Origin of the sequence: Kluyvera genomosp. 2, assembly GCF_036759865.1 — a bacterium.
Taxonomy (GTDB): domain Bacteria; phylum Pseudomonadota; class Gammaproteobacteria; order Enterobacterales; family Enterobacteriaceae; genus Kluyvera; species Kluyvera ascorbata_B.
The window spans coordinates 1-55379 of sequence record NZ_JAPKIA010000010.1 but is presented as its reverse complement, the minus strand read 5'-3'; the positions used below and the strand labels follow the sequence as shown (position 1 = coordinate 55379).

The following is a 55379-nucleotide window of genomic DNA, read 5'->3' as shown; positions in this document are numbered from 1 at the left end:
ATTCTTATTACGGCCTGTTTCGCGTCCAGCGCACTGGCGGTGAACTGCCAGCGTGCCAAGACGCCGTTGGAAAATACCATCTGTAATAACGACAACCTGAACTGGCTGGATAACACCATGTCGACCGTCTATCGCGCAATGCTGGTGACGCGGGATGCGCGGCAGGTGCATCAGGAATATGAAACCTGGGAGAAATCGCTGGAGTGGTGTTCGTCCGATGAATGTATCGAGCGCGCCTATTACGCCGGGATCGGTAAAATAGCCGAAGCGCAGCCGGGATTTTCCTGGGAAGGCCGCTGGTGGAACACCAGCGCCGCGAACATGAGCGGCGGCGTGGTGCAGTTCAGCCACAGCGCCGACTGGTCGATTATCGCCGATATTCGTATCTGGGCCGGCTTGAATAAAGATGAGTTTACCGCCGAGGCCCGCAAGATTAACGGCATGGTGCTGATTGAAAGTATGGTCGACAGTAAACAGTGTAAGGTGCTGTTTATTCCGCGTAAAAGCGGGGCGATTCAGGCCTACAGCAACGCGGAGTGGGGCTGTCGTTTATCGCTGCCCAACGGCGCGTTTATCGATGGCCGCTATCTGAAGTCGGAAACCGATCCCCGGCCGAAGGCAACGCTGCTGTCGCTGGAAATATTTACCGATCCGCAGATGGATGCACGCTTCCGTACGTTGGTGGGTGATGACTATCAGCGTTTCGTCGATAGTGCTAATGTCTACATTTATCATGAAGATATAGATAATATTGGTGCCACGGTGCTCTCCATGTGGGTACGCGGCGCAGCGAATACCCGCACGGCGATTATCATGTTTACGAAGAGCAATATCTGGGCGGCGCGGGTTGAGCCGGACGGCAATGGTAAGCTGACGTTCTCGTACTTCAGCACCCAGGGAAACGCCGTGGCAAAAATGCCGCGCACCATCGCTGAGTGGAAGCTGCGCTATATGGAGCAGTAGCCGCTGTTCCGGGGGCGATCGAGGCCCTCGGTTGGGCAATGCCTCTCAGTTAAGCGAGATTCGTAGGCCGGATAAGCAAAGCGCCATCCGGCACACTGCGCGCTGATTGCCGGATGGCGGCGTAAACGCCTTATCCGGCCTACCATTCCTGCTCCTGGATTCAACGCCTTAACTGACCAGCATTACCCGGTTGGGGGCATTTACGCCAGCGTGCCCACCACGTTCAGGTCGGCATCGTCCGGCACTTCATTGTATGACAGCACGTGTAGCCCGCTGGCAAACAGGCGTCCGTAGCGTGAAATGACCGGCCGTAGCTGTGGCGTCACCAGCAGCAGCGGCGGCAGGCTTTTTGCTTTCATCTGCTCATAAATCATCGGCATCGTATTTTGCAGTTGGGTCAGAATATTCGGGTCGACCGGGAAGCTGTCCAGCGCGACTTTGCCCGCCTGCTGTGCTTGATTAAGCGCCCCCAGCAGCATATTTTCCAGCTGATTATCAATGGTATATGCCGCCAACTGTGGGCGATCGCCGTTGATGTTGTGCACAATGGCACGGCGCAACGCGTAGCGCACGTCCGAGGTCAGCAGCACCGGATCTTTGGTGACCGCCGCGCTTTCCAGCAGGGTGGAGGCGATGGTGACAATATCCTTCAGCGAGACCTGCTCCAGCAGCAGCTGGCGATAGATACGCAGCAGTTGGCTGTAGTTGAGCGCAGCGTTTAAATCTTCCGCCAGCTTCGGTGCCTGCTGCGCCAGACGGGCGTGCAGATGGGTAATGTCATCATAGTTGAACAGTTCCGGCAGGTGCTCGCGCGCCACTTTGTTGACGTGCGTTGCCACGACGCTGGCGCAGTCCACAACCTGATAGCCCAGGTTTAGCGCCTTAGCCTTCTGGTCCTGATCGATCCAGACAATGGCCATGCCGTAGGCCGGGTCGGTATCCAGTACGCCGTCGATTTCACCGTAGAGCTCGGTACCGGGGATCGCCATCAGTTTGTCCGCGTTCACCTCACCCATCGCCGTGCGGATGCCGTTGATGTGAATAGCATACTGGGCGGGCTTGAGGCGGAAGTTTTCGCGAATGCGAATCTCCGGCAGCAGCACGCCGCACACCTCCGAAATGACCTGACGCACCCCGCGCACGCGTAGCGACAGCGGGCTGCCCTTGGACTCATCGACCATAGTCACCAGCTTGTAGCCGAGGTTCAGGCCAATTGGCTCAACCAGCGGAATGCTGTCCCAGGTAATCGCCGGGTTGGCGTCCGGCGCCAGCGCTTCGCCGATCGCCTCCATGTCCGTTTCCTGCGGTGCGGGCTGAACCGCTTTGCTTTGTCGCCATGCCGCGAACAGCAGCAGCGCGGTAAAGCTCAGGAAGGCGATATGCGGCATACCCGGCACGATCGCGAGGGTGAACATCACGAATGCCGCGGTGTACAGCACCTTCGGCTTGGAGAGCAGCTGGGTTTTGATTTCGTCGCTGACGTCGTTACCTTCGCTGACGCGGGTGACGATGATGGCGGCGGCGGTCGCCAGCAGCAGGGACGGGATCTGGGCGACCAGGCCGTCACCGATGGTTAACAGGACGTACTGGCGGAAGGCGTGGCTGGCATCGAGATCGTATTTAAAGATACCGATACAGATACCGCCAATGACGTTGATGATCAGTACCATAATGCCGGCGATGGCGTCGCCGCGCACGAACTTCGACGCACCGTCCATGGCTCCGTAGAAGTCGGCTTCTTTCGCCACTTCCTGACGGCGGGTACGCGCCTGCTGCTGGTTGATCAGCCCGGCGTTCAGGTCGGCGTCAATCGCCATCTGTTTACCCGGCAGTGCATCCAGCGTGAAGCGAGCCGACACTTCCGAGATACGTTCGGCACCTTTGGTCACCACCACGAAGTTGATGATCATCAGGATGATAAACACCACGAAACCCACAACGAAATCGCCGCCGATCACCACCTGGCCAAAGGCTTCGATAACCTTACCGGCCGCGCCTTCCCCCTGATGACCGTTCAACAGCACCACGCGCGTGGATGCCACGTTCAGCGTCAGACGCATCAGCGTGGTGATCAGCAGCAGCGTCGGGAAGATGGCAAAGTCCAGCGGACGCTGCATATTCACCGAAACCAGCAGCACGATGACCGCCAGTACAATGTTGAAGGTAAACAGGATATCCAGCATCAGCGGTGACAGCGGCAGGATCACCATCGCCAGCACGCAGAGAAGCAGGATAGGCACGGCAATCTGCGCCTTACGGAGCATGCCGAACATGTTGTGCATCTTACTGTTCGCCATTGGCTTTTAATACCTCTTGAGGAATGTCTATATGCCTGTTCAGGCTTGGTTTTTGCTCAGTGCGACCTTCGCGCCACGACTTCAGCTGCATGACGTAGGTCAGGACGTGAGCGATGGCGCGAAACAGCTGCGCCGGAATTTGTTGGTTGACGCGGGTGGTGTAGTACACCGCACGTGCCAGCGGCGGAAACTCCACCACTTCAACGTTGTGGCTGGCGCCCACTTCACGAATCCATAGCGCAACGTCATCAATGCCTTTGGCGACGATATACGGCGCTTCCGCTTTCTGCGGGTCATACTTCAGCGCCACCGCGTAATGGGTTGGGTTGGTGATGATCACATCGGCTTCGGGTACGGTGCGCGAGATTTGCCCCATCGCCATCTGGCGCTGGAGCTGGCGAATACGGCCCTTAATCTGCGGGTTACCGTCGTTATTTTTGTACTCTTCTTTGACTTCCTGCTTGGTCATGCGCATCTTCTTCGTGAACATGAACTTGCTCAACGGCACATCAAGCAGGGCAAAAATAACGATAACGGCGACAAAATAGCTGACAACGTGATGGAAAATACCGAATCCATGGCCGATGGCCTGATACAGATACAGCCGCTGGAGATGGAGGAGGCTGTCCATTTGATCGTGCACCATCGTGTAGATAACGGCGAGGATCGTCGCGCATTTCAGCATCATCTTCCCCACTTCCGTGTAATGGCTGGCGGAGAACATGCGCTTAAGGCCGCTGATGGGGCTGAGCTTCTTAAAGTCGGGTTTAAGTTTTGACGGCGTAAAAATCCAGCCTCCCGGCACCAGGCTGGCAATCATGCAGGCCATGGGAATGGGGATAAGCGTGGCAATAAAGCGCAGCAATACCCACAGGTTCAGCAGTAGAAACTGGTTCAAAACGTTTGGGTTATCGAGGTCTTGCGCCATCGTGCCGACGGCGGCAAACGACTCGCCAATCAGCTGCCGGTAATAGGGTAGAAAAGCGGTCAGGGTGAAGAATGACGCCACTAGCCCAATCGCCATGGTTAAATCTTTTGAACGGGGAATATCCCCTTTCTGCCGCGCCTTGCGCAGCTTCCCGGCGGTGGGTTTTTCGCTTTTATCGCCGCTGGAGGCCATTACTGCACCCTTATGGCGTCGAGTTTCGCCAGAATTTCGTTGGTCAGATTGAGATAGTGGTCAGGAATGTTGGTGACCAGCATCGAAATACACAGCAGGCCAAACAGCATGCTGATTGGGAAGCCGAGGGAAAACAGGTTGAGCGTCGGCGAGACGCGGTTCAGCAGGCCGAAACCGCCCTGTACAATCAGCATCACGAAGGTGGTGGGCAGCGCGATCAGCGTGGCGGAGGCCATGATCCAGCCGAGCCCCTGGCCTATCAGCATCAGCGTTGGCTGGTTAATGGCCTGGCCGATAGGCCAGTAGCTGAAGCCTTTAAACAGAATCGTTACCAGCAGCAGGTGCCCGTCCATGATAAAAAACAGCAGGGCGCAGAAGACGTAGATGATCTGCGAGATAACCGTCGTCGAGCTGCCGTTGACCGGGTCGTTCATCATCGCCATCCCGAGCCCCATGTTCATCGACAGAATATTCCCCGCCGTTTGCAGCGCCACAAATACCAGCTGGAGCGCCATGGCGAAGAAGAATCCCCACAGCAGCTGTTCGCCGATCAGCAGGATTGAGCGTACCGACAGCAGCTCATTGAGCACCACGTTATTGGGCAGCATCGGGGTAATGATGATCGCCAGGGCCATCGCGGTGCCAATTTTAATGCGGCGCGAAAAGACGCGGTTATCCAGCACCGGCACAAAATGCAGGAACGTGAGGATGCGGAAGAATGGCAGTACGAGCGCCATTATCGGCGTCCACAGCGTCTGAATATCGATTCCCATTGTGGCTTAACCGACCAGCGCCGCCGCCTGATGGAAAATCTGGACGGTAAAATCGACCAGCTGCGTCAACATCCATTTTCCGGCGAAAATCAGCACGCCGAGCGTGACCACCAGGCGCGGCAGGAAGCTCAGCGTCTGTTCGTTAATCTGGGTGGTGGCCTGGAAAATACTCACGCACAGACCCACCAACAGGCTCGGGATAATCGCCACGGCGGAGATCAGCAACACCAGGTGAATGCCGGAGGCCATGATGTCTCCCGCGGTGTCCATATTCATCATCGCTACAATCCTTGTACGCTGGAGGTCAGCGTGCCGACAATCAGCGTCCAGCCGTCGCACAGTACGAACAGCATCAGCTTAAACGGCAATGAGACAATCAGCGGTGACAGCATCATCATCCCCATCGCCATCAGAATACTGGCGACAATCAGGTCGATAACCAGGAACGGGATGTAAATCATAAAGCCAATCTGGAAGGCCGTTTTCAGCTCGCTCAGCAGGTAGGCCGGGGTGACGATGGTCAGATCCTGCTCGCGGGCATCGCCTTCAATGCCGGCAATGGTCATGATTTGCGCCATCGCCTTATTGTTGGTCTGCGCCAGCATGTAGCGTTTCAGCGGCGCTTCGGCGTTAACCAGCGCCTGCTTGAGGGTGATCTGGTCATTCTGGAATGGCTCGATGGCGTCGGCGTAAATGGTGGTCCATACCGGGCGCATCACCAGCAGCGTTAAGGCCAGCGCGATGCCGGTGAGGATCTTGTTCGGCGGACTCTGCTGTAATCCCAGCGCCTGGCGCAGAATCGCCAGCACGATGATAAATCGGGTGAAGCAGGTCATCATCAGCACCATGATCGGCAGCAGGCCGAGCAGGGTCATCAGGATCAGGATTTCAATTTTGACGTTGTAATCCTGCCCGGCGCCGTTTGCCGTGGTGCTAAAAAGCGTGATGTCGCCGTTCGCCGCCAGCACGGGCTGTGCGAACAGCAGGCCAATCAGCAGCAGCGGATAAAACGCGCGGTTCATCGGGTCAGCTCGCCCAGCTCTTTGGCGTTGAATTCGATAATACGCAGGCCGTATTTGTCATTCAGCACCACCACTTCCGCTTTACCGAACGCAATACCGTTGACCTTGATATCCAGCGGTTCGCCGGCCATTTTATCCAGCTCAATGACCGAGTCACTGTTCACCGCCATCAGCTCGGCCAGCGAGATATTGACGGAGGAGACCTCCAGCGTCAGCGTTACCGGGATACGGCTGAACAGCGCCATGCGACGCACGTCAGTCAGCGGCGTATTGCGTGTTTCCGGCTGCAAATCGTGGCGGATGTTGCCTTCAACCATCTCGTCCTGGGTCATATCGCTGAGGTTCAGGTCGTCCAGATCCAAGGATTGGCTCAGTTCTTGTTGTAAATCACTCATAGGGCTTCTCGATTGTCTTGTCATGGATATCGCATAAGAAAAGCTTGCTGCGATCTTCGGCAATAGTGGCTTCAAAAATCTGCTCTTTACCGATAAATACCGGTAAAGGGTCATTAATGGCGATCGGGATAATGTCGCCGGGCTTGATGTCGGCAACCTGGGCGACGGTCAGGTTGAGGCTGGCAAGGCGGCCGTCGAGCTTCAGCGGCAGGCTGTCGAACAGGCGTTCGATCTGCGCCGGGCTCAGGCTGACGCTTTTTTCTACGCCGCGCGCGCTGTTATCCGGCGCGCGCAGCGCCGCCAGCATCTGGTCAATATGCGGGCTGTCGAGCAGGACGCTAAAGCTGCCGTGGCTGTAGCCTTCCAGAGTGAAGGTAATGCACCAGGCCCACTGATTAATCACCGTGGAATAATCAACTTTAATGTCCAGGTCTTCACCAAATGTCTCTTTGCAAATAATCAGCGAGGTCAGCTCCTGGCCCAGCTTGCTTTTCAGGCGTTCTTCCGTTTTGGTGATCGGTAACGATTCATCCGGCTCAATATGGCTGCTGTCTTTACTCAGACCATAATAATCATGGAGGATGTTCAGTAATAATATTCTGTCGATTACAAAGGCAATATTCCCATAAGGCGTAGAGAATATCTGTGCATTTTTATAATGCTGATCGATAGCAAAGGTCATGGATTCTAACGCGGCATTAACACGTAGCTTCTTCAGAAAATAAATACTCAGGCGCGCGTCCAGAATGTCAAAGCTGTCGTTCATTAATTTCGGCAGCTTATGCCATGGGCGACCAAGTTTGCTGACATCAAGTTTTACCAGGTCAGGGAGACTATCCTGCTGATGAATTCTGATTCGATGTGAAGCTGAGTACATATTTATTCCGGTTTGATAACGTTACCTGATGTGAAAAGAGTGCACCGCGATATTTATTGATCACGGTCACGAATTTTTTTCCTGGAAGCATTTGAGTTTTGAGAAAGTTGTGACGCTTTACATCAACATCGAAGCTTCATCGCGAGGCGAGAACCCGAATGCCTTTTATTCAGGGTGTGAATTAGACCTTTCCTTGACTATTATTGCAAGTATCCATCAGTTATTAATCCATTATTTTTCCGCCTTTGCGTTGATTAATAAATTCTGTAAGTCTATGAAATTAAAAGATTAATGTTTTAATATTCATTAAAAATGAGACAATTCTTAGTCGATGGGTATACTAGGCAACATATTTTCACGGAAGGAATCTTTCCTCGTGATAATACCGCAGTCTTTAATCTTTATTAGCATTATAAAACGCTTTTAATCTTCTATGTAGCAAGGTGATTGCAGCGCACGTTTAATAAAGATTTAGCGCGTTATCTTTTTTGTCATTTTTTACTGGTACTCCAAAATGAGCATTATTATTGAACGTGAAGATCGTCATGGGGAAGGCTTTGTCGCCGCATCTCCTGCCAGCGTGGGCGTAATCTCATTAGCTCGACGCGTTGCTAAATATAATGTGTCTGTGCTGGTGACCGGTGAAACAGGAACCGGAAAAGAGTGTGTCGCTAAATATATCCATGAGCATGCCTGCGGCAGTGAAGCCCCGTACGTCGGGGTTAACTGTGCCGCTATTCCAGAGAGTATGCTGGAAGCTGTTTTATTTGGTTATGAAAAGGGTGCGTTTACCGGTGCGGTCGCCAGCGTGGCCGGAAAATTCGAACAGGCGAACGGTGGTACGCTGCTGCTGGACGAAATCGGCGATATGCCGCTGCCGTTACAGGCAAAACTCCTGCGCGTATTACAGGAACAGGAAGTTGAACGTCTGGGAAGCCATAAACGTATTCCGCTGGATATTCGCCTGATTGCTTCTACGAATAAAGACTTACAGCAGGAAATTGCCGAAGGACGATTCCGTCAGGATCTGTTCTACCGTATTTCCGTCGTGCCTATCCATATTACGCCGCTGCGCGAACGTAAGCAGGACATCCTGCCTCTGGTGCAGCGTTTTATCGCCAAATACCGTGCCTTCCACAAAGGAGAGGTTCGCCTGAGCGACGATGCGCGCAATGCGCTGTTGGGCTACGACTGGCCGGGCAATGTGCGCGAGCTGGAGAACGTTATCCAGCGCGGCATGATTCTCGGCAACGGCGATGAAATTAAAGCCGCCGACTTTGGGCTGGTAGCGCGCGTGCCGCTACCGGAAACGCCGGCCGTGGGCGTGATGCCCGCTTACCGCGAGCAGGACAGCGGCAGTTCCGCCATCCGTGATGTGAAGCTGCACGGCCGCCTGGCGGAGTACCAGTACATTATCGATCTGCTTAAGCGCCATAAGGGCAATAAATCCAAAACCGCGGAGTTTTTAGGTATTACGCCGCGCGCTCTGCGCTACCGCCTTGCGTCAATGCGTGATGAAGGCATTGATATCGAATGTTATTCCTGAGGCCAGAAAGGAACAAATAATGGATAAGATTGCCGCCGCAGGTATTAACACCGCGCAACAGGCGCTGCTGGAGCGTATGCAGCAGACGGCGATGCTGGCGTCTGCCGGCTCGGCCAGCGCCGCCCAGACGATTGCGCCCGCAAACGGCGCGTTCGCCAGCGCTAACCCGGTCTCTTTCTCCCGCGTGTTAAACAACGCCATCGACAACGTTGACGCCCTGCAGCACAGCGCGGGCGCCAAACAGACCGCCATTGATATGGGTCAGAGCGACGATTTAGCCGGCGCGATGATCGAAAGCCAGAAAGCCAGCGTGGCCTTCTCGGCGATGATGCAGGTGCGCAATAAGCTCAACAGCGCGCTCGACGAAGTGATGAATATTTCGCTGTAAGGTCTGTACCGTGTTAAACAAAATCAAAGCTCGCCTCCCTGCCATCTCTCTGCCCACTGGCGTAAACAATCCTAAGCTGCTGGCGATTGCCGGCGGCGTGGTGCTGGCTATCGCCATCATTGCGTCGCTGTGGAACCGCAATCAGGGCTATGTCGCGCTGTACGGCGCGCAGGAACAGGTGCCCGTTTCCCAGGTTGTGGACGTGCTGGGGGCAGAAAATATTGCCTACCGCATTAACCCTGACAACGGCCAGGTGCTGGTGACCGAAAATAAACTGTCGCAGGCGCGTATGGCGCTGGCGGCAAAGGGCATCAGCGCGGCGACGCCGGACGGCTACGAGCTGATGGATAAAGAAGAAATGCTCGGCAGCAGTCAGTTCATCCAGAACGTGCGCTACAAGCGCAGCCTGGAAGGTGAGCTGGCGAAAAGCATTATGGCGCTGGAGCCGGTAGAGCACGCGCGCGTGCACCTTGGGTTGAGCGAGTCCAGCTCGTTCGTCCTGACGAATAAACCGAATAGCAGCGCCTCGGTCGTGGTGCAGCTGCGCTATGGGCGACAGTTAGATGAACAACAGGTCGCCTCTATTGTACAGCTGGTTTCCGGTTCGGTGCCGGGCATGGCGGCGGGTAGCGTGCGGGTGGTCGATCAGGCGGGTAACCTGCTGTCGGACGGCGTCACCGGCCCGGATGGCAGTATTGCCGGCAAGCGTCTGGGTGACGACGTTACGCAGCGCATTCGCGAAGATACCAGTAAAAATATCGCCAGCCTGCTGACTTCATTGGTGGGCGCAGGCAACTACCGTATCAGCGTGGCGCCGACCGTAGACCTAAGCCGCGTGGAAGAAACTCAGGAGCGCTTGGGTAAAGATCCGCGCGTCAGCGATGAGCAGCTGAGTCAGGAAAACACCACCAATGAGATGGCGTTTGGCATTCCCGGCTCGCTGAGCAACCGTCCCGTCAACCAGAACCCGCAGGCCGCGGCGGCACAGGCTGCCGGTGCAGCGGCTCCGGCTGCGGCAACGACGGCCGCAAACAACACCAGCGATCCGCGTTCCCTTACCAGCCGTAGCCAGGAGCAGCGCAAGTACGCCTTCGACCGCGATATTCGCCATATCCGTCACCCCGGCTACAAGCTGGAGAAACTGAGCGTGGCCGTGGCGCTGAACCAAACGGCGCCCGCGCTGGCGAATATCGCCCCTGAGCAGTTGACCGCGATTACCCGTCTGGTGGAGAGCGCCGCCGGGATTGATAAACAGCGCGGCGATGCGCTGACGCTGGACGTACTGGCCTTTACCGCCCCGGTGAACGACGGCGCGCTGAGTCAGAAATGGTGGAAAGACCCGGATATGCAGTACTGGGGGCAGAACGGCGGCATTGGCCTGCTGGCGCTGCTGACGCTGCTGTTTGGCGTGCGCCCGCTGGCCCAACGTCTGGGCCGTCGTGAGCGTCTGGTCAATGAGGTTGAGCAGAATGACAAAGACCTGCTGACCGATGAATCTGACGTGGTGCAGGACAGCCTGACCGGGTTGCCGAGCACGGCCTTCAATAACAATGATGATCTGCTGCCGCCGCAAAGTTCCGGCCTGGAAACCAAAGTGGAGTACCTCCAGGTCCTGGCCCAGAGTGAGACTGAGCGCGTAGCGGAAGTTCTGAAACAATGGATTAACAGCAATGACCGAAGCAACAGTAAGTCGGAGTAGCAGTTCGGGTAGCCGTAGCCGCCTGGAGCAGGCGGCCATCCTGCTGATGAGCGTGGGTGAAGAAGCGGCGGCGCAGGTGATGCAGAAGCTGAACCGCGAAGAGGTGGTGCTGCTAAGCGAAACCATGGCGCGTTTGCACGACGTAAAGGTCAACCACGCGCGTCAGGCGATGAACAACTTCTTCTCTGACTATCGCGAGCAGAGCGGCATCAACGGTGCCTCGCGCTACTACCTGCGCAGCATTCTGGAAAAAGCGCTGGGCGGCGAAATCGCCCGCAGCGTGATTAACGGCATTTACGGCGATGAGATCCGCTATCGCATGGCGCGCTTGCAGTGGGTCGATACCCCACAGCTGGCGGCGCTGATTGAGCAGGAGCACCTGCAGCTGCAGGCGGTGTTCCTTGCCTTCCTGCCGCCGGATATTGCCGCCAGCGTGCTGAGCGTGCTGCCGAAAGAGCGTCAGGACGAAATCATCTACCGCATCGCGCGGCTTGATGATGTTAACCGTGACGTCATTGATGAACTGGACCGCCTGATAGACCGCGGCATTGCGGTGCTGTCCGAGCACGGTTCGAAGGTGGCAGGCATTAAGCACGCCGCCAACATCGTCAACCGTATTCCGAGCAATCAGCAGGAGCTACTGGAGCAGCTGCGCGAGCGTGACGAAAGCGTGGTGGACGATTTGCAGGACGAAATGTACGAATTCTACATCCTCAGCCGCCAGACGCCGATGACGCTGCAGCGCCTGATGGATGAGGTGCCTATCGACGAATGGGCCGTTGCGCTGAAGGGCACCGAGCCGGTGCTGCGTCAGGCCATTTTCAACGTTATGCCAAAACGTCAGGTGACGCTGCTGCAAAGCACCACCACCCGTCTGGGGCCGGTGCCGGTCAGCCGTATCGAACAGGTGCGTAAAGAGATCATGCAGACCCTGCGTCAGCTGGTGGAAGAAGGCGAGATTCAGGTTCAGCTGTTCGCCGAGCAGACGGTGGAATAAGCCATGTTCAAAAAACGGAGCTTCCCGCTGTCCGCCGCTCGATCGACCGCCGTCAAGCCGCAGCTGCATCGATTTCCGCCGCTGCGTAAACGCTGGGCGACCCCCGATGCGCCGCTAGAAGACAACGCGGTGGCGGCGCCGGACCCGGCCGAATATCAGCAGCAGCTTGAGGAAGGCTTCCGTGAAGGCGTGAGCCAGGGCTTTGCGCAGGGACGGGAAGAGGGCAAAGAAGACGGTTATCAGGAAGGCGTACGTCTGGGCTTTGAAGACGGGATGCGTAAGGGCCTGGCCGACGGTAAACAGCAGGCTCGTCAGCAGTTCCTGGACGCCGCGGCGCCGTTTGAGCAGATGACCGCCAACGTGCAGCAGTTTCTTGACCGCTACGAACAGCGTCGTCGCGAAGAGCTGATGCAGCTGGTGGAAAAAGTGACGCGGCAGGTGATTCGCTGCGAACTGGCGCTGCATCCGACCCAGCTACTGGCGCTGGTGGAAGAGGCGGTGACCAGCCTGCCGCAGCCGCCTGAGCAGGTTCGCGTCCTGCTGAACGCCGAAGAATTCCGCCGCATCAGTGAAGCGGAGCCGGAAAAGGCCCGCGAATGGGGGCTGACCGCCGATTCGGCGCTGGAACCTGGCGAGTGCCGCGTGGTGACCGATACGACCGAGATGGACGTTGGCTGCCAGCATCGCCTCGATCAGTGCATGTCAGTGCTAAAAGACAACCTGCTGCCGGAAACCGCGCATGAGCAGCCTTGATTTCGAGCAGGCGCTGCGATCGATTGAGCAGATCGATCTGGCGCGCGTTGCCGGGCGTCTGGTGCGGGTAAACGGCATTCTGCTGGAGTGCGTGGGCTGCCGTCTGGCGATTGGCCAGCTGTGCCATGTTGAAAGCATCGAGCAAGAAATGATGGACGCTCAGGTCGTCGGCTTCGACCGTGACGTCACCTACCTGATGCCGTTTAAGCAGCCTTCCGGTCTGATCGCCGGTGCGCGCGTGTTCCCTGCCGGGAAAAGCGAAGGCGTGATGATTGGCGACCAGTGGCTGGGGCGCGTGGTGAACGGTCTGGGCGAACCGCTGGACGACAAAGGCAAGCTGGGCGGCGACACCCTGTTGCCACAGCAGCTACCGCAGGTGCATCCATTAAAACGCCAGCCGGTGGAAGCACCGCTGGACGTTGGCGTACGTGCGATAAACGGCCTGCTGACCATCGGCAAAGGCCAGCGCGTGGGGCTGATGGCGGGCAGCGGCGTAGGGAAAAGCGTACTGCTGGGGATGATTACCCGCTACACCCAGGCTGAAGTGGTCGTGGTCGGGCTGATCGGCGAACGTGGTCGTGAGGTCAAAGAGTTTATTGAGAACGCCCTGCAGGCCGAAGGGCTGGCGAAGTCGGTGATTGTTGCCGCGCCTGCGGACGAATCGCCGCTGATGCGTATTAAGGCCACCGAGCTGTGCCACACCATCGCCAGCTACTACCGCGATAAAGGCAAAGACGTGCTGCTGCTGGTGGATTCATTGACCCGCTACGCCATGGCACAGCGTGAAATTGCGCTGTCGCTCGGCGAGCCGCCGGCCACCAAAGGCTACCCGCCGTCGGCGTTCAGCATGATCCCCCGGCTGGTGGAGAGCGCGGGTAATAGTGAAAGCCGCGGATCGATGACGGCGCTCTATACCGTGCTGGCGGAAGGGGACGATCAGCAGGATCCGATCGTTGACTGCGCGCGCGCGGTACTCGACGGTCATATCGTTCTCTCGCGCCATCTGGCGGAGGCGGGACACTACCCGGCTATCGATATTGGCCAGTCTATCAGCCGCTGTATGAGCCAGGTCACGAGCCGCGATCATCAGCTGGCCGCACGTACGCTCAAGCAGCTGTATGCCGAATACCAGAGTATTAAGCCGTTGATTCCACTCGGCGGTTACGTGGCCGGGGCCGACCCGCTGGCCGACAGGGCCGTGCGGCTCTCGCCGGCGATAACGCAATTCTTACAACAGGAAGTTCAGGACGCAGCGTTAATGGATGCCACCATTAATGACCTGCGCACGCTGGCGCAAGCAGGGTAATGCACGATGAGCAAACTGATTTCTACGCTGGAACAGCTTCACCTGATGCGCACCCGCGCGGTGGACGATCTTAGCGCGAAGCTGGCGTCGCAAAAGCAGGTCTGCCAACGCTTTGAGAAGAATATAGATGCGCTGACCTCGCTGGCCTCCGGGCTGGCGTCGCAGAGCGTGAACAGCGCCGTCATGATGATCAATCAGTCGAAATATAAACATAATATTCAGCGTGTTATCGACTGGCAGAAACAAGAGCAGGCGCTGGCAACGCTTGAAGCCAATAAAATTCAGGGCAACCTGCTGGCTGAGGCAAAGCGCGAGAAAAGCCTTGAGCTGGTGCTGGATGCTAAACGCAGCGACCGCCGGATGGAGCTCAACCGTCGGGAGCAAAAAATGACGGATGCGGTTTCTGCCCAGTGCTGGCTACGCCAGCAGCAGGCCGCGGCACGGCAGCGATAATTGTGATGAAAACCGCGAATAAAACGAACCTGATGTCCGCGCTGATTGCTCGCCAGCAGCGTCCGCGGCCGCAGACAACGCCGTTTGTCAGCGTCGTCTGCCCGACCTACAACCGCCGCGAGTTTCTGCCCTATCTGCTCTATATCTGGCAATACCAGGACTATCCGGCGGACCGGCGCGAGCTGATTATTCTCGATGACTCCGCAAGCAGTAATGCCGATCTTGTTGAGATGATGAGCGATCCGGCGACGCCGAACGTGCGCTATATCCACAGCCCGGCGCGCCTGACGCTGGGCAATAAGCGCAATCGGCTCAATGCGCTGGCGAAAGGCGAATACATCATCTGCTTTGATGACGATGACTACTATGCGCCGGATAAAATTTCTTATCAGGTGGCGCAGATGCAGGCCAACCGCGCGCCCTTCTCCGGCAGTGACCAGATCTATATCTGGTATAGCCATCTGGACAAAATTTACCTGACGCACCCGTTCGGCCAATGTCACGCGCTGAACGGCACGTTTGGTTATCACCGTAGTCTGCTGAAAACACACCGCTATGACGATGATGCCAGCCGAGCGGAAGAGGACGGTTTTCTCAAAGGGTTTACGACGCCGGTTCAGCAGCTTGATCCGCAGCGGGCCATCCTGTGCATTTCGCACAGCAGCAATACCTACGACAAAGACTACATCCTGGACACCTCTACGGCCGTGGACCTGACGCTCGATGATTTTGTCAGCGATGCCAATCTGCTGGCGCACTATCGCCGTCTGAGTACCGCGCCGCTTAATGCGCAGGTGAACTGGTCGGTGTTTGAGAAGGTGGCCGTTCTTTACGATCCACTGCAGGCATCAGCGCTGTCCTCACGCTGTGAGGCGCTGCTGGCGCTAGGCGTGCAGGCCGGCCAAATCTGGCCGGTGGCGAAAGTGGCTGATGAACGCCAGACCCACGTTCAGGTCATCGCGCAGGCGAAACGGCAGGGCTGGCGGAACGTGGCGCTACTGGATGCCGAACTGCAGTTCGTCAGGAAGGAAAATGCGGTCAACAACATCAACAAGCTGCTTAATGGCCTGGATCAGCTGGACTGGCAGGTGCTGCTGCTCGGCGGCCGCTATGACAGCTTCCGGCCAACCCAGTCTTTACAAGGGGTGGCGCGAATCTATAACGCAGGCTGCGCGTGCGCCTACGCGGTGAATGCGAATTACTACGACACGCTGCTGGACGCCTATCAGGATAAGACGACACACCCTGCCAGCCTTGATAGCTGCTGGACCACCCTGATGAGCCAGCCATCGCTATGGCTGGGCTTTAGCCCAAGTTTCGCCTTCTTACAGCGTCATTCGGATCCTGCCACCGGCGAACCGATTGACTGCACCCACTGGTTTTTCCGTAAGCATCGGGAAACTGTGCCCGTGAAAGAGAATGAACATGGAACTGATTGAACATTATCACCCTGAATTTGTTTCGCGTTTTGATGCGCGAGAAACGCCCTGCGACTGTCCTGCCTGTCAGCAGGCTGAGGAAGCGTGGCCGCACATTAGCGTGAAGCTGAAAAATCAGCAGCGCGAGACGCTGGATATCGGCTGTGAAACGGCGGCCAAAGAGATGTTGTTCAACCCGGAAGCCTTCATTCTGCACACTGCGCAGGCTGCGCCGCAGAGTGATGATCTGCTGAGCGCGTGGAGCGAGGTGCTTAACCAACAGTGCATCAACCTGGCGGTGCATCCGGCGTTGACGCTGGACGTCAGCCTGTACGCCATTGGCGTGCTGCTGAGCAAAGCGCAGCAGCATCATGACTGCGGGGAAAGCGACCCGGCGCTGCTGGTGAGCCTGGGCGAGCAGCTGGCTACGCTGGCGGAACAAGGCGTACTGGCGCAGCAGTTCGCGATGCTGCCGCCGATCGCGGAAAATCGTATTGCGGCGTTAAAAGCGATGGGCACGATGCGCCTGAATCTGAACCTGCCGATGGTTGAGAAAATGGGGATGACGTTGAAGCTGAGCGAGCTGTCGATCATGCAGCCTGCCCGACTGGCAGAGCGTCAGCAGATGCTGGATGCGGCCTGGTCCACGCTTACGCTGTTTAATCATCAGCCGCATACTCTGCGCAATATTCTTATTTATCAGCTGTATAGCGATATTTTCCCCGGCGTAGGCTGCACCAATTACGGCGAAGCGCTGCTGGGTCTGGCGCGCCAGTTCTTCCACATCAAAATGCTGTGCGCTATTCGCGCCGAGCAGGGTGAGCTGACCCAGGACGACGTGGCGCTGCTGGTTAGCGCGCTGCGCGGCTGGCAACAGCAGAACCCGCTGACGGCGGAAGAGGGAACCTCTTCCGACTATAGCCTGCTCTGTGGTTTAGCATTGTTGTAATGCCATGCGTCACGATGCCGGGGCATTCCGGCATCTATCGTCCTCGCCTTTGAACGTAACAACCTGATAGGTTCGCCATGGTCATGTTTTTGATTGAGGGGATCAACTACGCTCAGTTCTTCTCTCGTATTGTTAACGCCCTGCCGGAACAGAAGCAAAAAGACGCGATCTTTGTTTCCCGGGATCGGCCGATCTGCGAATTCGTGAAGCATCAGCTTCCTCAGTGTCAGGTTATTCAGATTCCGATTTTCACTTCAGCGCCCGTCGAGGCGGCGTTTCGACAATCCAGTCCTCGGCTGGCCAAACGGCTTGGAAAATCGCTCGAGGAGTGCTTTGAGTATGTTGTGGGTGGCGGTGAACGAGAGGTGTGCTGGCAAGTACTGATGTCATGCTTCGTGTTCATTAGTCAGTTTGACCCCGCAACGATTTCGCGTGTTGTGATGTGCAGTGGCTGCGGAATTGGCGCAAAAGCGGCGAAAGCATTCTGTGAGATGACGTCGATCCCCACGCAGTTTGTAGAGCTGGCGAATCTACCGGACAAGATTTTTGTCGACCCTGAAGGTACCAACGCGCATTCCCGGCTGGCAATGACGCCGGAGATTCTCGATCGTTACCCGGCGGTGGATGAGGGTATGCATCAATCCTGGATGGCGCATTACCATACCTTTAAGTCGCGACCGCCACGCCAGGCTCTGGGAAACGCGCTGGCAGACGTTATTGAGGCAAGTTCTCAGCATAAGGTTCTCAATACCGGGATACCGTATCTTTTTGTTCCGCTCCAGGTTTCAACTGATGCGCAGCTGTGGCTGTATTCCGACTTTAAAAATGAAGATGTGATTCGATATGCGTTACATCTTGCAGAACAAAGGGGCTACCACGTGGTGGTCAAGATTCACCCGGCTGAGCCAAAGCGCGAGGAGGTGCAACATATCGTGCGGCTCCAACAAACGCTGGGCTTTATGTTATCAAATGAACTGACGACTGAACTTATCAAGCAATCTGAAGAGGTTGTGACGATTAACTCGACGGTAGGCCTTGAAGGGTTATTACTGCATAAACCGGTCACGGCGATCGGCCATTGTTTCTATAAAACATTCGATTATGAAAGGTTGAAAAAGTATATCCATCACTACCTTTTTGATGGCGTTGATTTTTTTAGTAATGAACCTATTGCGCGTAATACGGCCATCGCGTTTCTGAACCGTTAATGCCTGGAGTGAATAATACGATGGGGCAAAACCCGGCGATTGCTGATGAACTGGCTTTCCTGATCGAAATTAAAAATCTGGCGTTAACGCTATCCAGAAAAAAGGATGATGCGGTTATTGATGCCATTAAACAATGCGTTCTGCTGTACCAGCACTTTATTCCTGAGGGAAAACCTGCGATTGATTTTATCGAGCAGTTAATTATCACCGCTGAAAAAGAGGCGACTGATAGTGAGATAATCTCTTTTTCAGAATATTTGTCGACCTTCTGGCAATGGATGGTACAACGTCGACCATGGGATTTTGTTTATGTTGGTACTCGGCAAAATGTGGCGCTGATAGAGGGTATTCTGGATAAGGAATCCCTGCGCTGTGCGCGGGTTATCTACACCGATGAGGGCGCGGCGGAAGACTTATTGGCTGTGTCGCCGTTATCTCGTCCAGTACTGCTGGTGGACAATCAGGGTGAGCGCCACGTGGGCAGCGAAAATGGACTTGGGCTTATCAACATTGAAGCGGCGGCTGCATGCGCTGGTCATCTTGACGGTTTTCTCGGCGTTATCCGTCAGCATATTGATATGGTCGGGATCCTCAATAACAATCTGCAAAAGCTGAACAGCCATCCTCAATTTAATAAGGCGATCCTCGGTTCGTCTTTTGCATATTACGGCATGCACGATGCGCTATTGAATAACTCGGTGAATCTATCGATTGCGAGCGGTGATGCAACGTACAATAAAACGTTGGTCGAGCACTGCATTACTGCGTGCAATGTGCGAGATTTCGTCATCGTGACAGGCTTTTTCGAACTCTTTCATGAGCTCTCAAAAGGGGCCAATAGCTATTTTCATTTGGCTTCCTGTTTTTTTAATGAAAATAGTATTCCGTATGATTACCGTCGACAATCAGCGTATAAACGGTTCGCCTTTCATTACGCGCGTGAACCGATCGTTGATTTGCTCAATATTGATATTGTTGCATGGGCAGCAAAGCGTGAAATTGCGGGGTTACGCCCGCACGTCTCATTAAAACCAGAAAAAAAAATCACTACCACTTCCCATTATAGTCAGGCTCTGGCGCGTCGTGAGGCTGACTATTTTGCCCAGTTTTATGATCGTGAAGGGGTCGCCGAATACAATAAGCTCATCATCCAGCAGATGGTTGAGCAGGTGAGCGTCGCTCAAGGGCATATTTATTTCGTTATTCAGCCCTTTACTCCGCAGTACAACGCATTGTTCCATAAGGAGATGCGGCAGCAGACGAAAGCGTTCCTGAGCGCTATTGCCGATAATGAATCCGTGTTTTTTATCGACATGTCCGAAGATCGGGATTTTGAGCCAGAGGATTATTCCGATGCGCATCACTTGAACTTTCGCGGTGCCAGGAAACTGCTGCGTAAGCTGGAATGGCTTCAGCTTTAGATCTGCATTCGTTGTCTGGCAAGGCGAATTTGCCAGACAACGATCCTACCCCTGCTGGTACAGCCAATTCTCCGGCGCGCTGGCATTCAGCACATTCCCCAGAATCTCCTGCTGCATATTCATCAACGCGCCGTTGTAGTCGTTGGCAATCTGGCAGTCGGCGGCCTGCTGCTGCAGCCCTTGCCAGAGGGCAGAAACGGAAGGCTGATGGGTGACGGGGAGGCGGGCGATCAGCGTTTTCATGCCTTCGGTGTTGGGATCGATGCCCAGACCGTTCAGATGCTGGTAGCGCTGCTGGCTGCTTTTCGACAGCTGCTGGTACAGCGCCATAATCTGCTCGTTAACCGCGTCCAACGACGCGGCGTCGCGTGCCACAATATGGTGGCGCTGCTTCTCAAGAAGGGCGGCCAGGGCGGGGTAGCGCTTGCGGTCCTCGGTCATGTCCTGAATCAGTGCTTTAACGCGCTGGGCTGCGTGAGTCATAAATTACCTCTGAAAATACTTCTGCATTGCGTCAGTCAGCGCATCAACGTTAACGCTGATTTTGCCGCTGCTGATGGCCTCTTTCATTTCGGCCACGCGCGCCATGTCCACTTCCGGCAGCGTGCTCAGCTGGGTTTGTGCATCGCCCAGTACGGGATCGATGGCGGCGCTGCGCGTCACGCTGGAGCCTTCCTGCGCCACGGTGCGGGTTTGTTCCGCGCTGCTTGCTTTATTGATTGCGGTGGTCAGGTTGTACTGTGTCGCGCTAACTTTCATCGCTTCGCCCTCGTTTTGATTGTTTATTGTGGTTGCGTATGAGCCTTGCCCTGCGGAAGCAGGACTTCCTGCGCCGTTGTCAGTAAAGAGCGGCCTGCGGGGCCGGTAACTTAAACGGAAGAGGAAGTTTTTTACTGCCCGCTGGCGTACACCATGTTCACCACGCCGATATCGGCGACGATGGCGCTGACCACGCGCCCGCTGCTCTCATTTTTCACCTTAATCATCTCGCCTTTGCGACCCTTCTTCATGGCTTCACCCATGGTACGGGCCTCCACGCCGTTTTGTGACGCCACCATCATGACCCGCTGGCCGCGGTCAACCAGCGTCGGCGAATCCAACTGGCTGAGCATAATCGGCTGGCGATCGCGCACGCGGCGTTTGACGGTCATCCCGATAACGTCTTCTGGTTTGGTCAGGTAGTCGCCGCGGGTGCTGCTGATGTTGAATTTGCGGATGGCGATACGGTCGGCGGTGATCACCTGGCCGCGATCGAGGGCGCTGTCGGCGACGATGACCGGCAGATAGATATCCGGTTTGACGGTGACGGCAATATCCCAGCCGCTGGCATCGGCGCAGCGGACGTCAAAACGCAGGCGGTTGAGGTCGAGACGGTCGCCGCCGGGCAGAGAAACCGCCGGTTCCTGGCGACAGGTTGCGTACTGCGAGGCTTCCGCAGGAATAAACAGGTTCATCTTCGCCTGATATTCAGGCCACTGACGGCGTTTGGCTTCCTGGCGAACGATGTCGGCCGCGTGGAGCTGGACGGCGACGTAAATTTGCTTGCGGGCGCTGGTGGGACGTTCGGCGGCGGAGGCGGGCGCACTGCTCGCCAGCGCCAGCAGGAAAAAGCCCGCGAGGAAGCGGAAATCCCGTTTCACACCTGCGCGAAATAAATGAATAAAAATATTATAAATCATGTAGTTAAAACCTTGGCATGAAAATTGCTATACGAAAGCGCAGATCGAGCAGGTTTTAGTTTCACGAGGGTGTGAATTGTGAGTATTACTTTTGACAAAGCATTGGGCGTTCATCCACAGGCTGTAGCACTTCGACTTTCCCGAGCAGAGTTGCTGTCAGCCAATCTGGCAAACGTCGATACCCCCAACTTCCAGGCTAAAGATATTGATTTTGCCTCTGAGATGCAACGCTCGCGGTCGAGTTTTTCTCAGCAGACGACAGCGCAGGAGATGTATCGCGTGCCCTATCAACCCGCTTCGGACGGGAACACCGTGTCGCTGAACGTTGAGCAGGCAGAGTTTGCGAAGAACACCCAGGACTATCAGATGAGCCTGGCTTTTTTAAACATGAAGTTCACTGGCCTCAAGCAGGCCATTGAAGGTAAGTAAACCAACGCAGGTAACCACGGATTATGGCTTTTTCGGATATCTATCGCGTGTCGGGATCGGCGATGACGGCGCAAACCGTTCGTCTTAACACCATCGCCAGTAACCTCGCTAACGCGGAAACCGCCTCTGCGACCGAAGACGGCACCTATAAAGCGCGCCGCCCGGTTTTTGCAGCGGTTTATAAAAATGATGAGTTGATGCAAAGCCGCGCGCTGACCGGCGCGCGCGTGCAGGTGATGGACGTTATCGAAACCGGCAGTGCGGTACAGCGTTACGAGCCACATAACCCGATGGCCAGCACCGACGGTTACGTCTACTACCCGGACGTCAACGTGGTGGAAGAGATGGCCGACATGATGTCCGCGTCGCGTGGTTTTGAAACCAACGTCGACGTGCTGAACAGCGTTAAAAGCATGCAGCAAAGCCTGCTGCGACTGGGAGAAGCATAACGATGAACGTAGATAGCGCCTACACCGACAGCCGCGCGTCCAGCAGTACGGACGGCGTCGTCAGCAGCAATACCGCTTCCGGCATGAATACCATGTTTATGCAGCTGCTGGTGGCGCAGATCCAGAATCAGGATCCGCTGAACCCCACTGACGGCACCGAGTACGTCAGCCAGCTGGCGCAGCTCACCCAGGTGCAGTCGATGGAAACCATGTCGCAGCTGATGGCCAACAGCTCCGTGCTGATGGACAACCTGCAGACGCTCACCACCGGCAATCTGGTCGGGCAGCACGTGATGGTGCAGACCGGCTCGATTGAAAGCGACGGCGAAACGGTCCTCGACGGCCGTCTGACCCTGGAGCACGCCGCCAACGTGGTGACGGTGATCGTGAAAGACTCTGCCGGCGTGGAGCACAAGATTGAGCTGGGCAAACAGGAAGCGGGCCAGGTGGACTTTACCATCGACCCGGAAGAACTGGGCCTGAGCGAGGGGAAATACACCCTGAGCGTGGTGACCGATACCGGCGAAGAGAACGTGCCGATTGAAGTCGGCGGCGTGGTCAGCAACGTGCGCATTCCGCTCGACGGCAGCTCGACCGTACTGAACATCAACGGTCTGGGCGAGATTGCCTACAACAACATTACCCAGTTTGGCACCACCGCAAAAAATACAGCCTGAAGTGAATCAGGCAGCGAATTAAACAGGAACGATTATGAGCTTTAGTATTGCAACTTCCGGTCTGAATGCCGTTACCGAACAGCTGAACGCTATCTCGAACAACATTGCCAACTCCGGCACCGTGGGCTTTAAGTCCGGCCGCGCTGAGTTTTCCGCGCTGTACGCCGAAAGCCAGCCGCTGGGCGTGGGCGTCTCTGCCGTGACCCAGAGCATCACCAAAGGGGGCAGCATCACCTCTACCGGCACCGCGCTGGATCTGGCGATTAACGGCAACGGTTTCTTTATGGTTCGCGATAGCGCGGGGACGACCGCCTATACCCGTGCGGGCTACTTCGGTACCGATAGCAACGGCAACCTGGTGAATAACCTGGGCATGTACCTTCAGGGCTATCCGGTCGACGCCAGCGGCACGCTGCAGGTGGGTTCCATCAGCAACCTGACCATCAGCAGCGGTTCCATTCCGGCAAAAGCCACCGAGAGCATCGACTTTACCGCCAATATTGATGCGCGAGCGGAAGTCCCGGCCACCTCGCCGTTCGACTATAAAGACAATACCTCCTACAACAACTCCTACACCACGCAGGTTTATGATTCGCTGGGCCGTGAACACACGCTGAACCAGTACTTCGTCAAAACCGGCGAGAACGAATGGCAAGTGCACTACTACATGGACGATCAGCCGGTGACCAGCGGTGGTGTGAATCAGGTGCAAAACCTGACGTTCAACAGCCAGGGTATTCTGACGGACCCGAGCGGCTCGGTTGCCCTGACCGCCGATATTGCGGGCGCTGACGCGATTACTCTGGACATGAGCTACAGCGGCACCACGCAGTACGGCTCCGACTTCTCGGTCAGTAAAAATAAAGGCGACGGCTATGCTTCCGGCGAGCGTACCGGCCAGGCGATTGACGAAGACGGCAGCGTTTACGCCACCTTCTCCAACGGTGAGCGCCTGCTGCAAGGTCAGCTGGTGCTGGCGAACTTTACCAACCCGAACGGTCTGCAATCGCAGGACGGCACCACCTGGGCGCAAACCGCCAGTTCCGGCACACCGCTGACCGGCACGCCGGGTTCCGGTCTGCTGGGCTCCATCGTGTCCGGCGCGCTGGAATCTTCCAACGTCGACCTGACCTCTGAGCTGGTGGGGCTGATGACCGCCCAGCGCAACTACCAGGCGAACACCAAAGTTATCAGCACCAACGACAGCATGATGAGCGCGCTGTTCCAGGCGGTGTAATCGATGGATCGCCTACTTTTCACTGCGGTCAGCGGCGCCTCGCGCAGCCTGTCGCAGCAGGAGATTCACGCTAACAACCTGGCAAACGTCAATACCCAGGGCTTTCGCAGCGATCTCGATAAGGCGCTGACCCAGCAGGTCAGCGGCGAGGGGTATGCCTCCCGCTATCTGGCGCAGCCTACCCAGGGCGGCGTGGATTTAGCGCCGGGCGCGGTACGGGAAACCGGCCGCGATCTGGACATTGCCGTCAAAGGCGACGGGCTGATTGCGCTACGCAGCGGCCCGCGTGAGGTCTACACCCGTAACGGCCAGATTGACGTCAACGCCGACGGCGAGTTGTCGGTAAGCGGCCTGCCGCTGGAGGGCGACAATGGCCCTATCGTGCTGCCGCCGTTCTCTTCCGTGTCGATTGCCGAGGATGGGGTCATCACCATTGTCCCGGAAGACGGCGACATTGCCGCGCCGATGGAGGTTGACCGCGTCAAGCTGGTGAATATTCCGGCCAGCCAGCTCAGTAAGAACGACGCCGGTTTTCTGGTCAGCAACGCCGCGTTCACCCCCCGTGATGAAGACGTCACGGTGGCCGCCGGACATCTGGAGGCGGCCAACGTGTCGGCTATCGGTGAGATGGTTTCCAGCATTGCGCTCAACCGTCAGTTCGAAGCGCAGATCAAGATGATGAAGGCTGCAGAAGATTTGGCAACCGCAGGCAACCGCCTGATTCGCGGCACCTAAGAAGACGAATTAAGGAATACAGATGAATCCCGCTTTATGGATTAGTAAAACTGGTTTAGCGGCGCAGGACGCCAAAATGACCGCCATCTCCAACAACCTGGCGAACGTTAACACCACCAGTTTTAAACGCGACCGTGCGATGTTCGCCGATCTGTTCTATCAGAACCAGCGTACGCCGGGCGGCCAGCTCGATCAGAACAACGTCTCCCCGACCGGTATTCAGTACGGTACCGGGGTCAAGATTGTCGGCACCCAGAAAGAGTTCACCGTTGGCAGCATTCAGAACACCGGGCAGAGCCTTGACGTTGCCATTTCCGGACAGGGCTTTTTCCAGGTCGAGACTGCCAACGGCGATATCGCCTATACCCGCGCCGGCAACCTGCAAAAAACGCCGGAAGGCGTGCTGACCAACGCGCAGGGCCTGCCGCTGATCCCGCAGATTGAGCTGCCGGACAACGTCAAAGATATCCAGATTGGCAAAGACGGCACCATTACTGCCACCGTTGCGGGCGAGGCCGATCCGGTTGAGCTGGGCCAGCTAACGCTGGTGAATTTCGTCAATCCGGCCGGCCTGGAAGCCATCGGCGGCAACCTGTATCTCGAAACCGCCGCCAGCGGTGAAGCGGTAGAGGGCGTGCCGGGTGAAGAGGCGTTTGGCCAGCTGGAGCAGGGGTCGCTGGAAGGCTCAAACGTGCAGGTCGTTGAAGAGATGGTCGACATGATCACCGTACAGCGCGCCTATGAAATGAACGCCAAAATGGTCTCTGCCGCAGACGACATGCTGAAGTTTGTCACGCAGTCGATGTAACGGCAGGGCAGTAAAGAGAACGCAATGAAAAAGCAGGTAGTAGTCGTTTTGCTGGCACTGATGCTGTCGGGCTGTGAAAGCCCGGCATTGCTGGTGCACAAAGACGACGCGGCGTATGCGCCGCCGGAAGATTTTGCCATGCCGGAAACCAAAGTACGCAGCGGCGGCGTCTACAACAGTGGCTATAACTGGTCGCTGATTCAGGATCGCCGCGCCTATCGCGTGGGTGACATTCTGACCGTGAAGCTGGACGAATCCACGCAGGCCAGCAAGCAGGCGCGGACCAACTTCGGCAAGAAGAACGATGTCTCCCTTGGGGTGCCGGAAGCCTTCGGCCACTCGGTCGATAAGCTCTCTGGTTCAGTAGACGGCAACCGTAACTTCAACGGCAGCGCCACGTCGCAGCAGCAAAACAGCCTGCGCGGCGCGATCACCGTGGCGGTCTATAAAGTGCTGCCTAACGGCGTGCTGGCGATTCGCGGTGAAAAGTGGCTCACCCTCAACCAGGGCGACGAGTATATGCGCGTCACCGGGCTGGTGCGCGCTGATGATATTGAGCGCGATAACTCGGTATCGTCGCAGCGCATTGCCAACGCGCGCATCTCCTACGCCGGGCGCGGCGCGTTGAGCGATGCCAACGCCGCTGGCTGGCTGGTGCGCTTCTTCAACCACCCGCTGTTCCCTATCTGACGGAGGCCATAATGTTGAAACGGATCCTCTTTTTGCTGTGTCTTTTCAGCGCGGGCGCCGTGGCGCAGCCGCTGCGTGACGTGGTGGATATCCAGGGCGTACGCGGCAACCAGCTGATTGGCTACAGCCTGGTGGTCGGCCTTGACGGTACCGGTGATAAAAACCAGGTGAAGTTCACCAGTCAATCGGTCACCAATATGCTGCGCCAGTTCGGCGTGCAGCTGCCGGCCAAAATCGATCCGAAGGTGAAGAACGTGGCAGCGGTGGCGATCAGCGCCACGCTACCGCCGGGCTACTCCCTCGGTCAGAGTATTGACGTGACCGTCTCGTCAATCGGCGATGCCAAAAGCCTGCGCGGCGGTACGCTGCTGCTCACCCAACTGCGCGGCGCCGATGGCGAAGTGTACGCGTTAGCGCAGGGGAACGTGGTGGTCGGCGGCGTGAAGGCCGAGGGCAACAGCGGTTCCAGCGTGACGATTAACACCCCGACCGTAGGCCGCGTGCCGAACGGCGGTTCCGTTGAGCGTGAAATCGCCAGTGACTTCCAGCAGGAGCCGATGGTGATGCTTAACCTCAAACGGCCAAGCTTTAAAACCGCCAACACCGTTGCCGTGGCGCTGAATAACGCCTTTGGCTCGGGCACGGCGACGGCGCAGAGCGCGACCAACGTCGCGGTACGCGCGCCGATGGGCGCCGGTGCGCGCGTCGCCTTTATGTCGGCGCTGGAAGACGTGCAGATTAACGCCGGTAAGCAGCCGCCGCGCGTGGTGTTTAACGCCCGCACCGGCACGGTGGTGATTGGCGATGGCGTGATCGTGCGCGCCGCTGCGGTCTCCCACGGCAACCTGACGGTCACTATTCGCGAGTCTTCCAACGTCAGCCAGCCGAACGCATTCGGCCAGGGCCAGACGGTGGTCACGCCGGAGAGCGACGTCAGCGTTAATCGCGGTCGCGGCCAGATGGTGACCATTTCTGCCGGTACCAGCCTGCGCAGCATTGTGAATACCTTAAACAGCCTGGGCGCCGCGCCGGATGACACCATGGCCATTTTGCAGGCGCTGCATGAAGCGGGCGCGCTGGATGCTGAACTGGTGGTGATGTAATGCTGGATGCCATTAACCGCCAGACCGCAATTCTGCCCGGCGATATGACCGGGCAGGTAAAGCCGCAGAATCTTGAGCAGGCGGCCGAACAGTTTGAAGCGCTGATGCTGAAATCGATGCTGTCGCAGATGCGTAAAGCCGCTGACGTGCTGGGAGAAGATAACCCGTTTAACAGTAAGCAGCAGCGCATGATGCGTGATTTTTATGATGACAAGATGGCGTCCGAGCTGGCCTCTCAGCGCAGCACCGGTATCGCGCAGATGATCATAAACCAACTGACGCCGCAAACCGCGGTACCGCTTAAGAATGACGCGCAGGTGGCCGCTTTACAGGGGCAACCGCAAGAACTTAATACGCCCGTCGTTCCCGTGACCCGAAGGGCAGGAGTAAGCCATGAGTATGATTAATATCGCCTATAGTGGTCTACAGGCGGCCCAGTTGGGCATGAACGTAACGTCGATGAACACGGCTAACTATCTGACCTCCGGCTATAGCCGTCAGGGCATTATTCAGAGCGCCGTTGGCCCAATGGGCGAAGCCGGCATTTCGCCCGGCAGCGGCGTGCAGGTGGATAGCATTCGCCGTATCTCCAGCCAGTATCTGGTTAATCAAGTGTGGCAGACCAATACCAAGGCCAACTACTACAGCATGGGCAACCAGTATATTGGCGCGCTGGAAAAGGTGATCGGTACGGACTCCACCAGTCTTGGTGCCGGTCTGGATGAATTTGTCAGCGCCATGAGCGCGCTGACGCAGCAGCCGGAGTCTCAGGCGCTGCGCCAGCAGCTGCTGAACCAGGCCAATTCCCTGGCGACCCGCTTCAACAGCATGAACGACTTTATCTCCAGCCAGAAAACGTCAATCGGCACCCAGCGCGGGGCGATGGTCGATCAGATCAACACGCTGAGCGGCGGTATTGCCGACTACAACAAGAAAATTGTTGAGATGGATGCGACCGGCGGCAACAGTAGCGTGCTGCGCGATCAGCGCGATGAGCTGGTGAAACAGCTGAGCTCGCTGGCGGACGTGAAGGTGAGCGACGACAGCAGCGGCTACACCGTGGCGCTGAGCAACGGTCAGCCGCTGGTCAGCGGCAAAACCGCCGGTCAGCTGAGCGTTGGCACGGACGGCAACGGCAACTCAACGCTGACGCTGAAGTTCTCGACCAGCGAATTTTCGCTCAACCCGTCGGCCGGTGGCCAACTGGGCGCGCTTTACGATTACGAAGTGGGCACGCTAAAGCAGATGAGTGACGCCGTTCAGGGGATGGCATCCGCCGTGGCCGACATGTTTAACAATCAGTTGGCTGATGGCTTCGATCTGAATGGGCAGAGCGGTAAACCGCTGTTTACCTTCGATCCGTCAAACCCGGCCGGGATGCTTCAGGTTAACGATCTCTCGCCGGACGAGCTGGCGCTGTCCGGCGATCCGCTGGAGCCGGGTAACGGCGACAACCTTAACGCGCTGATCGAACTGAAAAACGAAAAAACCGATATACCGGGGCTCGGCAATATGAGCCTGAGCGAAGGCGCGGCGGCGATTATTTCCACCATCGGTATTGCCAGCAAACAGAGCCAGACAGAGATGGAAGCGGCGACGTCGGTCAGCGCAGAAGCCCAGACGCAGCGCGATAACCTGAGTGCGGTAAACCAGGATGAAGAGGCGATCAATCTGCAGGTTTATATGCAGGCCTATCAGGCGAACATGAAGGTGATCGCCGCAGGGAACCAGGTCTTCAGCGATCTGCTCGGTATTTTCTAAACGCCATCAGGAGCACTAACCCATGCGTATTAGCGGTCTTAACAATTCTAACGCCATGCTGGCGCAGCTCGGCGTAAACGGCAATCGCGTCGCCAAACTGATGGAACAGCTGTCGACGCAAAAGCGCGTCAACGTCCCGTCAGATGACCCGGTGGCGGCTAGCCGCCTGGTGCAGCTGAGCCGCGAACAGTCGGCAATTAAGCAGTATCAAAGCAATATCACAAGCCTGAGCGGCGCGCTGTCGGTGCAGGAATCGCACATTACGGCAATGAGCAATCAGGTGCTGGCGGTAAGCGATAAGCTCAAGCTGGCGAACAACAGTACGCTGAGCCAGAAAGATCTGGCGAGCTACGGCGCCGAGCTGGAGTCGATGCTGGACTCACTGGTCGCGACAATGAATAGCAAAAATGAGAACGGCAGCTATCTGTTTTCCGGCACCATGACCGGCACGAAGGCCGTTGAGCTGGTGGACGGTCAGTACGTTTTTGGCGGGAACGATCAATCGCGTGAAACTCTGGTGGCCAACGGCGTGGCCATTACGGAAAACACCCATGTTGCGCAGGCATTTTCCGGCGCTGGCGACGATCTCAAAATGCTGAATATGCTGAAAGAGTTGAGCCAGAATATGCAGGATCCGAATATGAACTATGCGGATTATCAGGATGATATTTCGGCGATGATCGGTATGACCCAAACGACCAGCGATAGCCTGGGCGCGCTGTTTACCGATCTTGGCGGCCGTCAGAATCGCCTGACGCTGATTGGCGATGCGCACACCGACGTTAGCCTGTCGAATGCGCAGGTGGAAACCGACCTTAACGCAGCGGACTCGGCCACAACCACCATCAATCTTCAGCTGTACATGACATCAATGCAGATCACCAATAAGGCGTACAGCATGGTCAGCCAGCTTAATCTCTTCAGCATGTTGTAATCGGTTATGCAAGTTGGTTTAAAAACAGCCTCTCTGACCACCTCCGCCCCGGCAAGCGCCGGGCGCGGCGGTATTGACGCTCCGCACAGCGTTGGCCGCGTCAGCGCCCCTGACGCCGTTTCCAGAAGCAGCGCATTTCCCGAGGCGGCGCTGCTTTCGCGCCGTCCGATGCGCTATAACGTGCAGCTCAACCAGCAGCTCACGGCGGTGCAGCAGGCCGATAGCTATCTGGCCAAGACCGAAACGCAGCTGCTTCAGCTACGTCAGTCCACCGCGCGCGGCGGTGACGCCAGCGCGCAGGCTCAGGCGCTGCAAACGCATCTGGCACGCCGAACCCAGCTTTCGGGCGGAACGGTCGATCGGCATATGACGGCGTCGCTGGAGCAGAAAAGTACGGTCAATTTTACCCTGCCGGGCAGCGAAAAACTGCTGAGTCAGCCGGGGGGCGAAACGCTGGTGTTCTCGCTCGGTGGCCGCCAGCGTGAGATGGTGGCCGTTGCCTTGCCGGAAGACGCGACGCCGCGCCAGACGTTGATTAAGCTGAACGTGGGGCTCGGGCGGTTGGGGATTCACGCGACTCAGGCCGGCGGCCAGCTGACCTTCAGCGTTGACGAAAGCCGCTGGGAGCGGGTCAGCCAGCAGCTTACGGTACGTGGTGAGGGCAAACATTATCCGGCGGATGCGTTTACGCTCCTTGCGCCGCAGGCGGAAAGCGCCAGCAGCGACGAGATGCTGGCGCTGTCAACGCGCCGCGAGCGCGAAGGGCAGGTGAAGCTACAGCACACCCTCGACCATATTACCGGGCAGCGAAGTCGTCTGCGTCAGCAGCAAGAACGGGTCAGCGCGCGGATAAACGACATGGCGACGACCTATAGCCCGAAGCAGGCGCTGGAAACCTCGCGCGGCCTCGGTGAGGCGCTGGCGCGCAGCGGCAGCAGCTATACGGCGTTGTCGCAGGCGCTGGCAACGCAGGCCAACGTGCGCCTGGCGACGGTCAAAAACCTGTTGGGATAGGCCCTGGTGCTGGTAGGAGCAGGAACGGGAGTCCGGATAAGGCGTTTACGCCGCCATCCGGCAATCCGCGCGCAGTAGGCCGAACGGTGCTTTGCATATCCGGCCTACGAATTTAGCTTAACTGACGGGTATGATGGGATAGGCCCGCGTTATTTCGGCATCGGGTAGAGGAAAATCGAACCGTTTTGCCCGACCACCAGCGATTGGTTGTTCAGTGAGATCGGCTCCATCCAGTAGTTGGAGTACATCAGTTGGTCAACAAGCCCCTCAATCATGAGCCCCTTTTGCTCCGCGCTGTAGAAGATGGGCGTCAGGTTAAAGTAGATTCTCCCCTGCTTTTTCTGCGTAGGGGTGAATTTACCCTTCAACACGAAACGATTGTCGTCCGGGTTAGTGATGGTTGCCATCAGCACGTTGCGGGTGGTTTTCAGATTGACGTTGTAAACCTCTTTACGCTGCGACATCAGATCGTAAAACCCCATCTGGAAGCCGCCCGTCACTGGCCCAGTGGGGAGTGCGGAGGTTGTCGCCAGCATGCTATACGCCAGACCGCCCAGCGCCGTCAGTGCGATTATCAATACAATCAGCAGATTAACTCGCTTTGCATGTCGCCAGTTCATTGAGCTTTCTCCGGGTCTCGCGCAGGATAAGATCGTTCAGCTGCACCGTATCGGTACGCCAGTGGTAAATCGCCATGGATAGCTGCTTTTTGTCGCAGCCGTTGCTCACCATGAAGCTGTAGTTCAACGATGAGTTATTGCTGTGAAAGTACACGTTCATCGTCGCGGACTGCATTTTTATCTGTTGGTTTAGCGCATACAGCGAGTCCTTGAGCTTGCTGTATAGATTGGTCGACATATAGCTTGGATCGCCTATTGCCTCAACCGCATAGATACGGATATTGCCGTATACCCCGGGCTGAACTTCACGCGCGACCAGACGTTCGCTGTAGCCGCCAAACAGCTGCCAGCAGAAGCCTGCCGTTGCGCTGGCGGTGATCAGCAGCGCCAGCACAAAGAGCATGACGCCATAGCGGCGCTTGTGGGGGACCCGGGGGGCCACCGTCTGCACGGCCGGGGTGTCTTCAACGCCAGCCTCTGGCGGGCTGGATGCGGCGACAGGTTCTTCGGAACCAGAAAGCGGCAGATGTGCTTCCTGCTCATCGACGGCTTCTTCAGGCTCGTTGACCTCATCTTCATCTTTCTCCACGACGCAGCAATACTCGGCCTCAAGCAGATAGCCTTTGCGCGGAATGGTTTTGATAATTCTCTGGTTTTTCCCATCGTCTTCCAGCGCCGTACGCAGCGCGTGGATGGCGTTAGGCAGGCTGTTATTGCCGATGACCCGACGCTCCCAGACCAGGGTCGTCAGCTCTTCGCGGGTGAAGATTTTCCCCGCGCCCTGAACCAGGATATCCAGCAGCTTGAGCTGGTATTCCCCCAGGCGTTTACGTTCCCCGGTGGTTAAATGGAGAATCGAGCCTGAGGCGACGTCAACCAGCCAGTTGTTTACGGAGCAATAGCGTTTATTCATTTATACGTTATGGATTCAACCACTCCAGCCATACCGTGATAATCCTGCGAGTACCTGAAACCCTCAGCGATTATCTGATTGAGTTGATAACTCCATTTAGAATTCTTAATGAATGCCGCGTGCCTGCGGGAGATAAAAGAGGACGTTATTTTCTTCCTGATGAGGTGTCAATATTACCGGTATTGGGAAAATTTTTCGTCCGTAATATACGCCAATAGGAAGGAATAATTTTTTCCTGCGTCCTTTTTACGCGATAAAAGTGTGATGCGCAACAGGCTTTTTAACAATAGTGGCGGCATAAACAGTGTCTGTTTTACGGGAAGTTAACAGCTATCGTTAAATAAAACTAATGTTAATTAGGTGATCGTTTGGTGAATTATATGTGTTATTGCTGTGATCTAAATGCGGATGTTTATTGTTTGCGCGGGCTGAAAAAATAAATATAAAGTGGGGCTTAATTTTTAATTAATCATGGTCGCCTGAAAACAGGTTTATTTTAAATCGATAATACCAGTAATAATGTTCTAGTAATAATATGTGAAGGGTTAATAGTGCTTATTAAATAAGTGGAATGTAAAGAATGGTCAGTGATGAAAATAAAAAGGAAAAAGTGAGATTTTTTTGCTAAGGCAGAATCAAAAAGGCCCCGTGAACCGTTTTTATTGCTGGTTTGCGCAACGCAGGATAAGCCTAAGGGTAGGTGAAGCGATTTTTATTAATTTTTATACTGATAAAAATCAGTGTGTTGCGATTTTTTATGCTGAAAAAACAGGCGGTCGATGTTTGCGGATTTAATCTTTGTTTCAGCCGTGTCGTCTTGAGTTATTACAACATCTGAATCACCAGGACGAAAAAAAGGAATCCTTATGTCTCTTTCTATTTTTACCAGCGCATCCTCCATGGCATCCACCAATGCGATGAACAAATCCAACAACCTGCTGTCCACCGCGATGGAACGTCTGGGTACCGGTAAACGTATTAACTCTGCGGCTGACGATGCGGCCGGTCTGCAGATTGCTACCCGTCTGCAGGGCCAGACCAACGGTATGACCGTTGCGCAACGCAACATCTCTGACGCGACTGCTCTGCTGCAGACGGCGGAAGGCGCGTTCGATGAAGTGAGCAACATCATGTACCGCATGAAAGACCTGGCGACTCAGGCAGCGAACGACACCAACGGTACTGAAGACCGCGCAGCAATCTCTGCTGAAATGAAAGAGCTGAACAGCGAACTCAACAACATCATGGGCAACACCAAGTATGCGGGTGAGAACCTGTTCGAGCCAGCCAGCGGTTCCACGGCGAGCGCGAAGTTCACTGCTAGCATGAACTTCCAGATTGGCTCCTCCGTTGATGAGAAGCTGACGGTGAACGTGGCAGCTGACCTGGCGACAATCAAAACTGACCTGACGACCCTGTCTGGCGGTTCCGTTGACGATTTCGACAGCGCACAGAGCATGATTAGCGACCTGGAAACCGCCATCGGCAACGTCGGTACGCTGCGTTCTTCCCTGGGTGCCAACATCAACCGTCTGGGCCACACTGCGGCTAACCTGGCAAACATGAAAGACAACACCGATCTGGCACTGAGCAACATCCAGGATGCTGACTACGCAACCGAAGCGTCCACCATGACCCGCAACCAGCTGCTGGCGCAGACCAGCATGTCCATGCTGAAGCAGTCCAACAGCATGTCCAGCATGGTCATGTCCCTGCTGGGTTAATCCCTCGCGGATTCATGCAGGAAAAAACACCGCTGTATGGCGGTGTTTTTGCATCCGGCCCCTCCTTCCCCCTGCCGGAAAATGCGGAAATCCTTGTTCCTGCCTTTTATTAATCTATTGATAAATAACAACTTAAAAGTTGGCGCAATAGTTGCTAAACCTATTGCATATCGATCGTGGCTTGCGTGCCTGGAGAACCTACTATGTCTGATTTTGACCCGACCTCACTGGCGAGCCAACTGGCGAGCTATGACATCCTTGCGCTGCAAAACTCGATCGCTAAACAAACCTCGTCGCTGGAAGCGCAAAACAAAGCGCTAGCCTCGCTGCGGACCGCAATGACGACCTTCCGCAGCTCCATTACCGCGCTGAACTCCAGTACGGCGAGCGTGCTGAAAAACACCGCTACCCTGAATCAGGAAGGCATCGCGACCGTCACTGCCAGCGCCAGCGCGCGGAAAGGGACTTACAGCCTGCACGTGGAACAGCTGGCCACCGCGCAGCAGAAGTCGTTTGGCGGGCTGGACGATGACGCCATTAAAAGCGCCACCGGTACGCTAAAGATCAGCCTGAATGGCGAAGATATCGAAATCGAGATGGACGGTCTTAACAGCCTGTCTGATTTTGCCGCCGAGATTAACAAAACCGATTTCCCGAGCGCTTCTAACGCCAGCTCGACGGCCAGCGGGCAGAACGGCATTACCGCTTCGCTGATGCGCATCAACGGTGAAGTTTCGCTGATTCTCAACAGCGATCAGAGCGGCGTGAAATACGATATCCAGATGGATACCAGCGGTATGACCAGCGGCCAGAATATCTTTGATACGCAAGACGTCATCACCCAGGGTAAAGATGCCATCTTCACTCTGGGCGACTCGTCAGCGAAATATTACAGCAGCTCCAATGACCTGGACGATCTGGTTGACGGCGTGTCCATCAAGCTGACCAGCCCCACCGAAGGCGGCAAGCCGCTGATTATCAGCGTTGACACCGACGTCACCGAAACGAAGAACCAGGTCCAGGCGTTCCTGGATGCCTACAACACCTTACGTGACACCATCTCAGGCTTGACCGCTACCGGCACCAGTTCCTCCGATCGCGGTGCTTTCGCCGGTGATGCCAACATTACCGCGTTAAATACCGAGCTCAGCAATCTGCTGCGCGGCACGTTTGGCGATCAGAACATGAGCAAGTTCGGCATCACCGCGGATAAAGACGGCAAATTCTCCTTTGACGCCGAAAAGATGGAAGAGCAGCTCAAAAAGGACCCGCAGACCGTGGCGCAGTTCTTTAACGGCAACGACGGCCTGATCAAAGCGATGGACAAGTCGCTGGATAAATACCTCAGCACCTCTACCGGGCTGCTGAAAGGGCGTCAGGAGACCCTCGACCGCCAGCAGACCGATATCGATAACAAAACCGCAAAAATGGAAACGCGCTATGAGTCTGCCTACAACCGCTACCTCAAGCAGTTCACGCAGTTGCAGAAGCTCATGACGCAGATGAATAACACCATGAGTATGTTTAGCTAATTTTTTAAGGGAACCGACGTTCAATGTACGGGAATGAGCAGGAAGGCTTCGGCCTGTATCAACAATCCGATCTGGCCATTCAGGCCGCCGCCGCCAACCCGCACCAGCTGGTGCTGATGCTGTTTCGTGGCCTGATGGATGAACTGGTCAGAGCCAAAAGCCACATTGCGGCGCGTCGCTACGAGCGAAAGGCGCAGAGCATTAATAAGTGCATCGATATCCTCAATGCGCTGACCAGCTCACTGGATTTTGACAAGGGTGGCGAACTGGCGCTGAGCCTGGCGAATTTGTACGACTACTGCGTCTATCGTCTGTATGACGCCAGCAACCAGCTCTCTGCTGAGCACATTGAAGAGGTGGAAGTGATCCTCGGCAACATTCAGGACGGCTGGGAAAAAATGGGTCAGGCGGCATGAGTATGCAACATGCCATTCAGACGCTGACGCAGGCGCTTCGCCAGGCCACGGAAGATCATAACTGGCCTTCTGTGGCTAACGTTGACGGCCAGATTGCTGAGCTGTTGACCGCTATGCAGGGCAACACGCTGACGCAAGCAGAACGCCAGGCGCTGGACAATCTGAAGAAGGTGCACCAGCAGGCGCGTGACTACTGTCAGGGGCAGAGCGATATGCTGGCCGCCAAAATGAACCTGGCCGCGCGCAACCGCGAAGGGGCGACGGCGTACGCGCAGTTTATGGACGCCGAGGGGATGCGCTGATGGATATTCTGAATCTCTCTCAGGGTGCGCTGAACGGCTCCGGCCTGCCAGCTCAGGCGGAGCCGATGGTGGGATCGATGGGTGAGAACGGCACGGCGCAGACGCCGACCGCCTTCAGCGATGCGCTCCTTAACGTGATCGACTCGATGATGGCCGGGCAGACGCTGCCGGGCGATCTGGCCGTGAGCGCGCAGCCGCTTTCGCTGGACGACGATGAAGACGGCGCCGATACGCAGCAGCTGAGCGGTGCGCTGTTGAAAGATGACGCCCAGCAACAGCTGCTGGAAACGCTGCTGATGACCAGCCAAATGCCGGTGCAAGCCCCCAGCTATATCCACGTGGCGCAGCCTGCTGATGACGCACTTAGGGTTAGCGCACAGCCGATACTGGCGCCGCAGACGCTGGCGATGAGCTTTACCCCGTCGCTGCAGCAGCAGCCCGTGGCCGCGACGAACACGAACATTGCCACGCCGGAAACGGCGGTCAGCCTACAGCCGAGCGCGCAGCCGCTGTCGCCGACGCTGATGACCGTGATGGCGCCGGTTACGCCAGCGCCGACGCTGGAAAGCAGCCACGGCGTTTCTTCTGTGACGACCTCAAGCGCGGCAACGCTGAGCGCCACGCTGAAAATGGATCCCGAGCCTTCCCGCTGGAGTGAACAGCTGCAAAGTGCGCTAGGTGAGCGTTTGCAGGTGCAGGTTAAGCAGCAGATTCAGCATGCCACCATCCGACTCGATCCACCGGATATGGGCAAAATTGATATTTCGATGCAGGTCGATAACGGCCGCGTGCAGGTGCAGATCAACGCCAGCCACGCCGACGTTTATCGCGCGCTTCAGCAGACCAGTAACGACCTCCGCCAGAGTCTGACCGAGCAGAATTTTGTCCAGGTCAACGTGCAGGTGTCCTCCCAGTCGGGTGGACAGCAGCAGGGCAGAGGACACTCTTTCACCGAGCAGCGCGATGCCATTCAGGCGGGCGCGGAGCTGACGGCCGATGCATCGACCGCGCAGGACTCCCGCAGCGATGACTCGGTCCTGATGACGGTGTAAGGCACACAACATTATGAACGCAAAAACTCTCTCTTTCGGGCTCATTATCGCGCTCGTCACCGCCATGCTGGCGGCCGGTATGACGGTCGTGGGCACGCATTTGCTGCGTATGGATGAAGCCACGGGCAGCAGCTTCTTATCGGGGATGTTCTCCAGCTCATCTAAGGAGTCCGTGGAGTTCGTGGAAATTAAAAACGTGGTGATCACGCTCAAAGGTAAAGGGCAGACCGAACGCTATTTGCTGCTGGAGCTGAACCTGGCGGCCAAAGGTGCGGAAAATGCGCGTAAAGCACAGGACATGATCCCGGCGGTACGCGGTGCGACGGTCAGCCTGCTGTCCGACATGGATTACGACGACGTGCGCGCAATGAGCGTGAATACGCTGCACGACAAGCTGATGGCGGCCTACGCCGACCGTTTCAGCAGCCTGAAGATGAGCGTCCCGTTTGATGACGTCATCATCAGCAAAATGGTCTTCCAGTGATAGATACGCCGCAATGGAAATGATGGACTTTATCGCGAGTGACACCCTGAGCCCGGTTGATGAGGCGCGCTATGTACGTGCCTACCTGCCGCTGGTTAACAGGGTGGTTAAGCAGCTCGCCTACCAGACCAGCAGCGTCATCGACCGGGAAGACATGGAGCAGATAGCCCTGATGGGTCTGCTCTCGTCGCTGCGCCGCTATGGGCATCCGGACGAACAGTTTGCTGCTTATGCCGTACAGCGTATTCGCGGTGCGGTACTGGACGAACTGCGCCTGCTGGACTGGCGTCCTCGCCGCCTGCGGCAGAAGACCCACAAACTGAATGACGGTATCCGAGAAATTGCGCGCCAACTGGGGCGGACGCCCAGCTTCGAGGATATCAACCGCCACCTGTCGATTACGGCGGAGGAGTACCAGGAATATTTATTGCTGGACTGCGCCAAAACGATAGAGAGCCTAGATGAGCTGTTAGGCAACGATGTTCACACCGGGGCGCTGAACAGCCGCCCGCTGGAGGATGAAGTCGTGGTGAGTCGGACGCTGCGCAGCGCGCTCGCCTCGCTGGATGAACGCGAGCAGCTGATCCTGACGCTGTATTACCAGCATGAAATGAGCCTGAAAGAAATCGCGCTGGTTCTCGAGTTAACCGAGGCCAGGGTCTGCCAGCTCAATAAAAAAATCGCCCAAAAAATTCAGTCTTTTTTCCGGAAGTGAAAGGTTTATGCAGAAATTCTTCGGTATCGTGATCATCATGGGGTGCGTGGTTGGCGGCTTTCTTATGTCCGGCGGCCAGCTCTCTTCTTTCTGGCAGCCGGGTGAAATTATCATCATTCTGGGTGCTGGCCTGGGGGCGATGGTGCTCGCCAACCCCCGCGCCGTGCTGGCGGAAATGTACCGCCAGTTTCGCGGCATTATGCGCAAAAACGAATACACCAACGAATACCAGCGCCAGCTGCTGATGCTGCTGTATGAACTGCTTGAACTGGTGCAGGACGGCGGCCTGAAGGTGCTGGACGAACACATTGAAGCGCCGGAAAACAGCGCGCTGTTCCAGAAATACCCGCTGATGCTGCGCGACAAAGCGCTGGTGACGTTTATCTCCGATAACTTCCGCCTGATGGCGATGGGCAAGATTAACGAACACGAGCTGGAAGGCATCCTGGAGCAGGAGCTGGTGGCGATGGAAGAGAACCTGCTGCAGCCGTCTCGCTCGCTCCAGCGTACGGCAGAAGCGATGCCGGGCTTCGGGATCTGCGCGGCGGTACTGGGGATCATCATTACCATGCAATCGATCGACGGCTCGATTGCGGTGATCGGCGTGAAGGTCGCCGCTGCGCTGGTCGGCACCTTCCTCGGCGTTTTCTTCTGCTACTGCTTAATGGACCCGGTGGCGAACGCCATGGAACAGCGCACCAAGAAACAGCTGGCGGTGCTGGAGTGCGTGCGTACGGTGTTGGTTAACCACGTTGCGGGCAAACCCACGCTGCTGGCGGTGGATGCCGGTCGCAAAATGCTGCCGATGGACACCAAGCCGACCTTCGCCACCCTGGACGGCTGGGTTAACCAGATGATTGGTGAAGTCTGATGCGCAGCCGCAACAAAGAACATACCACGATCATCAAACGCTCCTCGCGCAAAAGCCATGATGCCTTTCATGGCGGCGCGTGGAAGGTGGCTTTTGCCGACTTTACGCTGGCGATGATGGCGCTGTTTATGGTGCTGTGGATTATGGGTGCGGTGACGGAAGAAGAGCGTAAAGAGATTGTTTCGCTGCTGCACGGCGAGTCGATTTTTGAAGGAAACGCGTTGACGCCGGTGACCCAGAAAGAGGGCAACGGCGGCAAGATAGCGCTGCTGGACACGCGGCATGCAAAGAAAGACGCGTTGAAAGAACAGGCGCAGAAAGACGCCGCGTTGGCGAGTCAAATGAACGGTGCCGAGAGCCTGAGCGACGTTAAGGCCCGCTCGCAGAGCGAGATTGAGGATCTGGCGCGCACGATCATGAAGATCACTTCGGCCTACGATGCCCAGGCCAACCTGAAGATGGAAATTGTGCCGCAGGGGCTGCGTATCCTGGTCACCGACGACCAGAAGCGTGAGATGTTCCAGCGCAGCAGCGCCATTCTGACGCCGTTTTTCCGCCGTCTGCTGACCGAGTTCGCGCCTGAACTGAACAAGATAGATAACAAGATCATCATCACCGGGCATACCGATGCCACCCGCTTCCGCGACCAGGAGCTGTACAACAACTGGAATCTCTCCGGCGAGCGTGCAATGCAGGCGCGTAGCGTGCTGACCCGCAGCGGACTGGATGCCAGCAAGATTTTACAGGTCAGCGGCATGGCCGATCAGATGCTGCTGGACCCGGAAAATCCGCTGAGCTCCGCGAACCGCCGCATTGAGATTATGGTGCTGACGAATTCCGCGAGCGATTCGTTGTACCAGTTCTTTGGCCAGCATGGCGAGAAGGTGATTAAGCCGCTGGTCGATAAGATCAGTCACAACCGATAACCCGATATAACGCCGTGAAACGTTTCCTGATTACCATCCCCTTTGTACCTGCTCGGGCGACCCTGTCCCGACAGGTACGCTTTTTTTCCCTTTTTTTGCTGGCGCTACTGATGGCGTCAGGTTACGCCAATGCCAAGCCGCAGCCCGCAAAGACCGCGCAGGCAAAATCCGTCAGCGAAGCGCAAAAGCGCAAGCTGAACCGCGAACGGCTGCTGGCGAAGGCCAAAAAGCGCGCCGTAGCGGTGCCGCCGACGCCGGAGCAAAAGCGACGTGAGATAGCGAAAAGAATCGCCGAGCGCGCCAAAAACCGCGAAGTGCTGGCGATGCATGGCCGCTGGACGCCGGGCCAGCTGGGGGGATCGCAAGCGCTGTGGGATGACGTGCAGGAAGGTAAAGTGGCGAAAAAAAACGCGCTTCCACACGGCAGTTTCCGCCTGCGCACGGTGTTGCATCGTCTGCAAAGCCAGCTCGGTAAACCCTATCTGTGGGGCGGTAAGAGCCCGACCGAGGGCTTCGACTGTAGCGGGCTGGTGTTCTACGCCTTTAACCACGTGCTGGACCGCAAGCTGCCGCGCACCGCTAACGGCATGTATCAGGATAACCATCTGAAGTCGATTCACCGGAGCAGCCTGAAGCAGGGCGATTTGGTGTTCTTCAACATTAATCAGCGACCTGGCGCCGATCATGTCGGCGTCTATCTCGGCGATGGGCGCTTTATTGAGGCGCCGCGCACCGGGCTGAATATCCGTATCAGCAAGCTGTCGGACGATTTCTGGCAGTCCCATTATCTTGGCGCCCGCCGCGTTCTGTAGAACGGCGTGGCGCGTTAAAAACACCTTCTGAACTGAGACTTTGACCATGACGCGTATGAAATTTGCCATTGATGATGGCTCGACCAATGTAAAAATTAGCTGGATTGAAAATGGCACTCTGAAAACCGTGGTGTCGCCGAACTCGTTCCGTAAAGACTGGAAGAGCGCGGCGCTGCTGCGCGGCCAGGCGGTGTATAACTACACCATCGGCACCACCAAATACACCTACGATGCAACCTCCGATAAGGCGCTATCGACGACCCACATCGATTACCAGTATGACGATCTCAATCTGCTGGCGGTGCACCACGCGCTGCTGCTGACCGGCATGACGCCGTGCGATGTTGAAGTGATTGTGACGCTGCCGATTACCCAGTACTACAACCCGGACGACTGCCAGCGCAACGAAAGCCGCATTGAAGCCAAGCGCCGCAACCTGATGCGTGATATCGCGCTGAACAAAGGTGAACTGTTCCGTATCGTCGACGTGCAGGTCATGCCGGAAAGCCTGCCGGCCGCGCTGTCGCATCTGCTGAACTCCAACGTGACCGAATTCACCAAATCGCTGGTGATCGACTGCGGCGGCACCACGCTGGATATGGGGGTGATTGTCGGCGAATTTGACGATGTCTCCGCGATTTACGGCAATAACGAAATCGGCGTAGCTATGGTGACCGACGCCACGCGTAAGCTGCTGGCCGCTGCTGACAGCGACTCCAGCTATCTGGTGGCTAATGAGCTGATTAAACGCCGCCATGACGATGAATTTGTGAAAAGCGTGATTAACGATGAATCGCGCATTGCCGACATTCTCGAGCGTATCGAGATTAAAATTCAGGAGTTGGGCGACCAGGTGGCCTATGAGGCGAAGAAGTTTGCCAAGAACCCGAACCGCGTGTACCTGGTGGGCGGCGGCGCACATCTGATTGAGAGCGCGGTGCGCGAAACCTACGCCACCCTCGGCGATCGCGTGATTACCATCGACGCTCCGCAGAGCGCGCTGTCGCGCGAGATTTGCCTCTATCACGCGGATACCAGCGTGGAGACGGTAGCGGCACCGCACATGGCCGAGGTGGGCGACGATGAGTAACAGGCACATTCGCCGCGTTAATCTCTCGCTGCATTTGTCGCCGGAACATTCGCGCGCGGATCTGCGCGCCATGCTGCAACTGAAAAAGTGGCATCAGACGTTGAGCCAGGCGGGCAACAACCCGGGCGATGCGAGTATGGAAATGCGCCGTTTTCACCGCAACGTCTATCTTGCCGGGCTGCAATTGCAGCTGCTGAACCCGCAGCTGTGCAGCCACGTGGCCGAATCCATGGGGCGTGAAACGCTGACCCTGGACGCGCTGTGCAGCGAGCTGACCGCGGCACAGCTGCTGCCCGCCAGCGTCGCCGCTGAACCGGTAGCAGACGCGCCTGCGCCCAGCGTCGATTTCAGCAAGCAGCAGCTGCGGCAGATGCGCGCGCTGATGTCGGACGCGCTCCAGCGCCAGCCGGCTCCAGCGCCGGCCGAACCGGATGACGGCATGCACGAAACGCTCGGCCAGCTGCGCAGTGAAGTCGCCCAGCTAAAAGCGCTGCTGAACCAGCAGCACCTGTTGCTACAGCAGCTGCGCCTGTCCGGCCGCACCGCGCCGGCGGCGGAGAGTGTGAAAAACGGTCTCACCGAAGAAGTGGACCTGAGCACCCTCGCGGCCCCGGCGCAAAAGATGAAGCAAATCCGCCAGAAAGGCATTTTTTAAGACACAAAGGCACGTCAGAAGCGGGTTCGCAGGGTTTTATTGCCGGCGAGGCTTAAGTTATTCGGTGCAGGCGTCGCCTTTTCTGGACAGTTATCGCGGTATGAGGCCGGTATGGAAAAGAGTGCAAATTATGTGGTGCGCTGCGTAGAGAACGCCAAATTCGATGTGGGGATTGATTTTGTCATTCAGCCTATCTTCGATTTATCCCGGGTGGCCTGCATCGGCGGCGAAGTGCTGGTTCGCGGTACGCACCGCCGCAACGTCGTGCCGCCGGTCGCTTTTATTCAGCACCTTGAAGAGAACGGCACCATCGTTGAGATGGGCTACTACGTGATGGAAAAAGCGTTGTCGTTTATCGCGCAGAAGCAGGCGGACGCGCACGAAGCGTTTATGTACACGCTGAACATTTCTGCCGTGCAGCTTAACGACCCCGAGTTTGCCGACCACGCGCTGGGCATTGTTGAAACGCGCCAGCTGCACGCGGCACAGTTGGTCTTTGAAATTACGCCTGGCCCGATCGCGCTAAACGAGGCGGGATTGAAGAATCTACAGGCATTGCAGGATGAAGGTATCAACATTGCCTGGGACGGCGTCGGTTCGCTGGAGATCCTGCGCGAGCGGTTGGCCTGCTGGGAGCCAGACTACATCAAGCTCGATCGCAGCTGTCTGGCCTGCAACCGGCAAGAGGAAACCGCGAGCATCCTCCAGCTGATTGCCCAGCATGATATCGACGTCATTATTGAAGGCGTTGAAAACTATACGCAAATATCCAGCATGCTGAAGCAGGGCGTGAAATATGGGCAGGGATACCTGTTTTCCCGGCCGATCAGCAAAGAGAGCTTCCAGCGTGAATACATGCAGCACCAGCAGGCGCAAACGCGCGCTGCTCACGCGCAGCGTTAAGCGTGCGGATGGAATTAACGAGCGATGAACAAAACGTACGCCGGTAAAGCCGAGCACAGAAATACTGTGCTGGTGATTTTGGTTTTTGTGGCCGCCGTGGCCCTGGCCATCTGGATGACGTTCTCTATTGCGCAGCAGCAGCTGAACGCGCAGATTGGACGCCAGGCAATGCCTATTCGTAGTGCGGTGGAAAACCTGCTGGGCGAGACGCGCAGCGTCGTGCTCGAAGCGAAGGGATGGATGGGCAAAAGCTGTAATCGGCAGATGGAAAGCCGCCTGAATGGGTTACAGACGCGTGAGTTGAGCATGCTGGCGATCAACCTGCTGGACGGTAACCGCATCACCTGTTCTTCACTGCTGGCAAATCAGGGCGTACGCATAGACCTCAACGGCTTTAGCGCGCAGGGGGTGAAGATTGATGATTCCGTGGCATCCGCAGGCATCCCGGTTTTTTCAATCTATCAACGTGGCCTCAACGGTGAAGGTATCGTGGTTGCTGCAGATCTGCGCTACCTGTGGGGCATCACCGGCAACAGCAACCGCGATGAGCGTTTTGCGCTGTTGGTCAATAACAAGCTGCTCACCAATAAGGGCATTTTTGCCGGTTCTGAGGCGCAGCGCGGCGCACTGGACTATCAGCAGCGCCTGACCGGCGAAGACTATACGCTGGTCTGGCGCATGCCCAGCGCGCAAGAGGTCTGGCGTGAAATTCTGGGTTCCTGGTTCTATTTGTTGGTTATCATCGCCACGCCGCTATTATTGACGGCGCTGGTCTGGTCGCTGCTGACGCGTCGCCGTTCGCTGTACCAGTATTTGATTAACGCGGTGCACGAAGACCGCATCATGCCGTACTATCAGCCGATTATTTGTGCCCACAGTAACCGGGTGATTGGCGCAGAAGTTTTGGCCCGCTGGGATCACCCTGAGATTGGTTTTGTGCCGCCGGATATTTTCATCCCGGTCGCCGAAAAGACCCAGATGATTGGCCTGATGACCGAAAACCTGCTCAAACGGGTGCTTGCCGACTACCAGCGCCCGGATAGCATGCTGCCGGACGGGTTTATCTTTAACGTCAATATCAGCCACACGCACCTGGCAGCGGAAGATTTCGGCGCATTTACCCGGGCGTTTGCCGCGCGCTTTAAGCGGCTGGGGCTGCGGCTGGCGTTTGAGTTTACGGAAAACGAGCAGCTCGATCTTAACGGCGATTTGCTCAATAAGATCAAGGTGATCCGCGATAGCGGTATCGCTATCTCGCTGGATGACTTTGGGACCGGGTTCTCGAATCTGTCGTGGATTGCCAGCCTGAACCCGGACAGCATCAAGATTGACCGCATGTTTATCAACCAGATTTCGCCGGATGCCTCCACGCCGCTGATTAACTGTGTGATCGACATGGCCAAGCAGATGGGCATTCAGACGGTGGCGGAAGGGGTTGAACACGACTATCAGGTCTCGTGGCTACAGGAAAACAACATCGATTGTTTCCAGGGATATTTCTATTCCAGACCGCTCACCTTTACGGCATTTATCGACTATTTCCGCCATGACGTGATGACTCAGCATCTGCGAATGCCGCCGCATCCGCACGACACCTCTTTGCCGCACCAGGCCTGAGGCCGTCGGCGTCGCTAACCTCTCCGGCTGGGCCCGCAAAATGCATCCGCGGGGCAGCCGGGAGGTGCCTGCCTATTATTGCTTTATTGATAACAGTCTATTGCTATTTATACCATTTATGTAATTAGTCAGCGGTCGTATCCTTCTTCGCATCACGTTACCGAGCGTAACGCCCTAAACCGAACAGGATATGATGATGAAAATGCTTACCGCGATTTTTGCTGCCTCTCTGCTGTCTGCCACTGCTTTTAGCGCCTCGGCGCAAAGCGTCACCGCCACGGGCTCCACGCTGGACTCCGCCGAAGCGGTGATTGCCCAGAAAGCAAAACAGATGCACGCCTCTGAATACACAATCACCAGCGCCCGCATGGGCAACACCGTGACCATGAGCGCTGAACTGTATCAATAAGAGGGGGGACAACAGCATGTTATTCAATCAATACGCACTTAATGACCTGTCGCTGGCCAACCGCATCGTGATGCCGCCGATGACCCGCTCACGCGCCGGTGACGGCGATGTCGCCACCGACATGATGGCCGACTACTATGCCCAGCGCGCCAGCGCGGGGCTCATCATCAGCGAAGGCACGCAGATTAGCCCGCAGGGCCAGGGCTACGCCTGGACGCCGGGTATGTACTCCGAGGCGCAGATTGCCGGCTGGAAAAAAGTGACCGACGCGGTACACCGGGCGGGCGGTAAAATCTTTGCCCAGCTGTGGCATGTGGGCCGCGTTTCACATGCGGCATTACAGCCGAACGGCGCACAGCCGGTGTCTTCGTCCGCCATTCAGGCCGAAGGCGTGAAGGTCTTCGTGGATGTAGAAGGCCGCGGCCCGCAAAGCGGCGTGGGCGCGATGCTGCAGCATGATATGCCGCGCGCGCTGCGTACCGATGAGATCCCCGCTATCGTCAACGACTATGCGCAGGCGGCGCGTAATGCGATTGCTGCTGGTTTTGACGGCATTGAGCTGCACGGTGCCAACGGCTATCTGATCAACCAGTTTATCGATTCACAGGCCAACCTGCGCGACGACGAATACGGCGGCTCGCTGCAAAATCGCCTGCGCTTTATGAAAGAGGTGGTGGCCGCGGTATCCGAGGCGATTGGTAAAGAGCGGGTGGGGATCCGCCTGGCGCCGCTCACCACGCTGATGGGCTCGCGTGACGACACGCCGGAAGCCACCTATCTGGCCGCCGCCAGCGTGCTGAGCGAGATGGGCATCGCCTATATTCATATCGCCGAAGCCGACTGGGAAGATGCGCCGGTGATGCCGGCGGCCTTTAAAGAAGCGCTGCGCATTATCTTCCACGGCACGCTGATCTATTCCGGTAAATACACCAAAGCCCGCGCGGAAGAGGCGCTGGCGAAGGGCTGGGCGGACCTGATTGGCTTTGGCCGCCCGTTTATCGCCAACCCGGATTTACCGTATCGTCTGCAGCATGATTTGCCGCTGAATGCGCCGGTGAAGGAGCAGTTCTTCGGCGGTGGGAAGGCGGGGTATGTGGATTACCCGACGGTAGGGTGAGGGGTCTCAGCAGCCCAGGAGAGTTTTTCTACGCGGTGCGCTCGGGACAGATTCTCTTTAGTAGGTCACGTTGATGGTCACCGTGTCGGTATAGGTGTCCGGGCGATAGTTGGCGCTCGGCACCACGGCGTATACCTTCTGGTTGACCGACTGGCCGGTGCCGGTTCCCGCAATCGTATTTGATGATGTGATATTCCCCCATGCGGTGCCCGGTACACTCGCCGTTGAATTTAGCTGATAGGGGACAAGGTCGGTATTGGTTGTGGAGGACGTTTGGCTTTTCATCACGCCGCTGCCGGTGGCGCTGCCATTCGACGGTGAAAGACCGATAGTGTAAGGCGTGGTGTTAGTGCAGGCCATGGTGAAGACGTTTTGCCCGGGCACGTTGGTTTGGTTAAACAGCACCGATCCCATGTTTATGGTGTTGGTTGCGCTGACGTTGCACTGCTTGTTGACGGTGGCAGTGACGGTAAACGGGAAACTGCCGATAATGGTTTGACCACAGGTTGTCGGCGCGGCGATCAGTGAGCCGTTGACGGTAATGCTGGCCGTTGCGGCGCTGTAGGTATCGGTGTAGGTTCCTGGAACTACGCTGGTTTGCCCGGACGGAATCGTGGCGTAAACGGTCAGGCTACCGGTAATGGTGACAAGGTTTAACAGGTTCATGTAATCCTTCGGCGAGGTGCCGCTTCCTGCGGACTCATTTCCCCAGATAATTTTTGCGCCGCCGGAGTCCTGGTAATAGAGCTGATAATTGAGCGTTCCGCCGCCGGGCCCCGTCATTTTGCGAGTATTGATGGTATTGGTGCCGTTTGCGCCGACGTTAAAGCAAATGGTGTAGCCGGCCAGCGTATCCACAATCAGGACCTTGGTGCAGGTATAGTTAAAGGTCATGGAGGTGGTGGCATCGGTATTGGCTATCGGGTTAACCGCGCTGAAATTGACGCTGGAGACCGCATTCACCGTGCAGCTCACGGCGAAGCTTTTCAGCGGGAAAAAACAGAGCCCCGCGAATAAAATCAGCACTCTTAGCCACATGGTTTCAGCTCCTTACTGGCACGTTAACGGTCCGATTTGCGGAATGTCCCGCGCCTTATCCGGATAGTCGAATTGGGCCGTGCACACGCCCGCGCTGGTGGTGACATTCAGCGTGTTATGCGCTTTAAGGGTGTCGAAATAGACCATGCCATCAAAGCCCACCATCGCCTGCTGCGCGCGATCGCCGTTGACGATGGCGGTTGAACCTTCCGGGATAACACTCCCTTTTGCATCTTTCACGACGATCAGCGCTGAACGCACGGTTTTAACCGTAAAGTTCACCATCGCACCGGATCGATCGGCGGGGATCGCGATCGCATTGACCGGATCGATCCGCATGTTCGCTGGCAGATTCAGCGGGTTAATGCTGATCTCATTTTCCTGATAGCTGTTCAGCGGCGTAACCAGCAGCAGGCCGCTGCTATTGCTGGTGCCAATAGGGTTGTTTTGCAATAACACCGGGACATCCGGGATACCGTCGGTGGAGACCACCGCAAAACCATTGGTGATGTTTCGCGACGCAAACAGGCCGCCGCCCATCAGCACCAACGCGCCATCGGCGCCCGCGTAGGCCGTCTGGTTGTCTGACAAACGGCTGTACCCGCCGTACACTTTTCCATAGCGGCCCAGATAGCCCAGCTCTCCCTGACCATTTTGCTGAGATTCCTGCCGGTTGAGCTCCATGTTCCACCCCCATCCGCCTTCGGACGGCTGCGTTTTGCTGGCGTTGAGCGTGTAGCTCATCTGGTCATTGTTTTGCTGCACGGTGCTGCTGGCATTGATGCCATTTTCAAGCGAGATGCTCACCATCAAATACAGGCTGCGATCGCGGCTACGGTCAATGTTCTGATTGAGTCCCGCGTTGAGATAGATGTTATCCGTCAATGGTTTATACCAGCTTGCGTTGCTATAACGCTGGGTGCTTTCGCCGGGCGTACGAAATTGCAAATAACCCACGCTAAAGCTGCCGAAGGCGTCGGTGCTGTAGCCCACCACGGTGCTTTGGTTAAGGGCGGGGGGCGCCTGGCCGTAGCGGGTGGCAACGTCGTGGTAGTCATTGATCGTGGCAATGGTTGATGTGCTGAAGCTAAAGCGGTTATCGCTCCAGCGATAGCCCAGGCTGTAGAGAAGGCCATGTTTCCCCGAGTCGGCGCTCATTGCCAGCGCCGCTGAGAAGGTACCGCTGCGCGTGCCTGGCACCCAATCGGTGCTGAAGCCACCGTTTACCAGGCTGTCGGTAGCCTCGGCGTGTGCCCCGGCGGTAAAACCGTTTGTAAAACCGTGCCGCCAGGTTCCGCTCAAGGCGGGCGTGCTGGCGTAATCGAAGGACGAATAGCCGTAGTCGTTGCGCACCACGCCCACTTCTGCGGACCATTCGGTGATCCCCTTACGCAGCAACGATTGGTCGTTATAAAACGAGAAGCTCTGGAGCGTGGTTTTACCTAGCGCATCGGTCATGGCGACCTGCCCGGTGCCGACGCCGTTAATATTCGGCAGCGTATTGATTTCAAAATTCCCCGCCGGGACTTCACCGTTGTAATACTTCACGCCGTTCATATACAGCTCAACGCTGGACGGCAGCGTTGCGGAGCCGAAAAACGAGGGCAGCGGCGTAGTCGGGGTGTACGGCTGGAGGCTGTAATCGGTACCGATCTGCAGACCGGCGATACGAGTGGGCCGCGACCAGTTCAGCGAGCTGGTGAACGTATCACCCACGGTGACCGAGAGCACCTTGTCAGGGAAATAGGAGCGCCAGCTGGTGTCCAGCCGGGTGACGCCATTGTGCTGGTCGTAGTCTTCATTATTGTTGGTATAGCGCGCTATTTGCGTGGAGCTGAGCACGCCAATGCCGCTAAACGCGCGCAATTCGCTGTAGGCGCTGGCGCTATTTTGCGTACTTTTTTCCTGTGAGGCATAGAGGTCATAATTGAGCACCAGCCCGCGCGAGGTGGTAGCCTGCGGGTTGGTGGTATCCTTCTCATTGAGCTGCGTGGTGCCCATGTCCAGCAGCGCGAGCGGTGCCGTCAGCCCTAATGTTTGCAGCTTCGCATCGTAGTCGACACGCAGCTGCGGAATGGCGCTGAGGCTAACCGGGTCTGGGGTTTTCGGGTCGATCCGTAAACCAATCCTGCGCAGGCTATCGGCGCTGGCGTACAGCGTATTGTTATCGTAGCCAAAGTGCGCCAGCCCGATGTGCGTCTGGTTGAGGGTGACATCGAGATAGAGATCGACGCCGACCAGCGGTTTGCCGTCAGAAATCACCTCATCCTGCGATGAATCGGTGCTTTTCATTTCCGCAGACGTCTCCCTTGCTACAAATAACACATTGAATAGTAATAAAATAATAAGACGGTTAGGCCCGTTATAGCGCTTGTCGCGTTTTTTTTCCATTGACCGTGACTTCAAGCTGCCCTCCCAGGCCTACGTCACCTGCGCCCGCGGGGATAGCCCAGCGCATGGTCGAGCCGGGAAGGACATAGCCCAGTAACCCGGGGGTAATCTGTTTTCGGCTACCTGCCGCCGTAATCACGCTGACTTCAGAGAGCTGAGCGTGCCCGTCCCCCTGATTGTTTGCTTCCAGAAAGACCTTGCCGTCGCTGCGATGGATTTGCCATTGCAATTTGGCAAAGGTGTCCGTCACACCGGGCGGCTGGATAAAGACGGGAACGGAGTAATGCAGGACAAACTGCAGCGCATTTTTTTGTCCGGAAGTTGGCGGCAATTCATTGATTGATAGGCGGTAAGCGTCTTCAACGTTGGCCGTTGAGCCGGTACGAATAACGCGAATAAGCTGCCGCCCGCCGGGGGGCAACGTCAGCATCGGTGGGCTAATCACCAGCCCTTGCGATGCTGAGAGCTGGTCGTTATAGCCGCTTTGGCTCCAGCGAAACACGCGCACCTGCGCGTTGATTGGCAGGCTTCCTGAATTACTCAGCCAGATCCCTTCCGCGCGCTGAGTTTGCTGCAGCGTCAGACTGACCGGCGTGACCTGCAGGCCACTTGCGGCGGCATTACCGCTGGCAAGGGCTAAACCGCAGACAAAGGCAAGCGCACACGTTTTCCCATTCATGCGTCATCCTTGAACTAGTAGTTAACGTTGATGGTGACCGTATCGGTATAGGTATCGGGCTTGAAGTTGGCGTTAGCGGCCACGGCGTAAACGGTGACGTTCTGCGCTGCGCCCGTTCCGATCCCGGCGACCCCGTTCCCCTCGCTGATGGACGTTGCGGTATTGCCCCACGGTTTAGTACCGGCTGAGTCCTGGTTGAGCTGGTAAGGGACTTTATCGGTATTTCCGGTGGTGCCCGACATGGAACCAGAGCCGGTGGTCGTTCCGCCGTTAGCGCTGGATGGCGACAGGCCAATATTGTAAGGCGTCGATTTGGAACAGGTTACGGCCATGACGGTAGAGCCGCTGGTATTCGTCGCGCTGGATAATACGGTACCCAGGTTTAGCAGTGCAGGCTGCGTGACGGAGCAGGTACTTTGAATAATAATCTGCACCTGAAATGTATTTGTGGCTACCGCCGCATTCGCCGATGGAATAAGTGCGGCTGCCAGATTGAATAAAATGAACCTAATAGATGTGTTCATCGTATTGACCTCTACGCAGGTATTATTTTTCCCTAGTAAAACAATAACGTATGAAGACTAAATCCCTGATATAACTGTAGAGTATGTAGTAAACTTCTGCCAATTTGCCTTAAGACTATTTTATTAAAAATAGATCCTCCATCACCTTATTGGGTGATAAAAGAGAAATGCAGCATATATGATATATTTAAAAGCTAAGTGATTATTTAAAATGGGATAATGAAAACCACACGTTGCGAATAATTCGCAGGAATTTTATTGATAATAAATTAATGTGTAGCGTTAATGAAATGATGGGCTATTTCGGATACTTTTTTTCCAGAATATTCCCTAATATTAGGGGGGCAGTGCAATGGTAGGCCCGATAAGCGTAGCGTCATCGGGCAATGCCGCTACGAGCACATTAACCGCCTTCGTACTCGCCGTTTGACTGACCGCTGAACCATCCGGCGCTGCCCGATCGTTGAATAAGGGCCTGGCGCTCAATGTACCGCCGATACCGCCGTGGCAATCTCTTTCAGCTTCTGCTGCGTTTCCTTCAACTCCGCCAGCAGCTTTTGCTCCTGCTCGCCATAGGCCATCAGGACGATGCAGCCGTCCATCACCTTTACGCTAACCTGTTGTCCGGTTTCAAACCCAGCCTCGCGCAGCCACTTGCCGGAAAGGGTGAGGCTTGGGGTGTTTTTGTTTGCGCCCTGCGGGCGATATCCCACAATTAACGTGCGCTCGGTTTTTGCTGCGGGTAAGTCTGGGGTAGAATGCGGGATAGCCATAATCAACTCCTTGATAGTTGGTGAGGTTAGCTCTCGCCGGGTACTGCGAATACTGGGCGGGGGCGTTTAAATATCAGGTCATTCTTTTATAAAGGTACGTACCTGATTGGCGCTAGATTGCTCTTGTAGGTACGTACATGTCAACGACGAAACGCGACCCAAACCCATCAAAGTCCGGAAAAGCACCGACTTTTCAGATCCGTATTACGCCGGAGTTGAAGGCGCAGTTTGAGGCTGCGGCGAAGGCGGAGGGGATGAGTTTGGGGAATTGGTTAAAAACTTTGGGGAGAAACGAACTCGATAGATTAGGTATTGAGCCTGAAAATTAAAATAGATAATTAACTCTTTAAATTGCCAATGAATTTGATCTTGAGACTGAACAGCGAATAAGGACTAATTAAGGTTGTAGTCATATTTATTAATGTTCATTAATTACGCTTACGTGTGAAATTGAGAACATAAAGAAATAAATAGATGCAGTAGAAATGCTGAATGGCTGGTTAAGATAAATTGGCGGAGATCACAGGAGTCGAATTTGATAGTTAACTTATTGATTTGATGTTTATATTTTCTATTTGGTAAATGAGTAACCCCCATAAGCACCCCCAAATGATTTTGCTTGTGGAGAGCAGAGGCATCCAGAGCTACTTTTTGGCTTGTAGTAAAGTGGCAATATCTTTTTCGCTTCCGACTTCGGTTTAACACCGCAGTCGCTTGGTAAAACCGAACAACTGAAGTTTCGCATATTCAGTTTGCCAGCGTCTGACGATGCTCTTCCTGCTGAACTTGTAAATTAGGCTTACAGGTTGCGTAATAGCCTGTTGAGAGTTCTTGGCCGCAATGAGTATGCCAGAAACCCATAATCTACTCAGGTTATCTTGCAGGTAGCGTTCCAGGAAAATGTTTTGCCACGATATCATTCATCCTCTCCACCAGATCAAGGCGTTTAAACGTGATATGTCCGCTGCCTTTCTGAAAGTAGCGAATGGTGAACATATCGTCTTCGAAGACCTGTTGATGTGGATTATCGCGAACAAAACCCATGAACCGAATGGAGATATCGTGCCGGTTATCAGGGATGGTTTTACCATCCAGCAAATACAGCATACGTTCCAGATCGGCTAATTGATCGCGCTGCCAGCCCCAGTTCAGGCTGTAGCCCCATTTATCGTACTGCACCAGATTGTTAACGATAATCGGTGATGCTGCCAACTTACTGATTTAGTGTATGATGGTGTTTTTGAGGTGCTCCAGTGGCTTCTGTTTCTATCATCTGTCCCTCCTGTTCAGCTACTGACGGGGTGGTGCGTAACGGCAAAAGCACTGCCGGACATCAGCGCTATCTCTGCTCTCACTGCCGTAAAACATGGCAACTACAGTTCACTTACACCGCTTCTCAACCCGGTACGCACCAGAAAATCATTGATATGGCCATGAATGGTGTTGGATGCCGGGCAACCGCCCGCATTATGGGCATTGGCCTCAACACGATTTTACGTCACTTAAAAAACTCAGGCCGCAGTCGGTAACCTCGCGCATACAGCCGGGCAGTGATGTGATTGTCTGCGCTGAAATGGACGAACAGTGGGGCTACGTCGGTGCTAAATCACGTCAGCGCTGGCTGTTTTACGCGTATGACAGGATACGGAGGACGGTTGTGGCGCACGTCTTCGGTGAACGCACTCTGGCTACACTGGAGCGTCTTCTGAGCCTGCTGTCGGCCTTTGAGGTCGTGGTATGGATGACGGATGGCTGGCCGCTGTATGAATCCCGCCTGAAGGGAAAGCTGCACGTAATCAGCAAGCGTTACACTCAGCGAATTGAGCGGCATAACCTGAATCTGAGACAACATCTGGCAAGGCTGGGACGGAAGTCACTGTCGTTCTCAAAATCGGTGGAGCTGCATGACAAGGTCATCGGGCATTATCTGAACATAAAACACTATCAGTAAGTTGGAGTCATTACCCGATAATCTTCTTGCCGAAGTAACAGGGGTTATTGGTTTTGTAATCCCAGCTTAATCCCCTGAACACATTGATGATGCCGCGTTCAAAGACCTCCTGTTTGTTGTGATGAAGCTGCTCAAAGGTACTCAGGATATTCGCTTCGCTGATTGCAGGGAGATCGCCCTCTTCGAGGTTCTTAGCCCACTGGCTACGCGCTTCAGCGTCCATTAACGTCAGCATCCCGGATTTCAACATTAGGTCGCGCCAGATGCTACGATCGATATTGTGGGCGATCACCGGCATTGCCCTGTCTACAGGCTGTACCAGCCAGCAGTCAAAAGAATGACCTTGTCTCATTGCCCAGTGAGCCGCCACGTCACCGCCAATGCTGGAGGTCAATCGGGAAATGTCATCAAGCTGGCGGATCAGCGTCTCTATTTGTTTTAGCGCAGTATCACGTCCTGTGACGATGCGTTCAATGCTGGTTGAGCAAATTAGCTCATTATGATCGGTTAAAACTTCAGCTTCAGTTTGCATGATTTTTGTCCGTATAAAATCAAACGCGCCAGCTGGTAATGGCAGGCGCATTATGCAATGAGTAAATAAGGAAGAAAGATCGGGAATGTAATTCGGGAAGACGGCTCGCAAGATTCAGCGTGTCGAAGGATGATGGCTTTGCCGCAAAAGGCCGGTTGCTTGCCTTGCCCGTAAAATTGATGTAGCCCCCTGAAACACCAGACAGTAGCTGTATCTCCAGATAAGAGATAGG

The 55379-nt window shown here is 56.0% G+C and carries 60 protein-coding genes and 2 pseudogenes (1 of these 62 running past the window's edge); 42 read left to right on the top strand and 20 right to left on the bottom strand.

Annotation, left to right across the window (positions count from 1 at the left end; genetic code table 11):
* A protein-coding gene (locus tag V6942_RS12480) for a hypothetical protein (protein ID WP_106924873.1) crosses the window boundary here: on the top strand, positions 1 to 963 show its 3' portion. Its footprint begins 27 nt before the window's first position; the window shows 963 of its 990 coding nt (coding positions 28-990); its start codon lies beyond the left edge, outside the window; its stop codon occupies positions 961 to 963.
* A gap of 200 nt (positions 964 to 1163) precedes the next feature.
* Here the strand turns inward: V6942_RS12480 and V6942_RS12475 are convergent, their stop codons facing one another.
* From V6942_RS12475 to V6942_RS12445, 7 genes are read right to left on the bottom strand one after another with little or no spacing between them, the layout of a single operon-like run.
* On the bottom strand, positions 1164 to 3260 hold the full coding sequence (locus tag V6942_RS12475) for a flagellar biosynthesis protein FlhA (protein WP_106924874.1): 2097 nt from the start codon (positions 3258 to 3260) through the stop codon (positions 1164 to 1166).
* Complete coding sequence (gene flhB, locus V6942_RS12470; protein WP_333501305.1) at positions 3247 to 4380, bottom strand: flagellar biosynthesis protein FlhB; 1134 nt, start codon at positions 4378 to 4380, stop codon at positions 3247 to 3249. Before flhB ends, V6942_RS12475 begins: the two co-directional genes overlap by 14 nt.
* Complete coding sequence (locus V6942_RS12465; protein ID WP_106924876.1) at positions 4380 to 5153, bottom strand: flagellar biosynthetic protein FliR; 774 nt, start codon at positions 5151 to 5153, stop codon at positions 4380 to 4382. Before V6942_RS12465 ends, flhB begins: the two co-directional genes overlap by 1 nt.
* Before the next feature lie 6 nt (positions 5154 to 5159).
* Positions 5160 to 5432 (bottom strand): flagellar biosynthesis protein FliQ, encoded by a 273-nt coding sequence (gene fliQ / locus V6942_RS12460; protein WP_061280600.1) that lies wholly within the window; start codon positions 5430 to 5432, stop codon positions 5160 to 5162.
* A gap of 2 nt (positions 5433 to 5434) precedes the next feature.
* Positions 5435 to 6175: a flagellar type III secretion system pore protein FliP gene (fliP, locus tag V6942_RS12455; RefSeq protein ID WP_106924877.1), complete on the bottom strand. Its 741-nt coding sequence runs from the start codon at positions 6173 to 6175 to the stop codon at positions 5435 to 5437.
* A complete protein-coding gene (fliN, locus tag V6942_RS12450) occupies positions 6172 to 6570 on the bottom strand; it encodes a flagellar motor switch protein FliN (protein WP_106924878.1) in 399 nt (132 codons plus the stop codon). The genes fliP and fliN overlap by 4 nt, the downstream gene beginning before the upstream one ends.
* Positions 6563 to 7447 carry a FliM/FliN family flagellar motor switch protein gene (locus V6942_RS12445; protein WP_106924879.1) on the bottom strand — a complete coding sequence of 295 codons (885 nt, stop codon included), beginning with the start codon at positions 7445 to 7447 and terminating at the stop codon, positions 6563 to 6565. Before V6942_RS12445 ends, fliN begins: the two co-directional genes overlap by 8 nt.
* Before the next feature lie 514 nt (positions 7448 to 7961).
* On the opposite strand from V6942_RS12445, the gene V6942_RS12440 reads away from it, so the two are divergent.
* The 11 genes from V6942_RS12440 to V6942_RS12390 all read left to right on the top strand — a co-directional run bounded on the left by V6942_RS12440 (position 7962) and on the right by V6942_RS12390 (position 19585).
* The gene (locus V6942_RS12440) at positions 7962 to 8993 is read left to right on the top strand and encodes a sigma-54 interaction domain-containing protein (RefSeq protein ID WP_106924880.1); all 1032 of its coding nucleotides are present in this window, start codon (positions 7962 to 7964) and stop codon (positions 8991 to 8993) included.
* A gap of 19 nt (positions 8994 to 9012) precedes the next feature.
* On the top strand, positions 9013 to 9381 hold the full coding sequence (locus V6942_RS12435) for a flagellar hook-basal body complex protein FliE (protein ID WP_106924881.1): 369 nt from the start codon (positions 9013 to 9015) through the stop codon (positions 9379 to 9381).
* A gap of 10 nt (positions 9382 to 9391) precedes the next feature.
* Positions 9392 to 11080, top strand: a complete 1689-nt coding sequence (gene fliF / locus V6942_RS12430; RefSeq protein ID WP_333501304.1) for a flagellar basal-body MS-ring/collar protein FliF — start codon at positions 9392 to 9394, stop codon at positions 11078 to 11080.
* Positions 11052 to 12077 carry a flagellar motor switch protein FliG gene (locus V6942_RS12425; protein ID WP_106924883.1) on the top strand — a complete coding sequence of 342 codons (1026 nt, stop codon included), beginning with the start codon at positions 11052 to 11054 and terminating at the stop codon, positions 12075 to 12077. Before fliF ends, V6942_RS12425 begins: the two co-directional genes overlap by 29 nt.
* A 3-nt stretch (positions 12078 to 12080) precedes the next feature.
* A complete protein-coding gene (gene fliH, locus V6942_RS12420; RefSeq protein WP_106924884.1) occupies positions 12081 to 12830 on the top strand; it encodes a flagellar assembly protein FliH in 750 nt (249 codons plus the stop codon).
* Positions 12817 to 14136, top strand: coding sequence for a flagellar protein export ATPase FliI (gene fliI, locus V6942_RS12415; protein ID WP_106924885.1), 1320 nt, complete (start codon positions 12817 to 12819; stop codon positions 14134 to 14136). The genes fliH and fliI overlap by 14 nt, the downstream gene beginning before the upstream one ends.
* Before the next feature lie 6 nt (positions 14137 to 14142).
* Positions 14143 to 14589: a flagellar export protein FliJ gene (gene fliJ / locus V6942_RS12410; protein ID WP_106924886.1), complete on the top strand. Its 447-nt coding sequence runs from the start codon at positions 14143 to 14145 to the stop codon at positions 14587 to 14589.
* Positions 14590 to 14594: 5 nt separating this feature from the next.
* Positions 14595 to 16028, top strand: coding sequence for a glycosyltransferase family 2 protein (locus V6942_RS12405; protein WP_223878912.1), 1434 nt, complete (start codon positions 14595 to 14597; stop codon positions 16026 to 16028).
* Positions 16015 to 16956 carry a hypothetical protein gene (locus V6942_RS12400; RefSeq protein ID WP_106924887.1) on the top strand — a complete coding sequence of 314 codons (942 nt, stop codon included), beginning with the start codon at positions 16015 to 16017 and terminating at the stop codon, positions 16954 to 16956. Before V6942_RS12405 ends, V6942_RS12400 begins: the two co-directional genes overlap by 14 nt.
* A gap of 77 nt (positions 16957 to 17033) precedes the next feature.
* The gene (locus tag V6942_RS12395) at positions 17034 to 18164 is read left to right on the top strand and encodes a hypothetical protein (protein ID WP_106924888.1); all 1131 of its coding nucleotides are present in this window, start codon (positions 17034 to 17036) and stop codon (positions 18162 to 18164) included.
* Between the two features lie 20 nt (positions 18165 to 18184).
* Positions 18185 to 19585, top strand: a complete 1401-nt coding sequence (locus V6942_RS12390; RefSeq protein ID WP_333501303.1) for a hypothetical protein — start codon at positions 18185 to 18187, stop codon at positions 19583 to 19585.
* Between the two features lie 45 nt (positions 19586 to 19630).
* On the opposite strand, the gene V6942_RS12385 is transcribed toward V6942_RS12390, so the two are convergent.
* The 3 genes from V6942_RS12385 to flgA all read right to left on the bottom strand — a co-directional run bounded on the left by V6942_RS12385 (position 19631) and on the right by flgA (position 21264).
* Positions 19631 to 20068 carry a flagellar protein FlgN gene (locus V6942_RS12385; protein ID WP_106924890.1) on the bottom strand — a complete coding sequence of 146 codons (438 nt, stop codon included), beginning with the start codon at positions 20066 to 20068 and terminating at the stop codon, positions 19631 to 19633.
* A gap of 3 nt (positions 20069 to 20071) precedes the next feature.
* The gene (flgM, locus tag V6942_RS12380; RefSeq protein ID WP_223878915.1) at positions 20072 to 20371 is read right to left on the bottom strand and encodes a flagellar biosynthesis anti-sigma factor FlgM; all 300 of its coding nucleotides are present in this window, start codon (positions 20369 to 20371) and stop codon (positions 20072 to 20074) included.
* Positions 20372 to 20475: 104 nt separating this feature from the next.
* On the bottom strand, positions 20476 to 21264 hold the full coding sequence (gene flgA / locus V6942_RS12375; protein WP_333501302.1) for a flagellar basal body P-ring formation chaperone FlgA: 789 nt from the start codon (positions 21262 to 21264) through the stop codon (positions 20476 to 20478).
* A gap of 78 nt (positions 21265 to 21342) precedes the next feature.
* On the opposite strand from flgA, the gene flgB reads away from it, so the two are divergent.
* The 12 genes from flgB to V6942_RS12315 are packed head-to-tail and all read left to right on the top strand — an operon-like array spanning position 21343 to position 31101.
* A complete protein-coding gene (gene flgB, locus V6942_RS12370; RefSeq protein WP_333501301.1) occupies positions 21343 to 21693 on the top strand; it encodes a flagellar basal body rod protein FlgB in 351 nt (116 codons plus the stop codon).
* A 23-nt stretch (positions 21694 to 21716) separates the two neighbouring features.
* Positions 21717 to 22142, top strand: coding sequence for a flagellar basal body rod protein FlgC (flgC, locus tag V6942_RS12365; protein ID WP_106924894.1), 426 nt, complete (start codon positions 21717 to 21719; stop codon positions 22140 to 22142).
* A gap of 2 nt (positions 22143 to 22144) precedes the next feature.
* Complete coding sequence (flgD, locus tag V6942_RS12360; protein ID WP_106924895.1) at positions 22145 to 22819, top strand: flagellar hook assembly protein FlgD; 675 nt, start codon at positions 22145 to 22147, stop codon at positions 22817 to 22819.
* Between the two features lie 34 nt (positions 22820 to 22853).
* On the top strand, positions 22854 to 24056 hold the full coding sequence (gene flgE, locus V6942_RS12355; protein WP_106924896.1) for a flagellar hook protein FlgE: 1203 nt from the start codon (positions 22854 to 22856) through the stop codon (positions 24054 to 24056).
* A 3-nt stretch (positions 24057 to 24059) separates the two neighbouring features.
* Positions 24060 to 24791 (top strand): flagellar basal body rod protein FlgF, encoded by a 732-nt coding sequence (locus V6942_RS12350; protein WP_106924897.1) that lies wholly within the window; start codon positions 24060 to 24062, stop codon positions 24789 to 24791.
* Positions 24792 to 24813: 22 nt separating this feature from the next.
* A complete protein-coding gene (gene flgG, locus V6942_RS12345; RefSeq protein ID WP_106924898.1) occupies positions 24814 to 25599 on the top strand; it encodes a flagellar basal-body rod protein FlgG in 786 nt (261 codons plus the stop codon).
* A gap of 24 nt (positions 25600 to 25623) precedes the next feature.
* Complete coding sequence (gene flgH / locus V6942_RS12340) at positions 25624 to 26289, top strand: flagellar basal body L-ring protein FlgH (protein WP_182966703.1); 666 nt, start codon at positions 25624 to 25626, stop codon at positions 26287 to 26289.
* Between the two features lie 11 nt (positions 26290 to 26300).
* Positions 26301 to 27392: a flagellar basal body P-ring protein FlgI gene (locus V6942_RS12335; RefSeq protein ID WP_106924900.1), complete on the top strand. Its 1092-nt coding sequence runs from the start codon at positions 26301 to 26303 to the stop codon at positions 27390 to 27392.
* Positions 27392 to 27799 carry a rod-binding protein gene (locus tag V6942_RS12330; RefSeq protein ID WP_182929792.1) on the top strand — a complete coding sequence of 136 codons (408 nt, stop codon included), beginning with the start codon at positions 27392 to 27394 and terminating at the stop codon, positions 27797 to 27799. Before V6942_RS12335 ends, V6942_RS12330 begins: the two co-directional genes overlap by 1 nt.
* Complete coding sequence (gene flgK, locus V6942_RS12325; RefSeq protein ID WP_106924902.1) at positions 27786 to 29153, top strand: flagellar hook-associated protein FlgK; 1368 nt, start codon at positions 27786 to 27788, stop codon at positions 29151 to 29153. The genes V6942_RS12330 and flgK overlap by 14 nt, the downstream gene beginning before the upstream one ends.
* Positions 29154 to 29175: 22 nt before the next feature.
* Entirely contained in the window at positions 29176 to 30087 is a 912-nt protein-coding gene (gene flgL, locus V6942_RS12320) for a flagellar hook-associated protein FlgL (protein WP_106924903.1), read from the top strand.
* A gap of 6 nt (positions 30088 to 30093) precedes the next feature.
* Positions 30094 to 31101 (top strand): hypothetical protein, encoded by a 1008-nt coding sequence (locus V6942_RS12315; protein WP_106924904.1) that lies wholly within the window; start codon positions 30094 to 30096, stop codon positions 31099 to 31101.
* 149 nt (positions 31102 to 31250) lie between these two features.
* On the opposite strand, the gene V6942_RS12310 is transcribed toward V6942_RS12315, so the two are convergent.
* Both V6942_RS12310 and V6942_RS12305 read right to left on the bottom strand, forming a co-directional pair.
* A complete protein-coding gene (locus V6942_RS12310) occupies positions 31251 to 31721 on the bottom strand; it encodes a hypothetical protein (protein WP_182929794.1) in 471 nt (156 codons plus the stop codon).
* A complete protein-coding gene (locus V6942_RS12305; protein WP_333501300.1) occupies positions 31693 to 32634 on the bottom strand; it encodes a transcriptional regulator in 942 nt (313 codons plus the stop codon). The genes V6942_RS12310 and V6942_RS12305 overlap by 29 nt, the downstream gene beginning before the upstream one ends.
* A gap of 866 nt (positions 32635 to 33500) precedes the next feature.
* Between V6942_RS12305 and V6942_RS12300 the strand changes: the two genes are divergently transcribed.
* From V6942_RS12300 to V6942_RS12225, 16 genes are all read left to right on the top strand, one after another.
* Positions 33501 to 34358 carry a flagellin gene (locus tag V6942_RS12300; RefSeq protein WP_106924907.1) on the top strand — a complete coding sequence of 286 codons (858 nt, stop codon included), beginning with the start codon at positions 33501 to 33503 and terminating at the stop codon, positions 34356 to 34358.
* A gap of 203 nt (positions 34359 to 34561) precedes the next feature.
* Entirely contained in the window at positions 34562 to 35890 is a 1329-nt protein-coding gene (gene fliD / locus V6942_RS12295; RefSeq protein WP_106924908.1) for a flagellar filament capping protein FliD, read from the top strand.
* Positions 35891 to 35913: 23 nt separating this feature from the next.
* The gene (gene fliS, locus V6942_RS12290; RefSeq protein ID WP_106924909.1) at positions 35914 to 36306 is read left to right on the top strand and encodes a flagellar export chaperone FliS; all 393 of its coding nucleotides are present in this window, start codon (positions 35914 to 35916) and stop codon (positions 36304 to 36306) included.
* Positions 36303 to 36608 carry a hypothetical protein gene (locus tag V6942_RS12285; RefSeq protein WP_106924910.1) on the top strand — a complete coding sequence of 102 codons (306 nt, stop codon included), beginning with the start codon at positions 36303 to 36305 and terminating at the stop codon, positions 36606 to 36608. Before fliS ends, V6942_RS12285 begins: the two co-directional genes overlap by 4 nt.
* Positions 36608 to 37660 carry a flagellar hook-length control protein FliK gene (locus V6942_RS12280; protein WP_227673936.1) on the top strand — a complete coding sequence of 351 codons (1053 nt, stop codon included), beginning with the start codon at positions 36608 to 36610 and terminating at the stop codon, positions 37658 to 37660. Before V6942_RS12285 ends, V6942_RS12280 begins: the two co-directional genes overlap by 1 nt.
* A gap of 13 nt (positions 37661 to 37673) precedes the next feature.
* Positions 37674 to 38144: a flagellar basal body-associated FliL family protein gene (locus V6942_RS12275; protein WP_106924911.1), complete on the top strand. Its 471-nt coding sequence runs from the start codon at positions 37674 to 37676 to the stop codon at positions 38142 to 38144.
* Positions 38145 to 38163: 19 nt separating this feature from the next.
* On the top strand, positions 38164 to 38859 hold the full coding sequence (locus tag V6942_RS12270) for a FliA/WhiG family RNA polymerase sigma factor (RefSeq protein ID WP_106925179.1): 696 nt from the start codon (positions 38164 to 38166) through the stop codon (positions 38857 to 38859).
* A 7-nt stretch (positions 38860 to 38866) separates the two neighbouring features.
* Positions 38867 to 39730, top strand: a complete 864-nt coding sequence (motA, locus tag V6942_RS12265) for a flagellar motor stator protein MotA (RefSeq protein WP_106924912.1) — start codon at positions 38867 to 38869, stop codon at positions 39728 to 39730.
* Positions 39730 to 40656: a putative lateral flagellar export/assembly protein LafU gene (gene lafU / locus V6942_RS12260; RefSeq protein WP_106924913.1), complete on the top strand. Its 927-nt coding sequence runs from the start codon at positions 39730 to 39732 to the stop codon at positions 40654 to 40656. The genes motA and lafU overlap by 1 nt, the downstream gene beginning before the upstream one ends.
* 110 nt (positions 40657 to 40766) lie before the next feature.
* Positions 40767 to 41468: a C40 family peptidase gene (locus V6942_RS12255; RefSeq protein ID WP_333501299.1), complete on the top strand. Its 702-nt coding sequence runs from the start codon at positions 40767 to 40769 to the stop codon at positions 41466 to 41468.
* Positions 41469 to 41523: 55 nt separating this feature from the next.
* Positions 41524 to 42558: a plasmid segregation protein ParM domain-containing protein gene (gene parM, locus V6942_RS12250; protein ID WP_197974859.1), complete on the top strand. Its 1035-nt coding sequence runs from the start codon at positions 41524 to 41526 to the stop codon at positions 42556 to 42558.
* Positions 42551 to 43213, top strand: a complete 663-nt coding sequence (locus V6942_RS12245; protein ID WP_182929798.1) for a hypothetical protein — start codon at positions 42551 to 42553, stop codon at positions 43211 to 43213. Before parM ends, V6942_RS12245 begins: the two co-directional genes overlap by 8 nt.
* A gap of 111 nt (positions 43214 to 43324) precedes the next feature.
* Positions 43325 to 44116 (top strand): EAL domain-containing protein, encoded by a 792-nt coding sequence (locus V6942_RS12240; RefSeq protein WP_106924917.1) that lies wholly within the window; start codon positions 43325 to 43327, stop codon positions 44114 to 44116.
* Between the two features lie 24 nt (positions 44117 to 44140).
* The gene (locus V6942_RS12235; RefSeq protein WP_106924918.1) at positions 44141 to 45733 is read left to right on the top strand and encodes an EAL domain-containing protein; all 1593 of its coding nucleotides are present in this window, start codon (positions 44141 to 44143) and stop codon (positions 45731 to 45733) included.
* 196 nt (positions 45734 to 45929) lie between these two features.
* Entirely contained in the window at positions 45930 to 46142 is a 213-nt protein-coding gene (locus V6942_RS12230) for a DUF1471 domain-containing protein (protein WP_333501298.1), read from the top strand.
* 16 nt (positions 46143 to 46158) lie between these two features.
* The gene (locus V6942_RS12225) at positions 46159 to 47259 is read left to right on the top strand and encodes an alkene reductase (RefSeq protein WP_333501297.1); all 1101 of its coding nucleotides are present in this window, start codon (positions 46159 to 46161) and stop codon (positions 47257 to 47259) included.
* A gap of 57 nt (positions 47260 to 47316) precedes the next feature.
* On the opposite strand, the gene V6942_RS12220 is transcribed toward V6942_RS12225, so the two are convergent.
* From V6942_RS12220 to V6942_RS12200, 5 genes are all read right to left on the bottom strand, one after another.
* Positions 47317 to 48297 carry a spore coat U domain-containing protein gene (locus V6942_RS12220; protein WP_106924921.1) on the bottom strand — a complete coding sequence of 327 codons (981 nt, stop codon included), beginning with the start codon at positions 48295 to 48297 and terminating at the stop codon, positions 47317 to 47319.
* 12 nt (positions 48298 to 48309) lie between these two features.
* Positions 48310 to 50589, bottom strand: coding sequence for a fimbria/pilus outer membrane usher protein (locus V6942_RS12215; RefSeq protein ID WP_333501296.1), 2280 nt, complete (start codon positions 50587 to 50589; stop codon positions 48310 to 48312).
* Positions 50590 to 50659: 70 nt separating this feature from the next.
* Positions 50660 to 51367 carry a molecular chaperone gene (locus tag V6942_RS12210; RefSeq protein ID WP_106924923.1) on the bottom strand — a complete coding sequence of 236 codons (708 nt, stop codon included), beginning with the start codon at positions 51365 to 51367 and terminating at the stop codon, positions 50660 to 50662.
* 14 nt (positions 51368 to 51381) lie between these two features.
* The gene (locus tag V6942_RS12205; protein ID WP_106924924.1) at positions 51382 to 51891 is read right to left on the bottom strand and encodes a spore coat U domain-containing protein; all 510 of its coding nucleotides are present in this window, start codon (positions 51889 to 51891) and stop codon (positions 51382 to 51384) included.
* Positions 51892 to 52373: 482 nt separating this feature from the next.
* Positions 52374 to 52664, bottom strand: a complete 291-nt coding sequence (locus tag V6942_RS12200; protein WP_106924925.1) for a SymE family type I addiction module toxin — start codon at positions 52662 to 52664, stop codon at positions 52374 to 52376.
* 137 nt (positions 52665 to 52801) lie between these two features.
* Between V6942_RS12200 and V6942_RS12195 the strand changes: the two genes are divergently transcribed.
* A complete protein-coding gene (locus tag V6942_RS12195) occupies positions 52802 to 52993 on the top strand; it encodes a toxin-antitoxin system HicB family antitoxin (protein WP_106924926.1) in 192 nt (63 codons plus the stop codon).
* A 544-nt stretch (positions 52994 to 53537) separates the two neighbouring features.
* On the opposite strand, the pseudogene V6942_RS12190 reads toward V6942_RS12195, so the two are convergent.
* Positions 53538 to 53861, bottom strand: a pseudogene (locus V6942_RS12190) (DUF4942 domain-containing protein); the annotation flags it as partial.
* A gap of 56 nt (positions 53862 to 53917) precedes the next feature.
* Between V6942_RS12190 and V6942_RS12185 the strand changes: the two are divergent.
* Positions 53918 to 54615, top strand: a protein-coding gene (locus tag V6942_RS12185) for an IS1 family transposase (protein WP_333501295.1) whose coding sequence is annotated in 2 segments (ribosomal slippage) — positions 53918 to 54167 and positions 54167 to 54615 — 699 coding nt in all. Because the reading frame shifts where the segments join, the coding sequence is not laid out codon by codon here.
* A gap of 16 nt (positions 54616 to 54631) precedes the next feature.
* Here V6942_RS12185 and V6942_RS12180 read toward each other — a convergent pair.
* Both V6942_RS12180 and V6942_RS12175 read right to left on the bottom strand, forming a co-directional pair.
* Positions 54632 to 55147, bottom strand: a pseudogene (locus V6942_RS12180) (DUF4942 domain-containing protein); the annotation flags it as partial.
* Positions 55148 to 55166: 19 nt separating this feature from the next.
* Positions 55167 to 55379, bottom strand: a 213-nt coding sequence (locus V6942_RS12175; RefSeq protein WP_333501294.1) for a hypothetical protein, incomplete at its 5' end; no start/stop codon positions are given.

What these genes read in the sequence shown, in the direction of transcription:
- V6942_RS12475 (WP_106924874.1), bottom strand. Translation starts at nt 3,260, where the DNA reads ATGGCGAACAGTAAGATGCACAACATGTTCGGCATGCTCCGTAAGGCG.
- flhB (WP_333501305.1), bottom strand. Translation starts at nt 4,380, where the DNA reads ATGGCCTCCAGCGGCGATAAAAGCGAAAAACCCACCGCCGGGAAGCTG.
- V6942_RS12465 (WP_106924876.1), bottom strand. Translation starts at nt 5,153, where the DNA reads ATGGGAATCGATATTCAGACGCTGTGGACGCCGATAATGGCGCTCGTA.
- fliQ (WP_061280600.1), bottom strand. Translation starts at nt 5,432, where the DNA reads ATGATGAATATGGACACCGCGGGAGACATCATGGCCTCCGGCATTCAC.
- fliP (WP_106924877.1), bottom strand. Translation starts at nt 6,175, where the DNA reads ATGAACCGCGCGTTTTATCCGCTGCTGCTGATTGGCCTGCTGTTCGCA.
- fliN (WP_106924878.1), bottom strand. Translation starts at nt 6,570, where the DNA reads ATGAGTGATTTACAACAAGAACTGAGCCAATCCTTGGATCTGGACGAC.
- V6942_RS12445 (WP_106924879.1), bottom strand. Translation starts at nt 7,447, where the DNA reads ATGTACTCAGCTTCACATCGAATCAGAATTCATCAGCAGGATAGTCTC.
- V6942_RS12440 (WP_106924880.1), top strand. Translation starts at nt 7,962, where the DNA reads ATGAGCATTATTATTGAACGTGAAGATCGTCATGGGGAAGGCTTTGTC.
- V6942_RS12435 (WP_106924881.1), top strand. Translation starts at nt 9,013, where the DNA reads ATGGATAAGATTGCCGCCGCAGGTATTAACACCGCGCAACAGGCGCTG.
- V6942_RS12425 (WP_106924883.1), top strand. Translation starts at nt 11,052, where the DNA reads ATGACCGAAGCAACAGTAAGTCGGAGTAGCAGTTCGGGTAGCCGTAGC.
- fliH (WP_106924884.1), top strand. Translation starts at nt 12,081, where the DNA reads ATGTTCAAAAAACGGAGCTTCCCGCTGTCCGCCGCTCGATCGACCGCC.
- fliI (WP_106924885.1), top strand. Translation starts at nt 12,817, where the DNA reads ATGAGCAGCCTTGATTTCGAGCAGGCGCTGCGATCGATTGAGCAGATC.
- fliJ (WP_106924886.1), top strand. Translation starts at nt 14,143, where the DNA reads ATGAGCAAACTGATTTCTACGCTGGAACAGCTTCACCTGATGCGCACC.
- V6942_RS12405 (WP_223878912.1), top strand. Translation starts at nt 14,595, where the DNA reads ATGAAAACCGCGAATAAAACGAACCTGATGTCCGCGCTGATTGCTCGC.
- V6942_RS12400 (WP_106924887.1), top strand. Translation starts at nt 16,015, where the DNA reads ATGGAACTGATTGAACATTATCACCCTGAATTTGTTTCGCGTTTTGAT.
- V6942_RS12395 (WP_106924888.1), top strand. Translation starts at nt 17,034, where the DNA reads ATGGTCATGTTTTTGATTGAGGGGATCAACTACGCTCAGTTCTTCTCT.
- V6942_RS12390 (WP_333501303.1), top strand. Translation starts at nt 18,185, where the DNA reads ATGGGGCAAAACCCGGCGATTGCTGATGAACTGGCTTTCCTGATCGAA.
- V6942_RS12385 (WP_106924890.1), bottom strand. Translation starts at nt 20,068, where the DNA reads ATGACTCACGCAGCCCAGCGCGTTAAAGCACTGATTCAGGACATGACC.
- flgA (WP_333501302.1), bottom strand. Translation starts at nt 21,264, where the DNA reads ATGATTTATAATATTTTTATTCATTTATTTCGCGCAGGTGTGAAACGG.
- flgC (WP_106924894.1), top strand. Translation starts at nt 21,717, where the DNA reads ATGGCTTTTTCGGATATCTATCGCGTGTCGGGATCGGCGATGACGGCG.
- flgD (WP_106924895.1), top strand. Translation starts at nt 22,145, where the DNA reads ATGAACGTAGATAGCGCCTACACCGACAGCCGCGCGTCCAGCAGTACG.
- flgE (WP_106924896.1), top strand. Translation starts at nt 22,854, where the DNA reads ATGAGCTTTAGTATTGCAACTTCCGGTCTGAATGCCGTTACCGAACAG.
- V6942_RS12350 (WP_106924897.1), top strand. Translation starts at nt 24,060, where the DNA reads ATGGATCGCCTACTTTTCACTGCGGTCAGCGGCGCCTCGCGCAGCCTG.
- flgG (WP_106924898.1), top strand. Translation starts at nt 24,814, where the DNA reads ATGAATCCCGCTTTATGGATTAGTAAAACTGGTTTAGCGGCGCAGGAC.
- flgH (WP_182966703.1), top strand. Translation starts at nt 25,624, where the DNA reads ATGAAAAAGCAGGTAGTAGTCGTTTTGCTGGCACTGATGCTGTCGGGC.
- V6942_RS12335 (WP_106924900.1), top strand. Translation starts at nt 26,301, where the DNA reads ATGTTGAAACGGATCCTCTTTTTGCTGTGTCTTTTCAGCGCGGGCGCC.
- V6942_RS12330 (WP_182929792.1), top strand. Translation starts at nt 27,392, where the DNA reads ATGCTGGATGCCATTAACCGCCAGACCGCAATTCTGCCCGGCGATATG.
- flgK (WP_106924902.1), top strand. Translation starts at nt 27,786, where the DNA reads ATGAGTATGATTAATATCGCCTATAGTGGTCTACAGGCGGCCCAGTTG.
- flgL (WP_106924903.1), top strand. Translation starts at nt 29,176, where the DNA reads ATGCGTATTAGCGGTCTTAACAATTCTAACGCCATGCTGGCGCAGCTC.
- V6942_RS12315 (WP_106924904.1), top strand. Translation starts at nt 30,094, where the DNA reads ATGCAAGTTGGTTTAAAAACAGCCTCTCTGACCACCTCCGCCCCGGCA.
- V6942_RS12310 (WP_182929794.1), bottom strand. Translation starts at nt 31,721, where the DNA reads ATGAACTGGCGACATGCAAAGCGAGTTAATCTGCTGATTGTATTGATA.
- V6942_RS12305 (WP_333501300.1), bottom strand. Translation starts at nt 32,634, where the DNA reads ATGAATAAACGCTATTGCTCCGTAAACAACTGGCTGGTTGACGTCGCC.
- V6942_RS12300 (WP_106924907.1), top strand. Translation starts at nt 33,501, where the DNA reads ATGTCTCTTTCTATTTTTACCAGCGCATCCTCCATGGCATCCACCAAT.
- fliD (WP_106924908.1), top strand. Translation starts at nt 34,562, where the DNA reads ATGTCTGATTTTGACCCGACCTCACTGGCGAGCCAACTGGCGAGCTAT.
- fliS (WP_106924909.1), top strand. Translation starts at nt 35,914, where the DNA reads ATGTACGGGAATGAGCAGGAAGGCTTCGGCCTGTATCAACAATCCGAT.
- V6942_RS12285 (WP_106924910.1), top strand. Translation starts at nt 36,303, where the DNA reads ATGAGTATGCAACATGCCATTCAGACGCTGACGCAGGCGCTTCGCCAG.
- V6942_RS12280 (WP_227673936.1), top strand. Translation starts at nt 36,608, where the DNA reads ATGGATATTCTGAATCTCTCTCAGGGTGCGCTGAACGGCTCCGGCCTG.
- V6942_RS12275 (WP_106924911.1), top strand. Translation starts at nt 37,674, where the DNA reads ATGAACGCAAAAACTCTCTCTTTCGGGCTCATTATCGCGCTCGTCACC.
- V6942_RS12270 (WP_106925179.1), top strand. Translation starts at nt 38,164, where the DNA reads ATGATGGACTTTATCGCGAGTGACACCCTGAGCCCGGTTGATGAGGCG.
- motA (WP_106924912.1), top strand. Translation starts at nt 38,867, where the DNA reads ATGCAGAAATTCTTCGGTATCGTGATCATCATGGGGTGCGTGGTTGGC.
- lafU (WP_106924913.1), top strand. Translation starts at nt 39,730, where the DNA reads ATGCGCAGCCGCAACAAAGAACATACCACGATCATCAAACGCTCCTCG.
- V6942_RS12255 (WP_333501299.1), top strand. Translation starts at nt 40,767, where the DNA reads ATGGCGTCAGGTTACGCCAATGCCAAGCCGCAGCCCGCAAAGACCGCG.
- parM (WP_197974859.1), top strand. Translation starts at nt 41,524, where the DNA reads ATGAAATTTGCCATTGATGATGGCTCGACCAATGTAAAAATTAGCTGG.
- V6942_RS12245 (WP_182929798.1), top strand. Translation starts at nt 42,551, where the DNA reads ATGAGTAACAGGCACATTCGCCGCGTTAATCTCTCGCTGCATTTGTCG.
- V6942_RS12240 (WP_106924917.1), top strand. Translation starts at nt 43,325, where the DNA reads ATGGAAAAGAGTGCAAATTATGTGGTGCGCTGCGTAGAGAACGCCAAA.
- V6942_RS12235 (WP_106924918.1), top strand. Translation starts at nt 44,141, where the DNA reads ATGAACAAAACGTACGCCGGTAAAGCCGAGCACAGAAATACTGTGCTG.
- V6942_RS12230 (WP_333501298.1), top strand. Translation starts at nt 45,930, where the DNA reads ATGAAAATGCTTACCGCGATTTTTGCTGCCTCTCTGCTGTCTGCCACT.
- V6942_RS12225 (WP_333501297.1), top strand. Translation starts at nt 46,159, where the DNA reads ATGTTATTCAATCAATACGCACTTAATGACCTGTCGCTGGCCAACCGC.
- V6942_RS12220 (WP_106924921.1), bottom strand. Translation starts at nt 48,297, where the DNA reads ATGTGGCTAAGAGTGCTGATTTTATTCGCGGGGCTCTGTTTTTTCCCG.
- V6942_RS12215 (WP_333501296.1), bottom strand. Translation starts at nt 50,589, where the DNA reads ATGAAAAGCACCGATTCATCGCAGGATGAGGTGATTTCTGACGGCAAA.
- V6942_RS12210 (WP_106924923.1), bottom strand. Translation starts at nt 51,367, where the DNA reads ATGAATGGGAAAACGTGTGCGCTTGCCTTTGTCTGCGGTTTAGCCCTT.
- V6942_RS12205 (WP_106924924.1), bottom strand. Translation starts at nt 51,891, where the DNA reads ATGAACACATCTATTAGGTTCATTTTATTCAATCTGGCAGCCGCACTT.
- V6942_RS12200 (WP_106924925.1), bottom strand. Translation starts at nt 52,664, where the DNA reads ATGGCTATCCCGCATTCTACCCCAGACTTACCCGCAGCAAAAACCGAG.
- V6942_RS12195 (WP_106924926.1), top strand. Translation starts at nt 52,802, where the DNA reads ATGTCAACGACGAAACGCGACCCAAACCCATCAAAGTCCGGAAAAGCA.